General features: G+C 70.7%; 48 protein-coding genes and 3 pseudogenes (2 of these 51 running past the window's edge). 32 read left to right on the top strand and 19 right to left on the bottom strand.

The window, feature by feature from the left end:
* A protein-coding gene (locus ACZ5TL_RS06440) for a hypothetical protein (RefSeq protein WP_468588244.1) crosses the window boundary here: on the top strand, positions 1-1,458 show its 3' portion. The gene continues 423 nt to the left of window position 1, outside the view; the window shows 1,458 of its 1,881 coding nt (coding positions 424-1,881); the start codon falls outside the window, past its left edge; the stop codon is at positions 1,456-1,458.
* 462 nt (positions 1,459-1,920) lie between these two features.
* On the opposite strand, the gene ACZ5TL_RS06435 is transcribed toward ACZ5TL_RS06440, so the two are convergent.
* On the bottom strand, positions 1,921-3,066 hold the full coding sequence (locus tag ACZ5TL_RS06435) for a hypothetical protein (RefSeq protein WP_468588243.1): 1,146 nt from the start codon (positions 3,064-3,066) through the stop codon (positions 1,921-1,923).
* 763 nt (positions 3,067-3,829) lie between these two features.
* Complete coding sequence (locus ACZ5TL_RS06430) at positions 3,830-4,552, bottom strand: SDR family NAD(P)-dependent oxidoreductase (RefSeq protein WP_468588242.1); 723 nt, start codon at positions 4,550-4,552, stop codon at positions 3,830-3,832.
* 264 nt (positions 4,553-4,816) lie between these two features.
* Between ACZ5TL_RS06430 and ACZ5TL_RS06425 the strand changes: the two genes are divergently transcribed.
* The 7 genes from ACZ5TL_RS06425 to msrA all read left to right on the top strand — a co-directional run bounded on the left by ACZ5TL_RS06425 (position 4,817) and on the right by msrA (position 16,405).
* Positions 4,817-9,088: a HAMP domain-containing protein gene (locus tag ACZ5TL_RS06425; RefSeq protein ID WP_468588241.1), complete on the top strand. Its 4,272-nt coding sequence runs from the start codon at positions 4,817-4,819 to the stop codon at positions 9,086-9,088.
* Between the two features lie 628 nt (positions 9,089-9,716).
* Entirely contained in the window at positions 9,717-12,089 is a 2,373-nt protein-coding gene (locus ACZ5TL_RS06420) for a SpoIIE family protein phosphatase (RefSeq protein ID WP_468588572.1), read from the top strand.
* Between the two features lie 464 nt (positions 12,090-12,553).
* Positions 12,554-12,772, top strand: coding sequence for a hypothetical protein (locus tag ACZ5TL_RS06415; RefSeq protein WP_468588240.1), 219 nt, complete (start codon positions 12,554-12,556; stop codon positions 12,770-12,772).
* 67 nt (positions 12,773-12,839) lie between these two features.
* Complete coding sequence (locus tag ACZ5TL_RS06410) at positions 12,840-13,916, top strand: rhamnogalacturonan acetylesterase (RefSeq protein ID WP_468588239.1); 1,077 nt, start codon at positions 12,840-12,842, stop codon at positions 13,914-13,916.
* Positions 13,917-13,955: 39 nt separating this feature from the next.
* Positions 13,956-14,819 (top strand): GDSL-type esterase/lipase family protein, encoded by an 864-nt coding sequence (locus ACZ5TL_RS06405; protein ID WP_468588238.1) that lies wholly within the window; start codon positions 13,956-13,958, stop codon positions 14,817-14,819.
* Positions 14,820-15,028: 209 nt separating this feature from the next.
* Entirely contained in the window at positions 15,029-15,736 is a 708-nt protein-coding gene (locus tag ACZ5TL_RS06400; protein ID WP_468588237.1) for a GNAT family N-acetyltransferase, read from the top strand.
* Between the two features lie 144 nt (positions 15,737-15,880).
* Entirely contained in the window at positions 15,881-16,405 is a 525-nt protein-coding gene (gene msrA, locus ACZ5TL_RS06395; RefSeq protein WP_468588236.1) for a peptide-methionine (S)-S-oxide reductase MsrA, read from the top strand.
* 108 nt (positions 16,406-16,513) lie between these two features.
* Here msrA and ACZ5TL_RS06390 read toward each other — a convergent pair whose 3' ends face one another.
* A complete protein-coding gene (locus ACZ5TL_RS06390; protein ID WP_468588235.1) occupies positions 16,514-17,077 on the bottom strand; it encodes a CGNR zinc finger domain-containing protein in 564 nt (187 codons plus the stop codon).
* A 143-nt stretch (positions 17,078-17,220) separates the two neighbouring features.
* Between ACZ5TL_RS06390 and ACZ5TL_RS06385 the strand changes: the two are divergent.
* Positions 17,221-17,391: pseudogene (locus tag ACZ5TL_RS06385) on the top strand (tyrosine-type recombinase/integrase); the annotation flags it as partial.
* Between the two features lie 799 nt (positions 17,392-18,190).
* On the opposite strand, the gene ACZ5TL_RS06380 reads toward ACZ5TL_RS06385, so the two are convergent.
* The 7 genes from ACZ5TL_RS06380 to ACZ5TL_RS06350 all read right to left on the bottom strand — a co-directional run bounded on the left by ACZ5TL_RS06380 (position 18,191) and on the right by ACZ5TL_RS06350 (position 23,055).
* On the bottom strand, positions 18,191-18,835 hold the full coding sequence (locus ACZ5TL_RS06380; RefSeq protein ID WP_468588234.1) for a TetR/AcrR family transcriptional regulator: 645 nt from the start codon (positions 18,833-18,835) through the stop codon (positions 18,191-18,193).
* Between the two features lie 28 nt (positions 18,836-18,863).
* Positions 18,864-19,268, bottom strand: a complete 405-nt coding sequence (locus ACZ5TL_RS06375) for a PaaI family thioesterase (RefSeq protein WP_388674054.1) — start codon at positions 19,266-19,268, stop codon at positions 18,864-18,866.
* 170 nt (positions 19,269-19,438) lie between these two features.
* On the bottom strand, positions 19,439-20,860 hold the full coding sequence (locus ACZ5TL_RS06370) for an MFS transporter (RefSeq protein WP_468588233.1): 1,422 nt from the start codon (positions 20,858-20,860) through the stop codon (positions 19,439-19,441).
* Positions 20,848-21,336, bottom strand: coding sequence for a MarR family winged helix-turn-helix transcriptional regulator (locus ACZ5TL_RS06365; RefSeq protein ID WP_468588232.1), 489 nt, complete (start codon positions 21,334-21,336; stop codon positions 20,848-20,850). The genes ACZ5TL_RS06370 and ACZ5TL_RS06365 overlap by 13 nt, the downstream gene beginning before the upstream one ends.
* A 45-nt stretch (positions 21,337-21,381) precedes the next feature.
* Complete coding sequence (locus ACZ5TL_RS06360; RefSeq protein WP_468588231.1) at positions 21,382-21,663, bottom strand: hypothetical protein; 282 nt, start codon at positions 21,661-21,663, stop codon at positions 21,382-21,384.
* Between the two features lie 16 nt (positions 21,664-21,679).
* Positions 21,680-22,033, bottom strand: coding sequence for a hypothetical protein (locus tag ACZ5TL_RS06355; protein WP_468588230.1), 354 nt, complete (start codon positions 22,031-22,033; stop codon positions 21,680-21,682).
* A gap of 110 nt (positions 22,034-22,143) precedes the next feature.
* Entirely contained in the window at positions 22,144-23,055 is a 912-nt protein-coding gene (locus ACZ5TL_RS06350; protein ID WP_468588229.1) for a LysR family transcriptional regulator, read from the bottom strand.
* A 200-nt stretch (positions 23,056-23,255) separates the two neighbouring features.
* Here ACZ5TL_RS06350 and ACZ5TL_RS06345 point away from each other — a divergent pair, with 200 nt between their 5' ends.
* The 14 genes and pseudogenes from ACZ5TL_RS06345 (at position 23,256) to ACZ5TL_RS06280 (ending at position 34,996) form a co-directional block, all read left to right on the top strand.
* On the top strand, positions 23,256-24,410 hold the full coding sequence (locus ACZ5TL_RS06345; RefSeq protein ID WP_468588228.1) for a tartrate dehydrogenase: 1,155 nt from the start codon (positions 23,256-23,258) through the stop codon (positions 24,408-24,410).
* Positions 24,411-24,654: 244 nt separating this feature from the next.
* A complete protein-coding gene (locus tag ACZ5TL_RS06340) occupies positions 24,655-25,929 on the top strand; it encodes an MFS transporter (RefSeq protein ID WP_468588227.1) in 1,275 nt (424 codons plus the stop codon).
* Positions 25,930-25,989: 60 nt separating this feature from the next.
* Positions 25,990-26,976, top strand: coding sequence for a phosphoglycerate dehydrogenase (locus ACZ5TL_RS06335; RefSeq protein ID WP_468588226.1), 987 nt, complete (start codon positions 25,990-25,992; stop codon positions 26,974-26,976).
* Positions 26,977-27,017: 41 nt separating this feature from the next.
* On the top strand, positions 27,018-28,403 hold the full coding sequence (locus ACZ5TL_RS06330; RefSeq protein ID WP_468588225.1) for an acyclic terpene utilization AtuA family protein: 1,386 nt from the start codon (positions 27,018-27,020) through the stop codon (positions 28,401-28,403).
* A complete protein-coding gene (locus tag ACZ5TL_RS06325) occupies positions 28,396-28,725 on the top strand; it encodes a DUF4387 domain-containing protein (protein ID WP_388674026.1) in 330 nt (109 codons plus the stop codon). Before ACZ5TL_RS06330 ends, ACZ5TL_RS06325 begins: the two co-directional genes overlap by 8 nt.
* A gap of 20 nt (positions 28,726-28,745) precedes the next feature.
* Positions 28,746-30,200, top strand: a complete 1,455-nt coding sequence (locus ACZ5TL_RS06320) for a DUF6351 family protein (RefSeq protein WP_468588224.1) — start codon at positions 28,746-28,748, stop codon at positions 30,198-30,200.
* Between the two features lie 121 nt (positions 30,201-30,321).
* Positions 30,322-30,819 (top strand): annotated as a pseudogene (locus tag ACZ5TL_RS06315) (transposase); the annotation flags it as partial.
* 219 nt (positions 30,820-31,038) lie between these two features.
* Complete coding sequence (locus tag ACZ5TL_RS06310) at positions 31,039-31,515, top strand: IS110 family transposase (RefSeq protein ID WP_468588223.1); 477 nt, start codon at positions 31,039-31,041, stop codon at positions 31,513-31,515.
* Positions 31,516-31,748: 233 nt separating this feature from the next.
* Positions 31,749-32,252 carry a transposase gene (locus ACZ5TL_RS06305; protein ID WP_468588222.1) on the top strand — a complete coding sequence of 168 codons (504 nt, stop codon included), beginning with the start codon at positions 31,749-31,751 and terminating at the stop codon, positions 32,250-32,252.
* 17 nt (positions 32,253-32,269) lie between these two features.
* Positions 32,270-32,362, top strand: a pseudogene (locus ACZ5TL_RS06300) (transposase); the annotation flags it as partial.
* Between the two features lie 427 nt (positions 32,363-32,789).
* Positions 32,790-33,194 carry a hypothetical protein gene (locus ACZ5TL_RS06295; RefSeq protein WP_468588221.1) on the top strand — a complete coding sequence of 135 codons (405 nt, stop codon included), beginning with the start codon at positions 32,790-32,792 and terminating at the stop codon, positions 33,192-33,194.
* Complete coding sequence (locus ACZ5TL_RS06290; protein ID WP_468588220.1) at positions 33,191-33,967, top strand: hypothetical protein; 777 nt, start codon at positions 33,191-33,193, stop codon at positions 33,965-33,967. The genes ACZ5TL_RS06295 and ACZ5TL_RS06290 overlap by 4 nt, the downstream gene beginning before the upstream one ends.
* A 38-nt stretch (positions 33,968-34,005) precedes the next feature.
* Positions 34,006-34,545 carry a roadblock/LC7 domain-containing protein gene (locus tag ACZ5TL_RS06285; RefSeq protein WP_468588219.1) on the top strand — a complete coding sequence of 180 codons (540 nt, stop codon included), beginning with the start codon at positions 34,006-34,008 and terminating at the stop codon, positions 34,543-34,545.
* 76 nt (positions 34,546-34,621) lie between these two features.
* Entirely contained in the window at positions 34,622-34,996 is a 375-nt protein-coding gene (locus ACZ5TL_RS06280) for a roadblock/LC7 domain-containing protein (protein ID WP_031136637.1), read from the top strand.
* A gap of 105 nt (positions 34,997-35,101) precedes the next feature.
* Here ACZ5TL_RS06280 and ACZ5TL_RS06275 read toward each other — a convergent pair whose 3' ends face one another.
* The 6 genes from ACZ5TL_RS06275 to ACZ5TL_RS06250 all read right to left on the bottom strand — a co-directional run bounded on the left by ACZ5TL_RS06275 (position 35,102) and on the right by ACZ5TL_RS06250 (position 42,348).
* A complete protein-coding gene (locus ACZ5TL_RS06275; protein WP_468588218.1) occupies positions 35,102-36,076 on the bottom strand; it encodes an alpha/beta fold hydrolase in 975 nt (324 codons plus the stop codon).
* A 96-nt stretch (positions 36,077-36,172) separates the two neighbouring features.
* On the bottom strand, positions 36,173-36,667 hold the full coding sequence (locus ACZ5TL_RS06270) for a lamin tail domain-containing protein (protein ID WP_468588217.1): 495 nt from the start codon (positions 36,665-36,667) through the stop codon (positions 36,173-36,175).
* Positions 36,668-36,808: 141 nt separating this feature from the next.
* Positions 36,809-38,173, bottom strand: coding sequence for an FAD-dependent oxidoreductase (locus ACZ5TL_RS06265; RefSeq protein ID WP_468588216.1), 1,365 nt, complete (start codon positions 38,171-38,173; stop codon positions 36,809-36,811).
* Between the two features lie 127 nt (positions 38,174-38,300).
* Positions 38,301-40,931 carry a SpoIIE family protein phosphatase gene (locus ACZ5TL_RS06260; protein ID WP_468588215.1) on the bottom strand — a complete coding sequence of 877 codons (2,631 nt, stop codon included), beginning with the start codon at positions 40,929-40,931 and terminating at the stop codon, positions 38,301-38,303.
* A gap of 234 nt (positions 40,932-41,165) precedes the next feature.
* Positions 41,166-41,711 carry a hypothetical protein gene (locus tag ACZ5TL_RS06255; protein ID WP_468588214.1) on the bottom strand — a complete coding sequence of 182 codons (546 nt, stop codon included), beginning with the start codon at positions 41,709-41,711 and terminating at the stop codon, positions 41,166-41,168.
* 28 nt (positions 41,712-41,739) lie between these two features.
* A complete protein-coding gene (locus ACZ5TL_RS06250) occupies positions 41,740-42,348 on the bottom strand; it encodes an ATP-binding protein (protein WP_468588213.1) in 609 nt (202 codons plus the stop codon).
* Between the two features lie 228 nt (positions 42,349-42,576).
* Here ACZ5TL_RS06250 and ACZ5TL_RS06245 point away from each other — a divergent pair, with 228 nt between their 5' ends.
* Together ACZ5TL_RS06245 and ACZ5TL_RS06240 are read left to right on the top strand one after the other, a co-directional pair.
* A complete protein-coding gene (locus tag ACZ5TL_RS06245; protein ID WP_468588212.1) occupies positions 42,577-42,807 on the top strand; it encodes a DUF397 domain-containing protein in 231 nt (76 codons plus the stop codon).
* A gap of 143 nt (positions 42,808-42,950) precedes the next feature.
* Positions 42,951-43,865 carry a helix-turn-helix domain-containing protein gene (locus tag ACZ5TL_RS06240; protein WP_468588571.1) on the top strand — a complete coding sequence of 305 codons (915 nt, stop codon included), beginning with the start codon at positions 42,951-42,953 and terminating at the stop codon, positions 43,863-43,865.
* A gap of 66 nt (positions 43,866-43,931) precedes the next feature.
* Here the strand turns inward: ACZ5TL_RS06240 and ACZ5TL_RS06235 are convergent, their stop codons facing one another.
* Together ACZ5TL_RS06235 and ACZ5TL_RS06230 are read right to left on the bottom strand one after the other, a co-directional pair.
* Positions 43,932-44,759, bottom strand: a complete 828-nt coding sequence (locus tag ACZ5TL_RS06235) for an SAM-dependent methyltransferase (RefSeq protein ID WP_468588211.1) — start codon at positions 44,757-44,759, stop codon at positions 43,932-43,934.
* Between the two features lie 271 nt (positions 44,760-45,030).
* Complete coding sequence (locus tag ACZ5TL_RS06230) at positions 45,031-46,410, bottom strand: GH1 family beta-glucosidase (protein ID WP_468588210.1); 1,380 nt, start codon at positions 46,408-46,410, stop codon at positions 45,031-45,033.
* 298 nt (positions 46,411-46,708) lie between these two features.
* Between ACZ5TL_RS06230 and ACZ5TL_RS06225 the strand changes: the two genes are divergently transcribed.
* The 4 genes from ACZ5TL_RS06225 (at position 46,709) to ACZ5TL_RS06210 (ending at position 52,902) form a co-directional block, all read left to right on the top strand.
* Positions 46,709-48,391, top strand: a complete 1,683-nt coding sequence (locus ACZ5TL_RS06225) for a hypothetical protein (RefSeq protein ID WP_468588209.1) — start codon at positions 46,709-46,711, stop codon at positions 48,389-48,391.
* Positions 48,392-48,533: 142 nt separating this feature from the next.
* Entirely contained in the window at positions 48,534-49,049 is a 516-nt protein-coding gene (locus ACZ5TL_RS06220; protein ID WP_468588208.1) for a TetR/AcrR family transcriptional regulator, read from the top strand.
* A 64-nt stretch (positions 49,050-49,113) separates the two neighbouring features.
* Positions 49,114-49,287, top strand: a complete 174-nt coding sequence (locus ACZ5TL_RS06215; protein WP_468588207.1) for a CsbD family protein — start codon at positions 49,114-49,116, stop codon at positions 49,285-49,287.
* A 432-nt stretch (positions 49,288-49,719) separates the two neighbouring features.
* Positions 49,720-52,902, top strand: coding sequence for a glycoside hydrolase (locus tag ACZ5TL_RS06210; protein WP_468588206.1), 3,183 nt, complete (start codon positions 49,720-49,722; stop codon positions 52,900-52,902).
* Positions 52,903-52,964: 62 nt separating this feature from the next.
* Here ACZ5TL_RS06210 and ACZ5TL_RS06205 read toward each other — a convergent pair whose 3' ends face one another.
* Entirely contained in the window at positions 52,965-54,410 is a 1,446-nt protein-coding gene (locus ACZ5TL_RS06205) for a glyceraldehyde-3-phosphate dehydrogenase (RefSeq protein ID WP_468588205.1), read from the bottom strand.
* A gap of 167 nt (positions 54,411-54,577) precedes the next feature.
* Here ACZ5TL_RS06205 and ACZ5TL_RS06200 point away from each other — a divergent pair, with 167 nt between their 5' ends.
* The 3 genes from ACZ5TL_RS06200 to katG form a co-directional block, all read left to right on the top strand.
* Positions 54,578-55,456: a hypothetical protein gene (locus ACZ5TL_RS06200; RefSeq protein WP_468588204.1), complete on the top strand. Its 879-nt coding sequence runs from the start codon at positions 54,578-54,580 to the stop codon at positions 55,454-55,456.
* Between the two features lie 338 nt (positions 55,457-55,794).
* Positions 55,795-56,232, top strand: coding sequence for a Fur family transcriptional regulator (locus ACZ5TL_RS06195; RefSeq protein WP_468588203.1), 438 nt, complete (start codon positions 55,795-55,797; stop codon positions 56,230-56,232).
* A gap of 50 nt (positions 56,233-56,282) precedes the next feature.
* A protein-coding gene (gene katG / locus ACZ5TL_RS06190) for a catalase/peroxidase HPI (RefSeq protein WP_468588202.1) crosses the window boundary here: on the top strand, positions 56,283-57,671 show its 5' portion. 837 nt of this gene lie beyond the right edge of the window; the window shows 1,389 of its 2,226 coding nt (coding positions 1-1,389); its start codon is at positions 56,283-56,285; the stop codon falls past the right edge of the window.

Genomic DNA, 57,671 nt, shown 5'->3' with positions numbered 1-57,671 from the left:
GGCTTCGGCCGGTCGGGCGAGGCGCACGCGCGAGCCGCAGCCCTTGACGCGGGCCAGGCGGACGAGGCGTCCGCGCGGGCCGCAGTCCCCGGCCTGGACCAGGCGGACCAGTCGTCGGCGCGGCCCGCTCCCTCCGGCTCGAACCCGGCGGACGAGCGGTCCGCCGCGCTGGGTCAGGACTGGACGGACCCCGCGGAGGCGCGCCCCGCCCCGACCGCACAGGACTGGCTGGATCCTGCTGAGGCACGGCCTGTTGCTCCCGTCCCGGACGGTACGGATGGTACGGACCGTACGGACCAGGTCCCGGCCGAGCCCGCCGCGCCCGGCCCGCACGAGGCCGCGCAGTCTCCCGCGCCCGGCCAGGACGAGACGGACCCGTCGGCCGCGCGGCCGTTCGTCATCCGCTCCCTCGACGACAACCCGGTGGAACTCCGGCCCGGCACCGGGACCGCCGCCGGTGCGCCGTACGGCGACGCGGTGAGCGACCTCGTACACGCCGCCGTGGCCGACCGGCCGCTGGAGGAGGTCGTCGACCTCATCACCTCGCTGGAGGAGTCGCCCGACCACACGCAGGCCAAGGTCGACGCGCTGCGCACCGCCGGGGTGAGCCGGCCCGTGGAGGACGTCTCCCGGCTGATCGCCCTGCTGACGAAGCCCCCGCGCGACGCCGACTGCGCGGACGAGGCGATCCGCGCCGCCGCCCACCGCCCGGTGGAGGAGGTGACCCGGCTGGTGACGCTCCTGCACAAGGAGCCGCAGATGCCCCACGTCCGCGAGGAGGCCCTCCGGGCGGCCGCCACCGGCAGGTCCGTCGGGGAGCTGGTCGAGCTGATCGACCGCCTGGGCCTTGAGCGGCTGGACCGCAACGGCCGTCCGCCGGCCGGGACTTCGAGCCCGGACGGCGAGACCGGGGAGCCGGAGAAGCCCGGCTGGCCGGGCAAGCGCCGTGCGGCACGCCCGGCTTCGGCCCGTGAGACCTACCGGACGCTCGGTGACCCGTCCGCGGACCGCGACCGCACGACGGACCGGCTCGGCAGGTCCGTGTCGTGGTCGGGCTGGATCGCCGCCCTGGCGCTGGCCGTCTGCGCGGTGGCCCACTTCCCGCTCCAGCGCGGCGACGCGTCCCTGCGACTGCACGCCGTCGCCCTCGGCCTGTCCGTGCTGTGCACGGTGCTGGCGCTGCTGCTGGCCCTGCGCCCCGTGGCACTGGTGCTGGCCGGGGCGGTGGTGGTGCCCACGGTGCTCGCCGGCACCCAGGCGTACGGGAGTTCCTTCCCCTCGGCGTCCCTGTCCCGGGCCGTGGACCTCGCGCTCGCCCCGCCATGGCTCGCCGCCGGAGTCTCCGTGTGCGCGGCGCTGCTGTCCCTCGTCGCCCTGGTCTTCCGCGCCCTCGCACCGATCGCCGCCCGGCAGTGGGAGGCCGTGCCGACGGCGGAGATGCGCGGTACGGCGGAGTGATGCCTGGAGAGCGCTCCTCAACCACGCGCCCGGGTGTGCCGGAGTGCCCGGTCGGTGACCCTGATGCGATGCGGGACCGGACCGACCCCTGACGCGGTCGATCCGGTCCCGCTGTCCTCGACGGGCCGCACACACGCAGGCGCCACTGCTGCAGGCCGACGGCGCCGGGCGGCCTGCCCGCTCGCCTCGATCCCGGCGACGTCGGCGCGCATGGGCACGGGCACGCGGGTACGACGCCAGGTCCGACTCGGCGAAGTCACCGAACGCGGCGTCCATGGCGCTGCCCTCGGTGAGCGCCATGCCCAGGCCCATCGTCATGCCGCCGGCGCATGCCGCTGACGCGAAGCGTGGTCTGCACGTGGTGGGCCAGGGCGTGGGGGACCTTCCCGGGCGGTCCGTACTGCCGTACGGAGCGCGTCTCCACCAGGGCACGAGTGTCACGCGCGCCGGGAAAAGGTCCTCCTACGGTTCCGACTGCCCCGACTGGGCGTCGGGGCTCTCCCCGTCCCGGGACGGAGCCGCGGGGCGCCGGGCCTTGAAGCGCTCGAACGTCCGGGTGAGCTGCTGCAGCGGGGACGCGGCCTGCGCACCGGACGGGTCCTGCCGGGGCGGCGGTACGGCCTCGCCGGACTCCTGGTAGGCGGCCAGGGCCTCGTGAGCGCGCTCGGCCGCCTCCCGGTACAGGTCACGCGACTTCGTCATGGCCTCCAGCGCCTCGGCGTACATGGCCACCAGACCGCGCTGGCGCTCCAGTTCCTCCTGGAGCGTCAGCAGGTGCCAGTCCTCCCGCAGCGCGGTGAGGGCGGCCGCGGCGCCGTCGGGCAGGGGGCTCGGCAGGCCGGCGAACCGCGTCACCGTCTCGACGAGGTCGACCGGCTCCGAGCCGTCGAGGAAAACGGCGCGCACGGAGATGGCCTGGGCGTCGTAGCCCTCCGGGGCCGGGTTGCCGGGCAGCACCACGGCACCGCCGCGCGGTACCTCGACGCCGGACTCCCGCAGGGCCCAGTTCAGGCCCCGCAACTGCTGCGGGGCGGCGTGATGTTCCACCACGCGGTGGCGCAGGCCCGGCGGAAGCCATCGTGCCAGCGGCGTACGCCCCCGGTCGTCGGTGGTCATCGCCTCGTGCACGACGACGTGGATGTGCCACCCGCCGCGCACGGCGTTCCGCAGCAGGCGGCGGATCTCCCGGTCGTCCTGGGGGAGCGGGTTGATCTCTCCCAGGGAGAGACGCGTGTCGGGGTCCTCGTCCCAGGCGGTGCCGGGCTCCTGAGGCCAGAACAGGCCGGCCGGGGACGGCCAGGCGTTGCTCCAGCGCTGCTCGGCCTCCGCGACCAGCAGCCACTCCTGCCCGCCGCCCAGGCCGGGCGTCACGCTCAGCCGGGCACGGACGGCCACCCCGTCGCCGGCCCGCCACCGGGCCTCGAAGACATGCTCCTCCGGGGCGGCCGCGTCCTCGGGCAGTTCGAGGAAGTCGTCGATGGTCCCGCTGTCCTTGCGCTGCTGCAGAGAGCGCCGGAGAACGTCTTCCGCGTCACCCGGGGCGTGGCGGCCGCGCGCGAGCCAAACCGTGGCGGGAGTCGGGGGGCGGACGGTGCTGGAAGTCGGCATGGGTCCATCTGTGAGCTGGGGTATGTGCGCCTGCCAGTATCGTCGCCGCAGGCCGACGGGTGCTACCCGGGGTCGCACCCGGCTTCGGGTGTCGGTTGGGTACATATCTACGAGCCCTCACCTGCCCGGCCGCCGCTCGCGGTGTGGTGGCCGCCCGGCGCGCCGGGGACAGCGTCCGGGTCGGCCGGGCCGCGGGCTGCTGTGTCGTTCTGGAGCCGTGCCGTCGGTCATGCCGACCGCTTACCCGTGCTGAGCTGTGCCATGTGACGCGGCGGCGGCGCGATGCGGTACCGGGCGGCGCCCTGCGGTGGTGCCGGGTGCGCGGGATGTGCGCCCTGCGCGCGGGGTGTGCGCGCCGCGCGCACATCGTCGGACTTCACGCGTGGCCCGCCCGGCGAACGGTACCGACAATGGTGCGCGGGCAGGACCCGCCCACCATCCGCATCGGGGCGGGTCCTGCCCGCCCTTCCCTTCTTGCGCCGGTCAGGTACCGTCCCGCGCCTTCACGAACCGGTGGGCGCCGGGGCCGCCGTGCAGATCGACCACGGCGGCGCCGTTGCCGTTGGCTCGGAGTACGGTGCGTACTCCGGTGGTCGTACGCGTTCCTCCCGGGCCGCACTTACCGTGACGCCGTGAGCCCTTCTCTCGCCGGGTACTGGGCGCCGCGTCGGGGACGGTCCACTTCGGCTGGTTCGACTACGAAGCCGCCCCGTAGCAGTGCCTGCGCCAGGTGGTTTCCGGGTATCGGCGTACAGCGGACCCCTCAGAGCGCGGTGCCCGTCTCCTCGGCCAGGGTCCGCACGAGGCGGTCCTGGAACGCCTCGTCGTGCACGGCGTCATGCGGCTGCAGCCGCCGGCCGTGGTACCAGTACCCGCCGGTGGTCAGGGCCTCCGGCTCGTCGCTCGTCACCAGCCACTCCTGCGTCCGATGGCCGAGTGCGAGGTCGTCGGGCGCGCCGGGCCCGCCCATCTTCGTCGGCACCCAGCCGGGATCCACGGCGTTGCACAGCACTCCGGGGCGCAGCCGGGCCACGGCGGCCGCGAGGGTCGTGACGAAGAGCTTGCTGTCGGAGTACGACCCCGCACTCCCGCCCCGCCAGTCGACCCCGTCCAGCGAGGGGCGCCCGCCGAAATGCGAGCCGCTGCTCAGGTACACCAGCCTGCGCGGCCCGCGGAGCAGGGCCGTCAGCAGATGCGGTGCGACGATGTTGACCGGCATGACCGCCGGTCCGCTCCACACTCCGGCGTTGTGGATCACGGCGTCGAGCGGAGGCGCCTCGTTCAGCTCGTCGGCGACGCGCCGCACGGCGTCCCTCCCGGCGAAGTCACCCACCACGATCCGGGCCCCCCGCCCGACGAGTCCGTCGAGGCTCGCCGCGCGCTCCTGGTTCCGGGCATGCACGACCACGTCGTGCCCCGCTGCCGTCAGCGCCTCCGCGGCGGCCCGCCCGAGCCCGTCGGTGGAACCGGTCACCAGGACTCGCATGAGACTGCCTCCCTCTGTCAACGTCGTGCCCAGTGTGCGCGCTGTGGGCAGGGGAGGTGAGGAGGAGATCGCTGGGGCCCCGTGAGGTCGGCCCGCGCTTTGTTCAGGGCCTGAAAGGTGGGTTAATCTGCGGCGTATTTCCTCGTCACGCGCACATCCGTGAAGACGGAAATGCCGGCACGACAGCCGGGCCGTCCCTTCGGTCCGGGGGAGTTCCGAGTTCTCGGCGTGCGAGGACTCCTGGGGAGCGGAACGAGGGTGCGCATGACCAGCGACAGCACTGGGGTCGTCGATGCGGTGCCGGGCGACCAGGAGCTGCGGCGGCTCCTGGCCGGCCTGACCGCCGTGCGGGACGGCGACTTCGGTACGCGGCTGCCGGACGACGCCGACGGCCTCATGGGCGACATCGCCAAGGTCTTCAACGGCATGGTGGACCAGCTCTCCGTCTTCACATCCGAAGTCACCCGGGTCGCCCGCGAGGTCGGCACCGAGGGGACGCTCGGCGGGCAGGCGGAGGTGCCGGGGGTCTCGGGCACCTGGGCCGACCTGACCGACTCGGTCAACGCCATGGCGGGCAACCTGACCACCCAGGTCCGCGACATCGCCCAGGTGGCGACCGCGGTGGCCAAGGGCGACCTCTCGCAGAAGGTCGACGTGCCCGCACGCGGCGAGATCCTCCAGCTGAAGGAGACCGTCAACACGATGGTCGACCAGCTGTCCGCGTTCGCCGACGAGGTCACCCGCGTGGCCCGTGAGGTCGGCAGCGAGGGACGGCTCGGCGGGCAGGCCCAGGTGCCGGGGGTGGCCGGTGTCTGGCGTGACCTGACCGACTCCGTGAACCACATGGCGGGCAACCTCACCAGCCAGGTCCGCTCCATCGCCCAGGTCACCACGGCGGTCGCCGAAGGCGACCTCTCGCAGAAGATCACCGTCGACGCGCGCGGTGAGATCCTGGAGCTGAAGAGCACGATCAACACGATGGTCGACCAGCTGTCGGCCTTCGCGGACGAGGTCACGCGGGTCGCCCGTGAGGTCGGCACCGAGGGCCGCCTCGGCGGCCAGGCCGACGTCAAGGGTGTCAAGGGCACCTGGCGTGACCTGACCGACTCGGTGAACTTCATGGCCGGCAACCTCACCGGCCAGGTCCGCAACATCGCCCTGGTCGCCACCGCCGTGGCCAAGGGCGACCTCTCGCAGAAGATCACCGTCGACGCGCGCGGTGAGATCCTGGAGCTGAAGAGCACGATCAACACGATGGTCGACCAGTTGTCCGCGTTCGCGGACGAGGTCACGCGGGTCGCCCGTGAGGTCGGCACCGAGGGCCGCCTCGGCGGCCAGGCCCAGGTGCGCGGCGTGTCGGGCACCTGGAAGGACCTCACCGACAACGTCAACGTGATGGCCTCCAACCTGACCGGCCAGGTCCGCTCCATCGCGCAGGTCGCCACCGCCGTGGCCCGCGGCGACCTGTCGCAGCGGATCACGGTCGAGGCCGCGGGCGAGGTCGCGGCGCTGGCCGAGGTCATCAACACGATGGTCGACACCCTGTCGGCCTTCGCGGACGAGGTCACCCGCGTGGCCCGTGAGGTCGGCACCGAGGGCCGCCTCGGCGGCCAGGCGCACGTGCCGAACGTCGCCGGCACCTGGAAGGACCTCACCGACAACGTCAACTCGATGGCCAACAACCTCACCGGCCAGGTCCGCAACATCGCCCTGGTGACGACCGCGGTGGCCAGGGGGGACCTGTCGAAGAAGATCGACGTGGACGCCCGCGGCGAGATCCTCGAGCTCAAGACGACGATCAACACGATGGTCGACCAGTTGTCCGCGTTCGCGGACGAGGTCACGCGGGTCGCCCGTGAGGTCGGCACCGAGGGCCGCCTCGGCGGCCAGGCCGAGGTCGAGGGCGTGTCGGGCACCTGGAAGCGCCTGACGGAGAACGTCAACGAGCTGGCGGGCAACCTGACCCGGCAGGTGCGGGCGATCGCCGAGGTCACCAGCGCGGTCGCCGAGGGTGATCTGACCCGCTCGATCAACGTGGAGGCGTCCGGCGAGGTCGCCGAGCTCAAGGACAACATCAACTCCATGGTGGAGTCCCTGCGCGAGACCACCCGGGCCAACCAGGAGCAGGACTGGCTCAAGACCAACCTCGCCCGGATCTCGGGCCTGATGCAGGGACACCGCGACCTGCCCGTGGTCGCCGAGCTCATCATGGACGAGCTGGTCCCCCTGGTGTCGGCCCAGTACGGCGCCTTCTACCTCGCCGAGGACGGCGACGACGGACCCGAGCTGCGGCTCGTCGGCTCCTACGGCTATCCCGAGGACAGCAGCCGGCCCGCTCGTATCGCCTTCGGCCGCACCCTGGTCGGCCAGGCCGCCCGCAGCCGGCGCACCATCGTCGTGGACGAACTGCCGACCGGCTACGTCACCATCTCCTCGGGCCTGGGCGAGGTCGTGCCGACCGCGCTGGTGCTGTTGCCCATCGTGGTCGAGGGCCAGGTCCTCGGCGTCATCGAGCTGGCGTCGGTCTCCCGCTTCACCCAGATCCACCGGGACTTCCTCGAGCAGCTGATGGAGACCCTCGGCGTCAACCTCAACACCATCGTGGCCAACGCCCGCACCGACGAGCTGCTCGTCGAGTCGCAGCGACTCACGGTGGAACTCCAGGCCCGCTCCACGGAGTTGCAGGTGCAGCAGGAGGAACTCCAGCGTTCCAACGCGGAACTGGAGGAGAAGGCCTCGCTGCTCGTGGCGCAGAACCGGGACATCGAGGCGAAGAACCTGCAGATCGAGCAGGCCCGGCAGGAGCTGGAGACCCGCGCCCAGCAGCTGTCGCTGGCCTCGAAGTACAAGTCGGAGTTCCTGGCCAACATGAGCCACGAGCTGCGCACGCCGCTCAACAGCCTGCTCATCCTGGCCCAGTTGCTGGCGCAGAACCCGTCCCGCAACCTCACGCCGAAGCAGGTCGAGTACGCGCAGATCATCCACTCCGCCGGCTCGGACCTGCTCCAGCTGATCAACGACATCCTCGACCTGTCGAAGGTCGAGGCCGGCAAGATGGACGTCGCGCCCGAGCGCGTGCCCCTGCGCCAGCTCATCGAGTACGTCGAGGCCACCTTCCGGCCGATGACAACCCAGAAGAGCCTGGAGTTCACCGTGACCACCGCGGCCGGCGCGCCCGCGGACCTGCTCACGGACGACTCCCGGCTGCGCCAGGTGCTGCGCAACCTCCTGTCGAACGCGGTGAAGTTCACCGAGCAGGGCGGCGTGGAACTGAGCATCGAACCCGCGGTGGACGACGAGGTGCCCCAGGGCGTGCTCCGGGGCGGTGCCGTGGTGGCCTTCCGCGTGAAGGACACCGGCATCGGCATCCCGGAGCAGAACCTGGAGACGATCTTCGGCGCCTTCCAGCAGGCGGACGGCACGACGAGCCGCAAGTACGGCGGTACCGGCCTGGGCCTGTCCATCACACGAGAGATCGCCCAGTTGCTCGGGGGTGCCGTGACGGTGGACAGCGCGCCCGGCCAGGGCAGTACCTTCACGCTCTTCCTGCCGGTGACCCGCCCCGACTTCGAGGAACTGCTCCACCACGGCAGGACCCCGGAGCGTGCCTCGGCCCAGCCCCTGCCTGAGGGGGCGTCCCATCCGGCGCCGGTGCCCCAGACCGGGCCCGGACCGCGGCCCCGGCGCCTGCTGGTCGTGGAGGAGCGGCCGCGCGGTCTGCTCACGCTCGTCGCGGAGAGTGTGGTCGCCGACCTGTCGCACGCTCGCACCGACGGCGGGCAGCGGCCCGCGGTCGACATCATCACCGCCGTCGGCGCCCAGGAGGCGGCCGGAGCTCTCGCGGCCGATCCGTGCCACTGCGTCGTCCTGGAGCTGGGCATGGGGGACGGCGAGGCGTCCCGCTTCCTCCAGGCACTGGAGGGCGACTCGGCGCTGACGAGTGTTCCGGTACTGGTGCACAGCAGCCACCCCACGGATGCCGCCCTGGACGAGTCGATCCGGTCCCGCTCGGCGGGCGGGGCACTGGAGTTGCTGTCCAGCCTCGACGAACTGCGTGAGCGCATCGCGCTGCACCTGTCCGCGGAGGAACCCGGGGACGTGCTGTCCCTGGTCCGGCCCGAGGAACCGCAGCCCCTGACACCGCCCCTCGTCGACGACGCGCCGGCGGGCCGCACCGTCCTCGTCGTCGACGACGACGCGCGCAACCTCTTCGCGCTCAGCGGGATCCTGGAGCTGCACGGCTTCCGTGTCCTGCACGCGGAGAACGGGCGCCGGGGCATCGAGACGCTGGTGAACAACCCGGACGTCGCCATCGTGCTGATGGACGTGATGATGCCGGAGATGGACGGCTACACCGCGACGGCGGAGATCCGCAAGATGCCGCAGTACACCGAGCTGCCGATCATCGCCGTGACGGCGAAGGCGATGCCCGGTGACCGGGACAAGAGCCTCGCCTCGGGCGCGAGCGACTACGTCACCAAACCCGTCGACACGAGCGACCTCATCGCCTGCGTCCGCCGCTGGCTGCCCTCCTGAGCACGCCGGCGCCCGACCCGCACGCCAGCGGGCCGGGCGCCCCGCAGGGCCAGCCGTTCCGCGCCCCAGGGCGCTGAAGCCGAGGAGCATCCACACCGTGAGCATGTCCGAGCAGCCGCGCGAACCGGGCCGGGCCGGTGAGCCGCAGCGCGACTCTGCCGCCGGCCCGGCGTCTTCCTTCCCGTCGGAGACGTCTGACGGGTCGTCGGTGACTTCCGACGGGTCGTCGAGGACCACCGGTGGGTTGTTGAGGACCTCCGGTGGGGAGGCGGGCGTGTCCGGTGGGGAGGCTGCAGCTCCTGGTGGGCGGGCGACGGCCTCTGATGGGGAGTCGGCAGCTCCCGGTGGGCGGTCGGCCGTGCCTGACGGGCAGCCGAAGGCCTCCGCTGGGGAGGCGGGTGCCTCCGGTGGGGAGCAGGCAGCTCCTGACGGGCGGGTGACAGCCTCCGGTGGGGAGGCGGGCGTGTCCGGTGGGGAGGCGGCAGCTCCCGGCGGGCAGCCGACGACCTCCGGTGCGCAGTCGGACGTCCACGGTGGGGAAACCAAGGTTCCCGGCAAGCAGCCGAAGGCCTCCGGTGGGGAGCCGGCGGCTCCCGGCGGGCAGTGGCTGATCTCCGACGGGCAGCTGGTGTCCGCGGACGGGCCGCTCGCGGAACTCGGTGGTGTCTCACCCGCCTCTCCGGTGGGCCGGCTGGCGGCCACTGTGGAGCGGCTCAGCAGGGAGGTGCGGGCCGCCCAGGCCGAAGCAGAGGGCCGTGCCCTGATCGAGCTCGCCAAGGGCGTCCTGGTCGAACGCCTGAAGTGCGGTCCCGCCCAGGCCGCCCGCCAGCTCGCCGAGCTGGCCGACCAGGCCCAGGTCAGCCCCCTGGAACTCGCCGTCGACGTCATCAACCAGGCCGCCCGGGACCGCATGTCCGAGGTGACGGACGCCTTCCTCGCCGCCACGAAGGCCGCCGACGAGCCGGAGACCGAGTCGGCCGCCGTGCGCCTGCGCGCGGCGGAGAGCGGCGTCCTGGCGGCGGACGACACCCAGGCCGTCGCCGACGCCCTCCTGGAGCAGGCGCTGCGCCCCCTCGGCGCGGTGGCCGTGGCCATATGGGCCGCGGGCGCCGACGGTTCGCTCAGCCTGGCGGGCTGTGCCGGCTTCTCCCCGGCCGAGGCCACCCGCTGGCGCTACGTCCCACCGGACGTGGTGACGGTGGCGCGGCGGGGCCTCATCGAGCGCGAGGGGCAGTGGATCACCAAGCTCTCGGCGACCGGACTGCCCACCGTCGGCCTGCACCAGCACCCGGACGGCGGCAGGGCCGCCCTGCCCGCCGGTACCGGGGGGCGCATCCACGGCGTACTGGAGATCGCCTGGCCGGTCCCCTTGGAGTCGCAGCCCCCGCAGATCGTCCGCCAGGTGGAGGCGCTGGCCGAACTGTGCGCCCACACGCTGGAGATGTACACGCCGGTGCACGGCGGGTGCCAGGAGCCGCGCGTCCTGCCGGACGCCGCGGAGCTGATGGACCTGGCCGACGGGCTGCACGACCCCGCCCTGGTCCTGGTGCCGCACCTGGACGGCGACGGCCACCTGGTGGACTTCCGCATCCAGCACGTGAACAGCCGCTTCCTGGACCCGGCCGGCCGGTCGCGGGCGGTCGTCAGCGGCGCCCTGCTGCTCGAGGCCTACCCGATGGCGGCCGGGGAGAGCGAACTCTTCCAGCGCGTCGAGCGCGTCTACGCCACCGGCGAGCCCTTCCGGGCCCGGCGCATGAACCTCACCGCCCTCGTCGACCAGGTCCCTCTCTCGGCGGTCGCCGACATCAGCATCAGCCGGCACGGCACCTCCGTACTCCTCATCTGGCGCATCGAGGACGAGACGGCGCGACTGGCGAGTCTGCTCCAGCACGCCCAGCGCCTCGGCCGTATCGGCGGGTTCGAGGAGAACGTGCTGACCGGTGAGATCACCTGGAACGGGCAGCTGTTCGACCTCTACGGACGCCCCCAGTCGAGCACCCCGGTGTCCCTGGAAGAGCTGCCGGCCCATGCCCACCCGGACGACGGCGTCTCCATCCGCCGCTTCCTGCGCACGCTGCTGCACCACCAGCGGCCGGCAGCCGCGGCCTTCCGGCTGCAGCGGCCGGACGGCGTGACCCGCCACATCCGGATCGTCGCCGAACCCGTGCTCGACACCGACGACCGGCTGCTCCTGCTCCGCGGCGCCTGCCAGGACATCTCGGCCCAGCACTGGACCGAGGTGGCGCTCGCCGCCACCCGTGACCAGCTGGCGCACACCGAGCAGCAGGCCACCGAACGCAACCGGCTGACCCTGCAGTTGCAGCACGCCATCATGCCCCCGACGCAGGCACCCTTGCAGGTGAGCGGCCTCCAGGTGGCCGTCCGCTACCGGCCCGCGGAGACCGAGCAGCTCGTCGGCGGCGACTGGTACGACGCCGTCGTCCTGCCGTCCCGGATGGTGCTGCTGTGCGTCGGGGACGTGGCCGGCCACGGCATCGAGGCCGCCACCAGCATGGTCGTCCTGCGCAACGCGCTGCGCGGCCTGGCGGTGACCGGGGCGGGGCCGGGCCAGCTCCTGTCGTGGCTCAACATCGTGGCCCACCATCTGACCGGCACCGTCACCGCTACAGCGGTGTGCGGCCTGTACGACCCGGTCCACCGGACGCTGCGCTGGGCCAGGGCGGGCCACCTGCCTCCGGTCCTCGTCCGGGGCAGGGAGGCGGCGCCCCTGCCCCTGGTCAAGGGCCTGCTGCTCGGTGCCGTCCCCGAGGCCACGTACGAGGAGACGGAGATCCAGCTGGCCCCCGAGGACACCCTGCTGATGTACACGGACGGCCTGATCGAACGCCGCGACCGCCCCGTCGAGGAGTCCCTGACCCACCTCCTGACCACCGCCCGTGCGGCGCCCACGACACTCGACCAGCAGCTGGACCGCCTGCTGACCTACAGCAAGTCGGACACGGACGACGACACGTGCATCGTGGGCATCCGGGTGGGCTGAGGGCATCGGGGCGCCGTAGGAGGAGAGACGCCGACGAGACTCTCGGGCTCAGGGGGTGTACACGGTGGGGCGGGGAGCTGTCGGCATCGTCAAGCATTCTGTCGAGTCTGCTGTTCGGCCCTGTTCGGATTCGTGAGCTTTTCGGTCCTCACGGATTGACAGCCGGGCGGCCCGCCGAGAACACTGCGTCAGACGCCTCGGGGTGAACTCGGTTGGATCCCAGTCGAATTGATTCGACGGGCCGCCGAACTCGGGTGTCGAACAGCACAGTTCGCGAAATCCCCCCATCCGCGCCACCCCCTCGTTCGAGGCGGGATTGCCTCGTGTCCGGCCGGCAGGCCGTGCGCGTTCCCAGTGGCCTGGCAGGCCGACGTCACCACCAGTCCGGGAAACTCCACCCCCACGACCCACTGTCCGCCGGCCGGGCCGCTCCCTGTGCGGCAGGCGGACAGGGAGGAGCGCCCATGTCCTCGACTCCGCGCCCGGTCCGGCTCCGCATCTCCGTCAACCCGTCGAGCGACCCGGCCGGCGGGCACGGCGGAATCCACCAGGTCGCCGCCTTCGCCCAGCGGGTCAAGGTGGGAGCCGGAGTGCGGGTCCCCGTTCACCGGCTACGTCATGGGCGCCTGGGATCCCGGCGCCAAGCGTCCCACCTCGTCATGGACGGCTTCACCCAGGCCTGAGCGACGGGCCGCCGACCTTCATCCGCACATCTCCGCAATCAAGGACGGGACCGTGATTGTAATGAGCATGGCATTGCGACGCCGGGGCGGACATGGCGCCCGGCTGGGATCAGCGGGCCTCCTGACGCTCGCGGCGCTCGCAGGCACCGTTACGGCGCACACCGCCGCCGCCGCGCCACAGGCACTGCCGGCAGGCTGTTCCGGCACCTCGCCCATCACCTGCCGCTACGCCGTCTCGCCCGGCACCTACGACGTGACGGTCTCCATCGGCGGGGCCACGGCCGGGCAGACCGAGATGTGGGTCGAGGCCCGGCGGCTGCTGCTTCCGGCCACGCGAACGGCGGCCGGAGCCGTCGCCACGTACTCGTTCACGGTCGACGTGCGCCAGCCGGAGGGCCAGCCCACCGGCCAGGGCGGCACCGGAAACCCCGGCCTGGACATCCGCTTCACGGGCGCCGGCCCGCAGGTCTCGGCCGTCTCCGTGAAACCGGCGGACCGGCCGCTGGTCGCCTACCTGGCCGGCGACTCGACCGTGTGCGACCAGCCAGTCGCCCCGTACACCGGATGGGGCCAGATGATCACGCCGGCGGTGCGTCCCGGCGCGGCCATCGCCAACTACGGCGACTCCGGCGAGAGTTCAGGAAGTTTCCTGAACAACTCCGCCCTGCTCCCCGCGCTGCTGGCGAAGGTGAAGGCGAACGACCCCGTCTTCATCCAGTTCGGCCACAACGACAAGCAGACCAGCGCGTCCGCCTACCGGAACAACCTCACCACCATGATCTCGCGGGTCCGGGCCAAGGGCGGCGTTCCGGTCCTGGTGACGCCACCCGTCCGTCGCCTGTTCGACGGTAACCGGCTCACTCCCACGGCCCTGCACGTCAACGGTGCCGGCGTGAACCTGCCCGCCGAGATGAAGGCGGTCGGTGCGGCGCAGCGGGTGCCGGTGATCGATCTGACCGCCATGAGCAAGGCCCTGGTCGAGTCCCTCGGGCCGTCCGCCTCCGCACAGCTCTTCCTCCGCTCCTCCGTGGACGGCGTCACGGACAACACCCACTTCTCGCAGTACGGCGCCACCCGGATGGGCGGGCTGGTGCTCCAGAGCATCCGGGAACAGAATCTGCCCCTCGCCGCCCACCTGCGCTGACCGATGTGCGTCGGCACCCGCCCCCCTGGGAGAGAACCGATGAGGAGCTTACGGACCGTCATCACCACCGCGCTGGTGATCGCCTTGTCGAGCCTCGGACTCGGCGCCGCCTCGGCGGCCGGCGGCACCGCGGCGAACTGCACCACCACCCGCACCGCGGCCCCGGCCGCACGAGCGGCCGCCCAGCCGGTCACCGTGTGGCTGGCCGGCGACTCCACCATGGCCAACCCGGGCTCCGCCCGGTGTCCGGTCGGCTGGGGCAGCCAGTTCGACGCCCTGTTCAACGCCGACGTCACCGTCAGGAACCAGGCGGTGGGAGGCCGCAGTATCCAGACCTGGCTGTACGAGGGGAACGTGAGCGGCACGAAGGGCTCCGACGGCGAGTGCCGCCTCACGTCCAGCACGTACTCGGCACGCTGGCAGGCGATGCTGAACGCGAGCACCGGCATGAAGGCGGGCGACTACCTGTTCATCCAGTTCGGCATCAACGACTCCTCCTCCACCTGCCCCCGGCACGTCGGCCCGGCCCGCTACCGGCAGTTGATGACCACGATGGTGCAGGCGGCACAGGCCCGGGGAGCACATCCGGTGCTGCTCACCCCGGTGGCCGCCCTCACCTGCTCCGGCAGTACGGCGACGAAGAACCGAGGCTTCGTCAACGAGACCTACGCGGTCGCGTCCGCCACCAGGGCGCCGGTCGTCGACCTGCAGTCGCTCAGCGTCTCGCTCTACAACGGCCTGCGTTTCTGCCCGCACAACGGCGACTTCGGATCGGGTCCCGTGGGCGCCTTCTTCTGCAACGACCGCACCCACTTCGAAGCCTACGGCGCGCAGCGGATCGCCGGTCTCGTCTCCGGTGACGTACGCCGGCAGAACCTTCCGCTCGCCGCGTATCTCAAGTAGGCAGCCCCACGGGTGCCCGCGCCGGGCCTCCCAGCGGGGCCGACGGGCTGCGACAGCGTGCGCCTTCCACGGGCGGCCCCCGTGGAGGGCGCACGCCCGCTGTCACGCGGGGCTGACTACGATGGTCCGTCGGCATCCGCCGGCACCGTGTCGGTCAACTGGTCAACCGGTCGACCGATGTCGGCAAAGGGCAGGAGGGGCACAGCACGATGAGGGGTCTCCGCGACGTCGTCGCACTCGATGATCCGGTAGGGGAGTCCCTCCGCGGCCACCACGCACATCTCGCGCGCCGGCTCGGCAGCGCTGTCAGCTACGTCCCCGGGGTCGCGACCTTCTCCGCCGTAGCCGCCGACGCGGGTCCGGCCGAGTGGGCCGACCTCGCCAAGCTCCTGGGCGGGGGCGAGTTCGCCGACCTGTTCAGCTGCCCGGCGACGCCACCGCCGGACTGGGAGCCGGTCTTCGTCCTCGAAGGCCGCCAGATGATCCGGACCGGCGAGAGCCGCCCCGCTTCCTCCCGTACCGAGCTCGACTCCGGCATCGTCGAGCTGGGCGCCGAGAGCGTGCCCGAGATGCTCGCCCTCGTCGAGCGGACCCGGCCCGGACCGTTCTGGCCGCGCACCCATGAACTCGGCACCTACCTCGGCATCCGCGAGGGCGGCTCGCTGGTGGCCATGGTGGGGGAGCGGCTGCGGCCTCCCGGATGGACCGAGATCAGTGCCGTCTGCACCGCCCCCGAGGCACGCGGACGCGGTTACGCCGCCCGTCTGGTGAGCGCGCTCGCCGCGCGCGTCGTGGCACGGGACGAACGTCCCTTCCTGCACGCGGCCGACGCGAACACGAGCGCCATCGCGCTCTACGAACGCCTCGGGTTCGAGACCCGGAAGCATGTGACGTTCCGCGGGTTCCGCACCCCGTGAGGCGGCGGCCCTGGCCTCGGCTCGGGCTCCCTGCGCACCCTGGCCATCACCTGTCAAGATGGTGACGAAGGATGCGGGGGGCACCGGGCCGATGTGCAAGGCTGGTCTCACGCGGACAGACCCGGACGGAGAGGTGGAAGTGCCATGAGCGACGTCGAGGAGAGAGCGCTGCTGGCGGGTGGCTGCTTCTGGGGCATGCAGGAGCTGATCAGGTCGCTCCCCGGAGTGGTCGGTACTCGCGTGGGCTACAGCGGCGATGACGACAAGCCCCGTCCCACCTACCGTGACCACGGAAAACACGCGGAGTCGATCGAGATCGTCTTCGACGCGGCCGCTACCGACTACCGCACGATCCTGGAGTACTTCTTCCAGATCCACGACCCGACCACGAGGAACCGGCAGGGCAACGACGTGGGCCTCAGCTACCGCTCCGCCATCTTCTACCTCGACGACGAGCAGCGTCGCGTCGCGCAGGACACCATCGCCGACGTCGAGGCGTCCGGGCTGTGGCCGGGTCCGGTGGTGACCGAGGTCGTACCGGCAGGCGCGTTCTGGGAGGCCGAGCCGGAGCACCAGGACTACCTCCAGCGCTACCCGGACGGCTACACCTGCCACTTCCCGCGCCCGAACTGGCGACTGCCCAAGCGCGACGAGTCCGTTTCCGGGTGAAGCCCGGCAACCCCGAGCCTCAGCGGCTGGCCACGTCGCCGTCGGACGGCGGCGTGGCCGGCCGGGTGGCGTCGCCCGCACCGGCGCCGCCCCTGCCCGGTCGGCGGGTCAGCGCGAGGTCGCGGCGGCAGTGGTCTTCTTGCGGGCGCGATACGCGGCTGCCTTGATCTTGTTGCCGCACGACTCCATACCGCACCACTGCCGCCGCATGCCGCGGGAACGGTCGAGGTAGACGCGGGTGCACTCCGGGTTGCCGCACTCCTTCAGCAGGGGGACCTCCGGGTCGCTGAGCAGCTCCACCCCCTGCCGGGCCACCGTGGCCAGGGCCTGCTCGGGGGTCGCGTCGGTGTGCCGGCCCGACAGGGTGAGCTGCGGTGTGACGGGGGTCTTGCGTGCGGCCGCGTTCAGCACGGCGAGTGCCTCGCGGTCGAAGTCCTCACCCAGGCGACGGTTCGTGACCAGTGCGTAGACGGCTTCCCGCACGGTGGTCGCCTCCCGGACGTCGTCCTCCTGGCCGGGCGTGATCGTGTCCACGAGTCCGGACTCCAGGTACCAGGCGTTGAGCCGCTCCGGCGTCACGAACATCTCGGACCGCGTCGAGCGCCGCGCGCGGAGCGTGGCCGCGAAGTCGAGGGCCGGGTGCCCGCAGACGAAAACATGGTCAAGGTTCACATCACCATCTTGACGGGTGACGCCGATGAGGCACAACGATCGTCACCGCTCCGCGTCGGCCACGGAGCTGCGTCCTGACACCTCCTGCTCGCTTCCGTTCACCCCGGTTCACCCGTCGCACGGTTCCCTGCACATTCCTTTGTCACTTCTTTGCGTCGAACGCCCTCAGTAACGGTATACAGGTCACCGACGTAGCCGAGTGGATGGACCACAAGTCGATCGAGGAGACGTATCGGACCTACCGGCACCTGATGCCGGGAAGCATCACGAAGGCTGCGCGCATTCTGGACGCGGGTCTTTGGGCTGCTGCCTGACTGTGGTGCTGAGCCAACCAGCAGGTTCTTCGCCTGCTGGTGGTACACGGCTCGGATGTAGTTTGACCAGCGAAAACAGCTCCGATGGCCACAAGCTGCGGACGGCTGGTCCGGGTATGGTCCGGATCTTGGTTCGACGTGTTCGTGGTGATGAGCGCTGCTCGCCTGTTGCGCTTGTACGAGATGACGGCCTCGGCACCCCTTCGAGACGCGACGATGGGCCGCAGATGACTGTCCTGACCGGGCTGCACCAAGGCTGGATCCGGCGCTGGCGGAGGCCAGCGGCGTTTCTTCGGCCCGGCCCTACAACCGTGGCGCTGTCCTCGCAGGGCCGCGACGACACTGCGTTGAGAATTCGTCCCGTGGGGGCTCGGTTGGCCGAGGCGGCGCGGCGGTGGGTTGATCAGTGCCTACCAGTAGTGCCTCCCGATCCTGTGACGCCCCCAGGTCATGGTCGCAGAACCACGGTTCGAAGGGGCGGCTCCGGCGCACTATGGCTGGGAGTGCGCTTCCGCTGCTTTCGCCATTCGTCGGCAGAGCTCCGCTTGGCGAGACCGGGGATGTTTCCGCAGTCCTGGTAGGTGACCGTTTTCAGGAACCTGCCCACCCACAGCCCGCCGGTGAGGTCCGCAACCCCGACAGCATCGCGCTGCTCGGCGAGGCATGCGGTCGCCTGTCCCGGCTGGAACGCTTCGAGGTACCTGCTCGCGCCGGTGATGTATGCGCGGCGATGTACGGTGCGGCCCCGCTGGGTTGGGCCCCGCGATCCGGCCGGAACCGGTCCGTCCTCACACACGCTTCAGCCCGACCGCATCACGGCGGACATCGAGGGTCTGGATGCGTGAGACGCGGTGAGCAAGGCGCCGTGGACGGCTGAGGACGCCGCCCGGGTGGCATAGCGAGCGGTGTCCGGAGGCCATGCGTCACGCTCCTGGTGGATCAGGAGAGAGACCGCGCCGTGCACGCCGGCACACAGCAGTCTGGCGGTTTCGGTCCTGCTCTCCACCGGTACCCCGGCATCGCGACAGGCTGTGACCTTGTCCCGGAAGTAGCGGAAGCATGCGTCTTCGTTCTGGCGACTGGCTTCGGTGGCGTCGCCATCCATCACCAGTCGGTACTGGGATGGATGACGAAGCCCGAATGCGATATAGGCGACGCAGGTTTCGTAGAGCGCCGTTACGGGATCCGGGATTCCCCGGGACACCGCTTCCAGCTCGATGAACAGTGAACTCCACACACGCAGGCACGTGGCATGGACGAGTTCCCTCTTCGAGGCGAAGTGGAGGTAGACGGCTGGCGGGGTGACGCCCGCACGTGTCGCTACCGCGCGAATCGTGAGAGCGTCGGCGTCGCCGTCCGCGAGCAGCTGATCGGCGATGTCGAGAAGCTGGTCGCGGAGCAGGCCGCCCTGGCCCTTGGCAGCGCGAACTCGGGAGCCGGCCATGGATAGGAACCTTCGGGAGGGAGCGGCATCAGGATGTCTTCGGTTTGACGGCAGTGACCACCTGAGTCACCCGGGCGCACAGTTCGCCTTGGGTGTCATGCACGTTGATCTCGACGACGGTGTTGCGCCCCACCCGCAGGGGACGAGCGGTCGCGACGACGTCCGTGTGTGCCGGCCGGAGGAAGTGCGTGGTCGACTCCACGGTGGCCGGTGCGGCGCCGGCCGGGCCGTTGAGGGCGGCACACACGGCAGCGCTCACGTCGGCGAGTCCCATCAACGCTCCGCCATGGAGGCCACCGCCCACCGTGGAAAGAGAGAGATCGTGCGCCAGTGTGGCTCGGACGCCGGCCGCCGTGATCTCGTCGAACACGACTCCGAGCGTCTTGGCGTAGGGCGCGAGGGCGTAGACGTCTTCGGCTGCGAGTGTGGGCACGGGCGACTCCCCATCTGAGTTAGTGGCGATAAGTTATCGGCGTTATCTCACTTCGTCAATACGGAACTTCCGGCCGGCCGGTCAGTTGTTCCCAGCGGCTGGGGCGGCGCGTCCTGGTCGACGTGAGGCCGCGGAGCGCGGCACGCCCTGGACCGAAGGGTGGTGAACGACTACCGCGCAGTCCTCTTGTGGGCGGTGGGGGCCGCGTCGCCAGGCGTTGTGCCGACGCGGCCCAGCGACCGGTCGGCGGTGCACAGGACCAGGAACAAGGTGGCCACGCCGATGAGCAGCCAGGCCATGGCATGCAGTCCGGAACTGGTGGCGCCGTCGCGGAAGAACACCGCGCTCGCCGCCGCCGCGAACAGTGCGCCGATGTACATGAACGTGCGCAGCAGTCCCGCGGACGAACCCATGCGGGCCGGGTCGGCCTGCGCGTACAGGGCGTTCTGGTTGGCCGGCCCGATCAACCCGTGCGGGACGCCCGCGACCGCGCTGAGCACGACGAGCAGCCAGACCGGGCTGTCGGCACGGAGGAGCAGCAACGCCACGCAGCCGAGGCACTGGAAGACCGCGCCGACGACGACTTTGCCCCGCACTCGGCTACGGCGTCCCGTCAGCGCGGTGACTCCGATCGCCGTCACCGACAGCGGCACCAGAAGCAGACCGGCCTGCGACGCGCTCAGTCCCCGGCCCTCCTGGAGCCACTGGCTGTAGCCGTAGAAGAAGGCGTACGACGTGGTGTGGGCGAGGCACTGTCGGGTGAACGTGGCGAGCAGCGGTACGTTTCCGCCGAGGACTCGAAGGTCTATGAACGGCTGGTCGGTGCCGAGTTCACGGCGGACGAACACCGAGCCCGCAGCCAGGCCGAGCGCCGGCAGATACCAGTGTGTGACCGCCGGGTTCATCAGGAAGAACATGAACGCGGTCAGTGATCCGGCGAACCACAGCATGCCCGGCACATCGATCCGTGTCGTCCTGCCCGAAGGCGTCGCGCGGGGTAGCCACAGTGCGCCCAGGACAAGACACAGGAGCGACAGCGGCACGTTGATGCCGAAGATCAGGTGCCAGCCACCCGCGCCGGTCAGCAGGCCGCCGAGAGCCGGGCCGACGACCGCGATGACCTGATTGGAAGTCGACAGCGCGGCGAGGACGCCACTCGGGTTCTTCCGGCCGGTGCGCTCGGACTCGGAGCGCAGCAGCGACATCGACGCCGGAAAGGCCGCAGAGGTTCCGAGTCCGAGGAGGACCCGGGAGGCGACCAGCACCCACAAGTTCGGTGCGAATGTGCCGAGCAGTCCGGCGAGGCCCGCCAGCGCGGTGCCCAGCAGATAGAGCCTACGTGGACCGAACGCGTCAACGAGCCGGCCGATCACTGGCTGACCGACGGCCGTCGCGAGGTAGAGGCCGGAGACCAGCCATGCCGTCTGCGAGGGGGGCACGTCGAAGGCACGGCCGATGGGGATCAGCGCGACCGCGAGCATCGAGGAGTTGATGGGGTTGAGAATCGAGCCCAGGATCATCGGTACGATCAGGCGACGGTCAAAACCGCCCTTCTCGGCCCGACGCGGCCTGCGCGCGGCTATTCGCGCCACGCTTGCGCGACCTTGTCGAGCAGTGCCATGGCGGTGATGACCGCCCGCACCTCCTCCTCGGTGCCGTGCTCTTGCAGGGCCCGGGCGAGCCACTCCTGACGGGCGAGGCGCTCGCCCCTGCGCCGTTCGTGGCCCCGGTCGGTGAGCGAGACAAGCTGCCGCCGCCCGTCATCGGGGTCCGGGCTGCGCAGAACGAGCCCGGCCGCTTCCAGGGCGATGACGGTCTTTGCCATGGACTGAGGCCGAACGCCTTCAGCAGCGGCGAGATCACTGGCGGAGGCGGGGCCGTTCCTGGCGAGGCGGCGCAGGACGGAACTCTGCGGCGGGGACGGTTCCCTGTCGCCGTCTCGGCCCACAGGCTCCTCGGCCGCCTCCAGGGCTCGCAGCTTGCGGCGGAGGCGACCGAACACCACCCAGATGTCGCCGGCTGCTTGCACGGCGGCCTCGGTCAAGAGGTCTTCGTCCGCTGGCACCATGCCCTCATGGTAGATAGGCAGCCCAGGCTGTACAACCTCGGCTGTCTATCTGGCGCCTTCAAGGGGCCGGTCTATCGGCGGTACTGTCGAGGAGGCTGCGGAAGGCCTCGCACATGCTGGTCTGGTCGCGGCGTTGGCCGCGGTGTCGGCGAGCGCCGCGTACTTCCAGGATCCGTGCGGCAGGGTCGGCTCCTCGAAGGACAGCACCCTCACACCCATGGTGCGCAGACCCGCCCGCTCGGCCTCACTGCCCGCCGCCTTCACCGCCTCCAGCGTGCCGTCCGGCACATCGTCGGCCTCCTTCGTGGCGAAGGTGACCTCAGCCACCGCCGTGCGCCCGTCCTCAGACGGTCACCTCCTCGGCCGGATCACTGACCTCGCTCACCCCGGACACCCGGCCCATGGCCTCCAGCGACCCCTCCAACGCCGCACGCAGATCCGCCTCACCCACCTCACGCCCCGCCGGCGCCTGGAACACCACCTGCGCCGACTGCACATCCGGCTCAGGGAAGTGCCACTCCATCCTGATCGGCGCCGTCTGTGCGGGAGAACCGGGAATCGAGCCGCTGTCCGCGAACGACTCCGCGAAAGACAGCCCCAGACCAACCACCACACCCAGAGCAACCAGCCACCCGATCAACATCCTCCGCCACCGCCGAGCACCCCACGCACCCAACCGGCACAAGAACGCAGCCATCAAAAACTCCCTCACTGCTCGAAAGACGACCCGCCACATCCTTCTCAGCAGACTTGACAACCGCCTCACACAGAACCTGAGGGTTTTCTGACGGTTCAGCTACGGCACCGTCAGATACGTCCGGGGCCTTTCGCCCGCTCCAGCCGGACCGGGAGCCGCGCGGCGAGGTAGTCGATGAGCGCGCTGACACGGCGCGGGACATGCCCGTCCTCCGCGATGAGGGCGTAGATGTCGGCGGCCGGTGTCGACAGGTGCGGCAGGACCCGGACGAGCTCGCCGCGATCCAGATGCGGCCTGACGTGCCACTCCGAGCGCATGATGACACCACGGCCCTCCAGAGCCCAGCCGGTCACCACGTCACCGTCGTTGCTGGACAGGCTGCCGTGCACCCGCACATGCCGGGGACGGTCCGCGTCCCCGAAGCGCCAGAGTGCGAAATCGCTCTCGTTCTCCCGCAGCACGATGCAGTTGTGGTGGGCCAGATCCTCGATGTCGGCCGGCGTGCCGTGCTCGGCGAGGTAGGACGGCGCCGCGCAGGGCAGGCGCCGGTTCTTGGCCAGACGCCGCATGCGCAGCGAGGAGTCGGGCGGCATGCCGACGTGGACGGCCACGTCGAACTCACGCTGGTGGGGCCGCAGTGGCAGCGCGGACGTCTGCATCCGGACGTGCAGTTCGGGGTGGGCCGCGGCGAACGCGCCGAGCAGCGGCGCGATATGCGTGCGCCCCAGACCGAGCGTGGCTTCGACGACCAGGGACCCGCGCAACCCCCCGGCCGTGTCGGTGATCGTGTCCTCCAACTCGCGTACCTGGTCGAGGATCGCCTCGACGCGCGCCGCGTACAGCTCGCCTTCCGACGTCAGCACGAGTCGGCGGGCGCCGCGTTGAACGAGCCGGACATTCAGGCGGCGCTCCAGCGCGCTGAGGCGTTTGCTGACGACGGGCAGGGAGCAGCCGAGTTCTCGCGACGCGGCCGTCAGCGTCTCGCTCGACGCGACCACGTGGAAGAACTGCAGGTCGTCCACGGCTGAACGGCTCTTGGGCCAGGGGCGACCAGAACGCCGAGAGCTTTCCATGGGGGAAAACGTACCTTGCCGGTTACGGGCTTGTAACGGCTGTCACCGCTGGCCAAGGTAGGAACCAGTCGCGCCGTGACCGGAACGCCTCTGGGCAGAGTGCTCACCACCGGACGTGCGCATCGATCACGTGGACAGGGAGTGGATTCGTGCCGCAGAGTTATCGCATCGCAGCGATTCCGGGTGACGGGATCGGCGGCGAGGTCGTCCCCGAGGGGCTGAGGTGCCTGCGAGCCGTTGCCGAGGTGCACGGGTTCGAACTCGACGTCACCGAGTTCGACTTCGCCAGCGCCGACTACTGGCTGAACCACGGCACGATGCTGCCCGGGAACTGGCGGGACGTACTCGGCGACTTCGACGCGATCTTCTTCGGCGCGGTCGGATGGCCGGAGGTGGTCCCGGACCATGTGTCGCTGTGGGGCAGCCTGCTCCAGATGCGGCGGGGCTTCGACCAGTACGTCAATCTGCGCCCCGTCCGGCTGTTGCGCGGCGTACGCAGTCCGCTGCGTGACCACCAGCCGGGCGACATCGACTTCTACGTGGTGCGGGAGAACACCGAGGGCGAGTACTCCAGCATCGGCGGCCGGATCTTCGAGGGCACCGATCGCGAGACGGTGCTCCAGGAGACGGTCATGACACGGACAGGCGTCGACCGTGTCCTGCGCTACGCCTTCGAACTCGCCTCGTCCCGCCCGAGCAAGCACCTGACCTGGGCGACGAAGAGCAACGGGATCTCGATCTCCATGCCCTACTGGGACGAGCGCGCGACCGAGATGGCCGCCCGGTTCCCCGAGGTGACCGCCGACAAGGACCACATCGACATCCTGACCGCGAAGTTCGTCCTCCAGCCCGACCGGTACGACGTGGTCGTCGCCAGCAACCTGTTCGGCGACATTCTCTCGGACCTCGGTCCGGCCTGCACCGGAACGATCGGCATCGCGCCCAGCGCCAACATCAACCCCGACCGCTCCTTCCCCAGCCTCTTCGAGCCGGTGCACGGGTCGGCGCCGGACATCGCCGGTCTCGGTGTCGCCAACCCTGTCGGCCAGATCTGGAGCGGCGCCATGATGCTCAGCCACCTCGGCGAGCACGAGGCGGCCGCGCACGTCGTGGCCGCGATCGAGAGCGTGCTGGACGAGCAGCCCGGTGTGGTCACTCCCGACCTCGGGGGCCCGGGGACCACGGTGGGGCTGGGGAAGGCCATCGCCGCCCGGATCGCCGCGAGGTCACTCACTGGCCACGGCGACGGAGCGGCTGGTGACGCGGCCGGTCGCGCGGTCGGAGAGGAGATCACGGCGTCATGATCAGGCCTGTCTCCGACCCGGTCGGCCTCGAGGCGCGCTCGGACCGGCTTGCCGCCGCCACCGACGAGGCGGCCTCCACGATGCTGCGCACGGCACCTGCTTCGCACGCCGCAGGCCCCGCTCGACATCGAGGAAGCGGGGCCGGGCGTGCCGCGGGAGAACTGTCTCTTCCCCACCCTCACGCCAACACCGATAACCATCCAGTAGCTGCCCGATATGGTGGCGGCGCGAAGGGACGACCCTTATGACGACGGTGTCAGTAGGGCAGCGCACACGTACCCGGCGCATCACGTTCCTGGTCGCTCTCGCGGTCTTCGCACAGGAGTCGACCTGGAACTTCTACGAATCTCAGGTTCCGCCGCTCCTGCGGGAGCATCTCACCAGCGCGGCCGTCGTGGGTCTGCTGATGGGCATGGACAACCTGCTCGGCATCTTCATTCAGCCGTGGATCGGCAACCGGTCCGACCGAACGAGGACCTCCTGGGGCCGGCGGATGCCCTACCTGGTGGTGGGGATGCCGATCGCCGCCGCGCTCTTCACCCTCATCCCGCACAGCGCGGCGTCCTTGCCGCTGTTGATCGTGGTGCTGTTCTCGTACGCGCTCGTCGCCAACACCTTCAAGCCGATCGCCGAGGCGCTCGTACCGGACTTCATCGCACCCGAGCGACGAAGCCGGGCCAACGCCGCCGTCAAGATCGCCTCAAGTATTACGGCCATCGTCGCCGCGCTCATCAGCGTCTTCCTGGTCGACAACCATCTGAGCCTCGCGTTCGCGATCCCCGCGATCATCATGCTGATCTCGATCGGGGTGCTCGCGGCCACCGTGCGCGACAACCGGTCCCCGGGCTACCAGGCAGCGGTGGCCGAGAGCGATGAGGAGCACAGTGCCGAGCGCACCGAGCCACGGGTCCGGGACACCTTCATCGAGATCCTCAGGGACACCGATCGCAGCCGGCTTCTGCTGCTCCTCGCGATTCTCCTCTTCGGCAGTGCATGGGCGGCGTCCCGGTCGTTGATCACGCCGTACGGGATGGAGGCCCTGGACATGTCACGGGGAGCCGCCGGCGGTCTCACCCTGCCCAGCGGTATCGCCTTCATCCTGGCGGCCTACCCGGCGGCCGTGCTCGCCGAGCGGTACGGACGGCTCCGGGTCATGGCCGTGGGCATGTCGGTCTTCGCCGGCGCCATGGTGCTGGGGACGCTCATCCAGACTCCGACGGGGACCACCGTGGCCCTGTGCCTCGCGGCGGCCGGCGCGACCTGCTTCCTGGTCAACGCGGTGGTCGTCCTGTGGAACCTCGCACCCTCGGCACGGGTCTTCGGGACGTACGCCGGTATGTACACCGTCGGCTGGGCCGGCGGCGGCTTCCTGGGCCCGGCGGTGGTCGGCGGGATGGTCGACATCACCGGGTGGCCCCTGATGTTCATCGACATCGCCATGGTCACCGCGCTGTCAATCATCGTCGTGGCCAGAATCAGCGTGCTTCAGCGGCGCACCGGCCTGACCCTCGCCAAGTAGCCAGCCCATCCCCGCAGCGCGGCGCGCTCAGCACCGGACGCAGCCAGAGACGAGGAAACTGTGCCCCGCATCCTGATCACCACGGACTACCTACGGCCCGGCGACGAGGTCGATGACTATCTCCGGGCGCACGGCCACAAGACGGTACACGCCCCGCTGGTCGGCCGGCGTGAGCCCGAGCAGCTCGTCGCCGCCCTCGACGGGATCGACGCGGCGCTCGTCGGCCACGACCCCCTGACCGCCCAGGTCCTCGCCGGGGCTCCCCGGCTGCGCGCCATCGTGCGCACCGGCGTCGGCTACGACTCGATCGACATCGCCGCCGCTGGAAGGCTCGGCATCACGGTGAGTAACCTGCCGGGAATCAACGCGAACGCCGTGGCCGAATACACCCTGGGCCTGCTGCTGGCGGCCGCCCGGCGGCTGGTGCAGAGCGCGGTGGGCGTCGCGGCAGGTCGCTGGCCGAGGGAGGACGGTCACGAGTTGCGTGGCTCGACGCTCGGCCTGATCGGGTACGGGGCGGCGGCGCGCGCCGTGGTGCCGCTGGCGCGGGCCTTCGGCATGGAGGTGCTCTGCACCACTGGTGTGCCGGAGGACCAGCGGTCGGACCCGTCGGTGCGCTTCGTCGCGCTCCCCGAACTGCTGGCGGCGTCCGACTACGTCTCGGTGCACACCGCGCTGACGGACCGCACACGAGGTCTCCTGGACGCCTCCGCCTTCCGGCGGATGAAGCCGACGGCGGTCCTGGTCAACACCGCGCGGGGCGCCGTCGTCGACGAACAGGCCCTCGCCGACGCCGTGCGCGGCGGTGAGATCGCCGCGGCGGCCCTCGACGTGGTGAGCGCGGAGCCGCTTCCGGCGGACAGCCCGCTGCGGGACGTCGAGGGGATCGTCGTCTTCTCCCACCTCGCGGGCCAGACCACCGAAGCCCGCGCCACCGCCGGTCTCGAGGGGGCGGCCGAGGTGGTGGCCGCCCTCGCGGGCCGCCCCCGGTTCGCCGTCAACGCTCACCTCCTGTCCCACGCCTCCACCGCCCAGGTCGACAGGTGACCCCGAGCCGTCACCCGTCCCCACCCACAAGAAAGAGGAACATGGACAACGAACGGGTTGACCACGTCAAGGTCCTGGCGCCGACCGGCATGCTCGGAGCCGGCTTCCCCGAAGCCACGATCGAGCGCGGACTGGCGCTCGGCGCGGACGTCATCTCCGTCGACGGCGGCAGCACCGACTCCGGCCCCTACTACCTCGGCGCCTCCCAGCCCAAGACCACCCGCGCGGCCGTCGCCCGTGACCTGCGCGTGCTGCTCAAGGCCGCGGCAGGTGCCGGAATACCGCTGATCGTGGGCTCGTGCGGCACCAGCGGGACCGACTCAGGTGTCGACTGGGTCGCCGGCATCGTCGCCGACATCCTGGCCGCCGAGGGACTCCGGCTGCGGGTGGCCCGCATCTACAGCGAGCAGGACGCGGACGTGCTCCTGGAGCGCCTGGACGAGGGCCGGATCCATGCCCTGCCTCCGCTGGGCGAACTGGAGCCGAAGACGCTGCGCGGCTGCACGCACATCGTGGGCGCGATGGGGCACGAGCCGATCGTCGCCGCGCTCGAGGCCGGTGCCCAGGTCGTGCTCGCCGGTCGTGCCACCGACACCGCCATCGCCGCCGCCTACCCGCTGATGAAGGGGATGCCGGCCGGGCCGACCTGGCACGCTGCCAAGATCATCGAATGCGGCGGGCAGTGCACCAGCGATCCGCGCGCGGGTGGCGTGCTGGCCACCATCGACGCCGACGGCTTCACCATCGAGCCGCTCGATCCGACGGTGGCCTGCACACCGATACTGGTCGCCGCCCACATGCTCTACGAGACGGTGAACCCGTTCGAGATGCGCGAGCCGGACGGCACCCTGGACGTCCGTGAGTCCGTCTACACCGCCCTGGACGACCGCATCGTGCGGGTCGAGGGTTCGCGGTTCCACGTCGCCGACCAGCACACCATCAAGCTCGAAGGCGCCCGGATCACCGGCTACGAGACGATGTCGTTCAGCGCGATCCGGGATCCGCACATCCTCGCCAACATCGACGGCTGGGCCGATCTCATGCGCACGATGATCAGGCAGCGGGTGGAGCAGACGATCGGCCTGAGCGAGGACACGTACGCCTTCGACCTGCGCCTCTACGGACACAACGCCATCCTCGGGGACCTCGACCCGGCAGCGGATCCGCCTCGCGAGGTAGGCGTCATGCTCCTCGTCAACGCACCGGATCAGAGCACCGCCACCGCCGTCGCGAAGATCGCCAACCCCTTGATGCTCCACCTGCCCACGCCCGACATGGACTACCTGCCGAGCCTGGCGTTCCCCACCTCACCGGCCGAGGTCGAACGCGGTCCCGCCTACGAGTTCGTGCTCAACCACGTCGTCGACACCACCACCCCCACCGACATGTTCCGCACCGAGATCGAGGAGACCTCCCTCCATGGCTGAGACCGCCCCCACCACCCTGGGCGACCTGGCGTACGAGGTCCGGTCCAAGAACGCCGGGCCCTTCTGGGTCACCATGGAACTGTTCATGCGTGACGCGGACGGCTACCGCATCGCCGCCGACGAGACGTTCCTCAACGAGGCCACGGTTGCCCGGCTCTACGGGGTCGACGAGGGCGACGTGCAGATGTTCCGCATCCCGTCCCTGAACGTCGTGAAGATCTCTTTCCCGCGCCCCGTCAGCCAGGCGTCGCTGCGCGACCGTGATGTCCACTCTGGTCAGCACCATGTGCCGCTGGCGGTCCTGCCGGTGCCCACCGCCTGATCATCCGAAGGAGCAGTCCCTTGAACACACCTGCCGTGCCCGGATCCGGTACCCGTCCTCGGACCCGCGGACGCCGTTGGGCAACGCTGACGGCACTGCTCGCGGCCGCGGTCCTGGGCACGGTCGGCACCGCACCCGCGGACCCGGCCGACCCCACGCACCCCACCGCCGCCACCTGCCCGGGCCACCTCGAGCAGAAGGCCGACTGCTACACCGGCCGGGACGCCAACGGCGCGTACTACACGGCGGCCGTCCCGAAACAGTGGAACGGCTCCCTCGTCGTCCACGCCCACGGCGGCCCCGACTTCTCCTACGACGAGTCCACCCCCACCGAGGACCTGGAGCGGTGGTCCATCATGGTCGACGAGGGCTACGCCTGGGTGGGCTCGTCGTACCGGCGCGGCGGTTACGGGGTCCGGATGGCCGCCGCCGACACGGAGAACGTACGCCGCCTGTTCGTCCGCCACTTCGGCCGCCCCGACCGCACCTACCTCCACGGCCAGTCCTGGGGCGGCAACGTCGCGGCCAAGGCCACCGAGACCTACGGCGGGAAGCGTGGCGCCTACGACGGAGTCCTGCTGACCAACGGCTTCCTGGCCGGCGGCTCGCGCGGCTACGACACGCGCGTGGACCTGCGGATGGTCTACCAGTACTACTGCCGCAACCTGCCCCGTCCCGCCGAGGCGCAGTACCCGCTGTGGCAAGGACTGCCTGCCGACTCCACGATGACACCCGACGAGGTCCACGGTCGGCTCCAGGAGTGCACCGGCATCGACTCCGAACCGGCCGACCGGACCGCGCAGCAGCAACGCAAGCTCGACGACATCCTGGCCGTCACCCGCATCCCGGAACACTCACTGGCCACCAACATGCAGTACGCGGCCTTCCTCCTCCAGGACATCGTGCACAAGCGGCTCGACGGCCGTAACCCGTTCAGCAACCGCGGCGTCCGCTACGACGGCTCGCACGACGACAAGGCACTCAACGCGGGCGTGGCACGATTCTCGGCCGACCCCACCGCGCGCCGTGACCTCTCCTACGACAGCGACCTCACCGGCCGGATCGCACTCCCGGTCCTCACACTGCACGCGATCGACGACCCACAGGTCTTCGTCGAGCACGAGGCGGCCTATCGCGCCACGGTCCAGGACGCCGATCGAGGCGAGAACCTCGTCCAGACCTTCACGAGGGAGAGCGAGCACAGCACGCTCAGCAAGACCGAGTACGCCAACTCCCTCGCTGCTTTGGATACTTGGGCGCGCACCGGCCGGAAGCCCACTCCCGCCTCGATCGCGCGTTCCTGCGGCGCGTTCGACACCGCCCACGGTGGTGGCTGCTTCTACGACCCGGCGTTCCACCCCGCGCCGTTCGCCACCAAGGTCCGTCCCCGGTCCGGCGGCCTCCACTGGCCCGCCATGTCCGCCGCCCAGGAGCAGGCGTGGAGCCGGATCGACGGCGTGGGCATCGCAACCTGAAGGCGTTCCGCGACCTCATATCCCCTCTGCCACAGCCAAGTCCGCACACCCCGCGGTACTAGACGAGCATTGCAGGACTGTAAAACGTTCGGTGTAACTCCCGGTCATGGAAGATGCATCGATGACCAGTGAGAACGTGTCGGAGTTTGGGGCCGCCGAGCCCACGAAGGCTGTGTCGGTGGAGGCTGTGGACGACCAGCTGATCGACGAGCTGGTGGGCCGAGCCCAGGCCGATGGCCTGCAGCTGACCGGCGAGGGCGGGCTGCTGCAGCAGCTGATCGAGCGGCTGCTGGAGTCCGCCCTGGAGGGCGAGATCACCGACCATCTCGGCTACGGCAAGCACGACCCAGCGGGCAAGGACGGCGGCAACTCCCGCAACGGAAAACGCTCCAGGACCGTGCTGACCGACGTCGGTCCGGTGGAGATAGCCGTGCCCCGCGACCGCGACGGCTCCTTCGAGCCGAAGATCGTCAAAAGGCGGCAGAAGCGGCTGACCGGCGTCGACGAGATGGTCATCTCGCTGGCGGCGAAGGGCCTGACCACCGGAGAGGTCCAGGCCCACCTGGCCGAGGTCTATGGCGCCGAGGTCTCCCGTCAGACCATCTCCACCATCACCGACAGTCATAGTGATATCCGGGTCCCCGGTGGTCGTGACCCAATCACTGACTGACGTCCTGCTGGGCTGTCCTTGCTTTGATCTGTCCGACCGCCGGGGCCTGGTTCCCAGGGCTCCGGCCGGGCGGAGCATGACCTCATAGGAGCCTGGCCAGAGGCCCCCTGACTGTCCTGTCTGCTCTTTCCGGCCGGAGCTACCTTCGGCAAGGAAGGCATCTCCAGCATGACAGGCACAGAGGCTGCGGACACGAGGGATCAGTTCGTGGTCGGCGGGGTGGACTCGCACGCTGACACCATCCACGTCGCCGTGGTGACCGACCGGGGCGGGCACCTCGCCGACGCCCAATTCCCCACCAACGCTGCTGGATACGCCGCCGCGATCGCCTTCCTGGAGGCCCACGGCACCGTCGCCGCCGTCGGCGTGGAGGGCACGTCCTCCTACGGCTCCGGCTTCACACACGCCGCCCGGCAGGCCGGCCTGGTCGTCGTCGAGGTCAACCGACCCGACAAGGCCGAACGCCGCAGGATCGGCAAGTCCGACCCGATCGACGCATACGCCGCGGCCCGCGCCGTCGTCTCCGGACGCGCGACCAGCGCTCCGAAGGACGGGGCCATCGCCGGGATACGCGCCCTGCAGACCGCCGCACGCTCGGCGATCAGGCCCGCACCGCGACGCTCAACCAGATCACACACCTCCTGATCACCGCCCCCGACGCCATCCGCGCCAAGTACACCGCTCTGTCCGGCGACAAGCGCGTCACCACCCTTGCCCGGCTCCGGCCGGCCACTGACCCCGCGCACGCCCCGCTCCTGACGGCCCTGCGGACGCTGGCCAAGCGGGTCCGGAGCCTGACCGAGGAACACACGGCCCTGACCGGGGAGCTCGACCAACTGGTCACCATCCTCAACCCCGGCCTGCGCGCCGCCTACGGGGTGGGTCCGGACACCGCCGCCCAGCTGCTGATCACCGCCGGAGCGAACCCGGCCCGCCTTCGCACGGAGGCTTCCTTCGCCGCCCTGTGCGGCGCGGCACCCGTCCCCGCGTCGAGCGGGAAGACGAACCGGCACCGGCTCTCCCGGGGCGGCGACCGGGCGGCCAACGCCGCTCTCTACCGCATCGCGCTCGTGAGGATGGCCCGATGCCGGCGCACCCGCGAGTACGTCGCCCGACAGACCGCCGCCGGACGCACGAAGAAGGAGATCATCCGGCTGCTCAAACGCGCGATAGCCCGCGAGGTCTTCCGGCTCTTGACCACCCCGGTCCAAGTCCCCGAGATCGCGGACCTCCGTCCGGCCCGGCAGACGAAGAACATCACTCTCACCGCCGCCGCCAACCACTTCGGCGTGTGGCCCGCCGTCATCTCCAACATCGAACGCGGCCTCCGCCGCGACGACGCCTTCGCCGATGCCTACCGCCAGTGGCTCACCGCCGCTTGACCGACGATAGGAGCATCAAAGTCCTGGAAGGCATGGCCGAATGGCAGAGCCGCCCGCTGGACGCCGTCTATCCGGTGATCTTCATTGATGCCATCCACGTGAAGATCCGGGTTCTGTCGACGATCTTGTGATCCGGACGGCTGAGTACATTGCTCCGCCTGTTCGCGATCATGCATCGCGTGCTCTCATGACGTGCTCCTGGAGCTGCTTCCGTACCTGTCCGCGTTGCTGATCGAGGAGGTCGAGCGGCGGCCGGACCAGGTAGTGCTCAAAGCCTGCGAAAGCTTGCCGAACCTGCGAATCGCCGCGGGGGTGCCCTGGCGTGTGTAAGTCGTGAAGGTGCAGGTCAGGGTGAGCCAACCGCCCTGTGGTGCCCTGCGATGCATCCTGCCCGCTTCAGATCAACTCCGTTCACCCCCGGCCCGCTTCCCTGCACATTCCTTTGGAAAATGCCAAAGCGTTCACCTGCGCCGAGCACAGTGAGTAGTGTCGTGCTCACGTTCGCGGGAACGGCCGTGCAGGGGGAGGGGATTCGGCGTGCCCGGAATCGACGAGAGTCTGCTGGAAGCCATGCGGCTGCCCGGCGCTCGAGGGGCGTCGGTGGTCGACTGGATCAGCGGTCTTGCCCTGGGAGCGGTGGGTGACGCACCGGGCGGAGATGTGGAGGCGACGGCTGCGGAAACCGCCGAACTCGCCAGGCTCGCCACCGAGAGCGGCGCCCTGGCGCCGGCCGGAGGCGACGGAGGCGAGGAGACCGGCAAGGAACCACCCGTGCAGGACCTGATCATCACAAACGCCGATTCGTACCACCTGCTCAGGTTCGTCACCACGACTTTCGACAGCACCGTGTTCGTGCACCTGTGGCTCGACCGCACGGACGGCAACCTGGCCCTGGCCCGCATCCGGCTGGCCGAGATGGCGGACCGGCTGGTGCTCGGATGATCACACCGGCCCTGGCCTCACGCACGGACGAGCCGGCCTCGGCTCAGCTCGCCACCCTGGCCGCGCAGCGCGCCAGCGGTGCCCTGTCCACCGAGTCGGGCATCGTCTACCTGGCCGCGGGACACGTCGTCCACGTCGAATCCGCCGTCTCACCCGACGTCGGCGACCTGCTCACCCACAGCGGCGCACTCGCCGCGGACGGCTGGTGGGCGGCGATCGACCAGGCCGGCCGCCGCTGCCGGGTCGGCAGGCAGTTGGTGGACGGCGGCCATCTCGCCGTCGGCGCACTGGAGTTGTGCCACCTCGGGGCCCTCTTCGACGCGGCGTACTTCGTCCTCGCCCACGACGGGCCGGCCGTCCGCTTCCGTCCCGGCGTCGCGCACTGGCTCGGTGCGGTCCGCCCCGTACCGGTCGACACCGTCCTGCGCGAGTCCAGACGCCGCCGTGAACTGCTGCACCGCATATGGCCCGAACCCGCCATCGACCTCGTCCCGCTCGCCCGGGTGCCAGGACTGGACGCGGGCCTGCCGGCCCGTCGCAGCCGCACCCTCGCCCAGGTCGACGGCGTCCGCACCGCCGCCCAGATCGCCACGGCCCTCGCCTGCCGCACCTTCCACACCCTCGTCGAACTCCGCCGCCTGGCCGCCGCCGGGCTGGTCGTCCCCGCCGCCACCGCGTCCCCCGAGCCGGGCCCCGCCCCGTTCCCGTCGGTACCGGACGAGCCCGACACCGCACTGCTGCGACGGCTTCTGCACGCCTTGGAGGCACTGTGATCCGCGCGCGACGCCAGCGTGCCGAAAGGAGACTGCTCATGGCCGTCGAGACCGACGTCCTGAACGAACTGCGTCGGCTCCGTACGCGCATACCCCTGCTGACAGGCTCTCTCGCGGCCACCGTCGACGGACTCGTCCTCGCCCACGACGTGCCGGAGACCGAGCCGGAGGGACTCGCGGCGCTGACCGCCGCCGCCCTCGGCGTGGCCTACCGCATGACCGACGCGGCCGCCCGCGGTGACTTCCGCGAACTGCTCGTACGGGGCTCCGGTGGATACGTCGCGACCTACGCGGCCGGAGAGACCGCCGTCCTCACCCTCCTCGCCGAGGACCGTGTCAACGTCGGCCGCCTCCACCTGGAGGGCCGGCGCAGCGGAGCCCGGATCGCGGACCTGGTGGTCACGCGGGTCGGCCCGGGCACCGGCCGTCACGCCGAACGGCCCGCGCAGGAGACCGCGTCCGTGCCGGAGGAGCACCTCGCCACGGCGCCCCCGTCCACGGTCCGCCCCATCGGCACCCTCCCGGTACGCACCCCGCAGCGGCCCACCCATCAGCCGCGCCCGCAGACCGGCGGCTGAGCCAGCAGACCGGCGGCTGACCACCCGATCCTCCCGACCGACCGAAGTAGAAGACCGAAGGAAAGGAACTGAGCGCATGGCCAACACGGAGACCGCGCTGAAGGAATGCCTGAGCTCCATCGACGGAGCGACGGCCGTCGCACTCGTCGACTACACGAGCGGCATGGCCCTCGGCACCCTCGGCGGCGGCAAGGACTTCAACCTGGAAGTCGCCGCCGCCGGCAACACCGACGTCGTGCGGTCCAAGCTGCGCACGATGGAACACCTGGGACTGAAGGAGGAGATCGAGGACATCCTGATCACCCTCAACACCCAGTACCACCTCATTCGCCTGCTCAAGGGACGCGGAGGCAGCGGACTCTTCCTCTACCTCGTTCTCGACGGAAGCCGCGCCAACCTGGCGATGGCCCGCCACCAGCTCCGCCGTATCGAGGCCGACCTGGAGGTCTGAACCGGCACCACCGGACGGGAGCCCTCCGCCACGGACACGTCGCGGAGGGCCCCGGCACGCCGGACGGCCGTATCTACCGCTCTGGGTCCGGGCACCACGCGGGCCCTAGGCCGGAAGACCCTTCAGCCACTCGACCAGCAGCCGGTTGGTCTCGACGGGACGCTCCTGCTGAAGGAAGTGACCGCAGCCGTCGAGGATGTGAGAGGCCGTCATCCCGGGCAGCGTGGTCGGGAACGCCTCGATCGCGTCGGCCAGCCAGGTCGTGGACGCGTCCAGGCCACCGCCGATGAACAGGGACGGCTGGGTGACGGGGGCGCCGGCGAAGTCCGCGAGGTCCTGCCAGTCTCGGTCCATGTTCCGGTACCGGTTCAGGGCGCCGGTCATGCCCGTGCGTTCGAACTCCCCGGCGTAGACGTCGAGGTCGGCCTCGCTCAGCCAGTGCGGCAGCCGTCCGACGGGGAACCGGTCGCGCAACCGGCCTCCCCGCGCCACGAAATGCGGATCGGCCTCCGGCATCGTGTCCGGGGACAGGGCCGCGTAGAAGCCCGCGAGCCAGCCGCGCACGTCGGGCTCGATCTCGGCCTCGGCCCGGCCGGGCTCCTGGAAGCAGGAGACGTAGAACTCCTCGTCGCCGCCCATCCGCGCGAAGACCTCGCTGGGCCGGGGGCCGCCGGGCGGGGCGTAGGGCACGCTCAGCAGTCCGACCGCGTGGAACACGTCCGGCCGGACCAGCGCGGAGGTCGCGGCGATGGTCGCCCCCCAGTCGTGCCCGACGAGCACCGCGGACCGCTCGCCCAGCGCCTCCACGACGGAGACGTTGTCGGCCACCAGCTCGAGCATCCGGTACGCGTCCACCTCCGCGGGCCGGGACGAGCGCCCGTATCCGCGGACATCGACGGCCACCGCGCGGTAGCCGGCGGCGGCCAGGGCCGGTAGCTGGTGGCGCCACGCGTACCAGGACTCGGGGAAGCCGTGCAGGAGCAGGACCAGCGGCCCGTCACCCTGTTCGACGAGATGAAGGCGGCCGGCCGGTGAAGGCACCAGGCGATGGGTGTGGTCGACGGCGGACGTCTGCGGCATGGATCCTCCCGCGATCCGGAAAGGGACGCTCGGCCCACCGATCATGCAACGCCCGCCGCGACGAACCCGCGGCCTGTTGCCGGTTCGGAGAACGGCTCAGCCGTGGAAGGTGATGTACCCGTTGCGGTCCCTGTCGGATCCGCTCCTGGTGTACGAGTGCACGTCGGCGCGGCTGCCGGACGGCTTGTACACGTAGATCGTGTCCTTGTCGTTGTTCCACATGAAGTTGCAGTTGTCGCGGTACACGACGTTCTTCGCGTCGGAGTCGGCCCCGTTGCCGCCGCGCAGCTTCACGTGGTCACCCGGCTGAAGCGTGTGGCTCGCGGTGAAGGTGAACTTGTTCCCCGCGGCGTCCTTCACGACGTACCCCTTGAGGTTCACCGTCGTCGACCGCGAGTAGTTCTTGATGGTCAGGTACTCCTCGTCGGTGTTCCCCGTCGAGCAGCGGTTGGAGTCGCTCCCGGGAGCGTCGTACTGGATGCCGCGGATCTTCAGCGCGGAGTTGTACTCGGCCGCCTGGGCCGGGACCGCCGTCAGGGCGGTCAGTGCTCCGGCAGCGGCCACCGTGGTCGCGACAAGGCGTATGCGCATGGACGTTCGTCCCCCTATATGACCCTCTGGTGAAGGCGATGTGGTGATTCGGTGAAGCATCCAGATCGTACATCGTTCAAGCACACAGAAAGGCGGGTCCGGTGACATTGCCACCGGACCCGCCCGCGGGGTGTGTGGGGGTCAGGCCCCGCTGGCCCGCAGCATGTCCTCGCGCTCGACGAGCTTCACGCGCTCGCGACCTTCCGGCTCACCCAGCGCCTTCTCGGCGGCGTCCAGCTTGTACCAGCCGTCCCAGGTGGTGAAGCGGACGTTCCGCTCGGCGAGGAACGCGTCCACGGCCTCGGGGCCGGGGGTGGCGGGCGTGTGCAGCCGGCCGTTCGCGTAGTCGTCCAGCAGGTTGGCCACCGTCTCGTTCGCGTCGCCCTTGGTGTGCCCGATCAGGCCCACGGGGCCACGCCGGATCCAGCCGGTGACGTACGTGGACTGCAGGTGCTCGCCGGTCTCCTGCATGACCCGGCCGCCCTCGTCCGGGACGGTCCCGGAGTCGAGGTCCCAGGGAAGCTTGGGGAGTTTGTCGGAGAGGTAGCCGACGGCACGGTAGACCGCGCTGACGTCCCAGGTCTTGAACGTGCTGGTGCCCTTGACGTTGCCGGTGCCGTCGAGCTCCGTGCGCTCGGTGCGCAGCCCGACGACCTTGCCGTCCTCGCCGAGGATCTCCACGGGCGACTCGAAGAAGTGCAGGAAGAGCTTGTGGGGCCGGTCGCCGACGTCCCGGATCGCCCATTTCTCCAGCGTCTTGGCCACCATGTCCGCCTGCTTGTTGCCGCGCCGGGTGGCGATCGAGCCCTCGTCGTAGTCGATGTCCTCGGGGTCGACGATGACCTCGATGGTGGGGGAGTGGTCCAGCTCGCGCAGCTCCATCGGGCTGAACTTCGCCTGCGCCGGGCCCCGGCGGCCGAAGACGTGGATCTCCTTGGCCCGGTTGGCCTTCAGGCCCTCGTAGACGTTCGGCGGGATCTCCGTCGGCAGCAGCTCGTCCGCCGTCTTGGCGAGAACGCGGGCGATGTCGAGGGCGACGTTGCCGACGCCGAGCACGGCGACCTTCTCCGCCTCCAGCGGCCAGGTGCGCGGCACGTCCGGGTGACCGTCGTACCAGGACACGAAGTCCGCGGCGCCGTAGGAGCCGTCGAGGTCGATGCCCGGGACGGACATCGACCGGTCGGCAGTCGCCCCGGTGGCGAAGATCACGCCGTCGTAGAACGCCCGCAGGTCGTCCAGGCTGATGTCGGTGCCGTAGTCGACGTTGCCGAAGAGCCGGATCTGCGGCTTGTCGAGGACCTGGTGCAGGGCCGTGATAATGCCCTTGATCCGCGGGTGATCGGGCGCGACGCCGTAGCGGATCAGTCCGAACGGCGCCGGCATGCGCTCGAAGATGTCGATGGACACGCCGGGGTCGGCGGCCACCTCGGACTTGAGCAGGGCGTCGGCGGCGTAGATCCCGGCGGGGCCGGATCCGACGATGGCTACCCGCAGGGGGCGGGGCATGGTCAGGTTCCCTTCGAGCGGCGACAAGCGATCTCGTCGGGAAGCCTAAACTGAGGCAAGCCTAAGTCGGTACGCGGGTCCGGCCTATGAGCTCATAAAGCGACTTTATGAGCAGGCGGACGGCCTCTCACGGCAGCGGCTGCTCCGCCCAGATCACCTTTCCCGCGGGCAGATAACGCGTCCCCCAGCGTTCCGCGAGCTGCGCGACCAGGAACAGGCCCCGTCCGCCCTCGTCCGTCATGGTCGCGTACCGCAGGTGCGGTGAGGTGCTGCTGTTGTCGAACACCTCGCAGATCAGGTTGCGGTCGCGCAGCACGCGCACGTGGATGGGGCCGTCGCCGTACCGGAGCGCGTTGGTGACCAGTTCGCTCAGGATCAGTTCGGTGCTGAACGTCAGCTCGTCCAGTCCCCACGCGGCCAGTTGCCGGGTCACCGCCGCCCGCACCTCGCCCACGGCCGCCGGATCGGCCGGCACCGGCCACTCGGCGACCTGGTCGGCGGCGAGTGCCCGGGTGCGCGCCACGATCAGGGCGATGTCGTCGCTGGAGCGGGCGGTGAGCCGCGCGTCGAGGACGGCCCGGCAGGTGTCTTCGGGGGACTGGCCGGACCGGCTCAGCGCCTCGCGCAGCAGGTCCAGCCCGACGTCGATGTCCCGCTCCCGGTCCTCGACCAGCCCGTCGGTGTAGAGGACGAGCCGGCTGCCCTCGGCCAGCTCCAGCTCCGCCGTCTCGAACGGCAGGCCGCCGAGCCCGAGCGGGGGACCGGCGGGCACGTCGGGGAACTCGACGCTGCCGTCGGGGTGGATCAGGGCGGGCGGGGGATGCCCGGCCCGCGCGACGGTACAGCGTCGGGAGACCGGGTCGTAGACGGCGTACAGGCAGGTCGCGCCGGTGACGGGGGCGCTGCCCTCCTCCTCCGCCTCGTCCTGGTCGATACGGCCGACCAACTCGTCCAGCAGGGCTATGAGTTCCTCGGGCGGGAGGTCGAGGGCGGAGAAGTTGTGCACGGCCGTGCGCAGCCGCCCCATGGTGGCAGCGGCGTGCAGTCCGTGGCCGACGACGTCCCCGACCACCAGTGCGACGCGGGCCCCCGACAGCGGCAGCACGTCGAACCAGTCACCGCCCACCCCTGCCTGCGCGGGCAGGTAGCGGTAGGCGATCTCCAGGGCGCCCTGCTCGGGCAGGTTCCTCGGCAGCAGGCTGCGCTGGAGCGTCACCGCCATGCTGTGCTCGCGGGTGTAGCGGCGAGCGTTGTCGATGGAGACGGCGGCCCGCGCCACCAGTTCCTCCGCCAGCGCCAGCTCGTCCTCGTCGAAGGGCTGGGGCTTCTCGCAGCGCCAGAGGCTGACCACGCCCAGGATCAGGGTGCCGGCCCGCAGCGGCACGGTGATCAGGGAGTGAATGCCGTAGTCCACGATCTGCGCGGAGCGTTCGAGGTCCTGCGCCCGCCAGCCGGGGGCCTCGCCGAGCCGGGGTTCCAGGACGGGGCGGCCGGTGGCCAGGCTGCGGCCTTGCGGTGAGGTCTCGACGAACCTGATCCGCTCGCCCACGGTAAGGAGGGGAGCGTCCTTGCGGATTCCGCTGAGCGCCGTCCGGCTGAGAGCGGCCGCCGCGTCCGGCTGGCCCCCGCCCAGCACCGCGTCGAACAGGTCCACGGTGACGAAGTCGGCGAACCGGGGCACGGCCAGCTCGGTCAGCTCCTCGGCCGTGCGGGTCACGTCCAGGCTCGTCCCGATGCCCACCCCGGCGTCGTACAGCATGTTCAGCCGTTCCCGGGCGGTCTCGGCCCGGCCGGACAGGGCCCGCAGCTCCGTGGAGTCGCGCAGGGTGGCGACACTGCCGGGCGGGACGCCGGCCCGGTCGGTGGTCCGCTGGTTGACGGCGAGGAGCCGGTCCCCGACGAGGTGCACCTCGTCCGTGGCGACGCGCCCGGAGGCCAGCAGGTCGGCGGTGCCCGGGTCGAGTCCCAGACTGAGGATGGGGCGGCCCTCGGCGTCGGCCGGCAGCCCGAGCAGCCGGTGCGCCTCGTCGTTGGCGAGGACCAGGGTGCCCCCGTCGTCGACGATGAGCACGCCCTCCCGGACGGCGTGCAGCACGGCGTCGTGATGTTCGTACATCCGGGTCATCTCGTGCGGCCCGAGCCCATGGGTCTGGCGCAGCAGCCGCCGGCTCACCAGCGCGGCACCAGCCGTCGCCAGGGCGAGCGCCACCGCGGCGGCGGACAGCACCAGCGGCAGCTGACGGTCGGCGGTGCCGCCGACGTTCTCGGTCGTGATCCCCGCCGACACCAGGCCCACGACCCGGCCGTCCGGGTCCTTCACCGGCACCACGGCCTGCACGAGCTGGCCGATGGTGCCCTCGATCTCCTCGGTCACCGCCTCTCCGGCCAGCGCGGGCGCGACGGTCCCGACGAACTGCTTGCCGATGCGGTCCGGCTTGGGGTGGGTGTAGCGGATCCCGTCGGTGTTCATGACGACGATGAAGTCGACCTTCGACCGCTCACGGGCGGCCTCGGCACGTGGCTGGAGCACGGACGTGGGATCGGGGCTTTCGAGCGCGTCGATGGTGCCCGGCGCGTTGGCGAAGGTCTCCGCGACGGCGAGCGAGCGGTTGCGGGCCTCCTGCGTCGTGTCGTGCCGTACCTGCAGCACCAGCGCCACCACGGCCGCCATGACCAGCAGCAGCACGATCACCACGACCAGCAGGAACACCTGTCCGGCGACACTGCGCCCGCCCAGCGCCGAGCGCAGCCCCGCCATCGGATGCCACCGCGACGGGCCCGCCTCCCTCCGCTGCCGTGCGTACGGCGAGGCGCCGGGCCGCAGGGGCGATCGAGTCCCGGATCGACCCAAGAGTCGGACCATGTGCCATGTCTACACTGCCGGGCCCCCGGGAGGCGAGGGGCACTACCCAGGGTGGCAAGGGGCCCTCACCGGATCATCACGTCTGGGGCCCCCACGGCCTCCCGGCCCGAGAGGAAAGGTACGACGGTGTCAGGCGCCCAGCGAGCGGGCCAGCTCGGTCGTCGCCCGGGCGATCTCGCCGTCCTCGTCGGCCATCAGCCGGCCGAGCTCGCCGCGCCGGGCCCGCACCGCCTGACGTGCCGCACGCTCCCACACCACCGGGTTCTCCCGGTGGTTCAGCAGCTTCGGATAGACGGCGGCGGTGCTTTCCCACTGCCGGGCATCGGCGATGCTCTTGAGCAGCTGGATGATCTGGGCGCGCACGGTCACCTGCGGCAGCTTCGCCAGTTCCCACAGGAACGGAACCGTGGCGGCCGTCGCCTGCTCCACGACGAAACCGAACTGGCAGATCCGTTTCCGCAGATCGTCGAGGGCGGACCGGGCGGTGTCGGCGTCACCCCAGGCGATGCCGTTGAGCAGGAGGGGAATGGCCGCCGCCGATCCGGTGGAGTCCTGGATGTCGCCCCACGGCACGCGGTCCAGTGCCGTGAGCGGCGTGGTCCGGGCCACTCCGGTCGGGGCGTCGGGGCGCTGTGGGCGCTCGCTGCTCGGGTGTTCCGTCGAAGCGCTGCGCATGGCGAGGGGCCTTTCCGCGGCAGTCGTGTCAGATGGGTGGACAGCTCGTGGGTGGACAAGCGGTGGGGGGAAGGGTCGACAATCTGGCCCAGACCGTCTTGCCCATAGGGGGAGTGGGGGCCCAGCCCCACTCCTCGGACAGGGCGTCGACGATGCACAGGCCCCGGCCGTGCTCCTCCAGGGCGGCGCCGGCCGCGGCGTGCACGGGCGGGCGGTCGTCGGTGTCGGAGACGGTGACCAGCAGGTGAGTGGGGTCCAGGACGAATCCGAGCCGGATCTCCGGCACCCCCGCCGCACCCGATGCCCCCGGCGCCGCGTGCGTGGCGGCGTTGGCGGCGAGCTCCGTGATGACGAGGGTCGTGTCGTCACAGCGGTGGTCGAGGGACCAGACGTGCAGCGTGTCCCGGGTGAAGGACCGGGCTCGCGCGAACCCCTCCCGGCTGCACTCGACGCGCAGGGCGGCCGAGGCGGACAGGGCACCGGAGAACTGCGGCAGCGTCTCCGGCACCGAGGGCGGGATCGCGTACGGCGCCACCGTGCGCGGGGCGGCCGGTGAGCCGTGGCTCGTACCGGTCGCGCTTATGAGTGCGGCAGCCTCACTCGGTGGCGGGAGCACGGGCTGCGCAGGTGATGACACGGCATCTCCCCGATGCGACGTCAGGACGGGGCGTCAGCACGGGGGTTGACGCCGCAGCTATTATCCACGCTGACAGCGCTCGCGTGCAATTGCACGCGAAATTGCGTGCAATACAAGCCGAGGTGGGTACGCAAGCCGGGGGCGAGTACGGCCGAAGGGACGCGGCCGCGCTCGGCCGGACGCCGGGCACACCGCCCGGCGGGGAACGAGAACAGCAAGGAGACTGCGGTGCCACCAGTGAAGAACGGAGTGCAGGCAAGCTCGTTGGAGGCCTGCTGGATCAAGAGCCGGTACAGCAACGCCGAGGGCAACTGCGTCGAAGTCGCCCCGCTCGTCGGCGGAGGGATCGCCCTGCGCAACTCCCGTGACCCCGACGGGCCCGCCCTGGTCTACACGGCGGCCGAGGTGGCGGCCTTCCTGGCCGGGGCGAAGGACGGCGAGTTCGACCACCTGGTCTGAGCGGTGCAGCCGCGGCGTGAAGCCCTCGTGGTGGAGCGGAGCCCAACTCCCCACTTCTGTGGGGCTGCTGCGGGAAGCTGCGTGGAAGCGCGGCTGAGTGCGATAGTGTTAGTCGCCCTTGTGCCGGTCTGCTGGGAGTCATGATGTCCGCCGCGTCGCATCGCATCTCCCGTCTGGAACCCTACCTGGACAGGCCCGAGCCGGCGCCCACTCTGCTGAAGATGCTGGTCGGTGTACAGCTCGCAGGCTTCCGTGAGGACGCCGGCCTCGCCCAGGACCAGGCGGCGCGGGCTGTCGGGTTCAGTGCCGCGAAGTTGTCCCGCATCGAGTCGGGCAAGGGCCGCCGCCCGCCGACGGAGTCCGACGTCCGCGCCCTGCTGCAGCTGTACGGCACCGACGACTACGAGGCCTCGGTCCTCCTCAAGTTGCTGCAGCGCGCCTGCGAGCCGGGCTGGTGGCAGCGGTACGACAAGCGGCTGATGCCCGAGTGGTTCGACCGGCTGGTCGGGCTGCAGGAGGCCGCCGCGACCATCCGTACCTTCGAGATCCAGTACGTGCCCGGCCTGTTGCAGACCCCCGCCTACACCCGGGCCGTGGTGGAGCGCGGCCTGCCGAACGCGCCGTCGAGCGAGGTGGAGCGGCGTGTCGAACTCCGTCGGCACCGGACGCGGTTGCTGTCACGGCCGGAGGCTCCGCAGCTGTGGGCGATCATCGACGAGTCCGTGCTGCTGCGCGTCCTGGGCAGCACGGAGGTGATGCGCGAGCAGCTCGCGCACCTCGTGGACATGGCCGAACGCCGCAATGTGACGCTGCAGATCGTGCCGTTGAGCGTCACGAACGCCTCGGCACCGGCCATCCCGGTCACCTATCTGCGCTTCGGCGGCCTCGACCTGCCGGACGTGGTCTACCTGGAGCACATCAAGAGCGCGAACTTCCTCGAGGACCGCGACGAGACCGAGGAGTACCGGATCGCGCTGGACCGGCTCGCGGACGAGGCGCTCAAGCCGCGTGACTCCCTGGAGCTGCTGCGTCAGACGATGGAGCAGCGCTACCCGTGACGCACGGATGCCTCCCGCGGGGCGACCGGCGTCCCGTGAGAGGCATCTCGCTCACTTCTCCAGCGGTCACTTCTGCGAGGGAACGCGCCCGACTCCGCCGAACTCGATCCACTCTCGGGTGAGCTGACGGGGCGCCACCTCCGTGTCAGGTCGCCAGGTCGACACCTCGACAAGACCCGGCTCCAGGATCTCCAGATCCTCGAAGTACGTGGCCACGTCCTTCGGTTCACGCACACGGCCCCAGTGCCCCTGCGTCGCCTGGTCCATGAAGTTCGTGACGAACTCGCGGACCTCGGGGTCCTCGCTGACCAGCTGGCACATCACCATGAAACTGCCCGGCGCGAGCCGCTCCCGGACGCGGCGGGCCACCGCGAGCGGCCCGTCGGTGTCGCTGTCCGGGATGCAGTGGAACACCGAGTTGAAGAGCACGCAGACCGGCTCGTCGAAGTCGATCAGCCGCTTGGTGTCGGCGTGGCCGAAGATCAGGTCGGTCTCGCGCATGTCCGCGTGGATGACGGTCGTGCGCTCGTCCTGCTCCAGCAGCGCACGGCCGTGGACCAGCACCATCGGGTCGTTGTCCACGTAGACCACGTGGGTCGTCGGGTCGATGCGCTGGGCGACCTGGTGCACGTTCTCCTGCGTGGGCAGGCCGGACCCGTGGTCGAGGTACTGCCGGATGCCGTACTCCTGGGACAGGGTCCGCACGACACGCTGGAGGAAGCGCCGGTTGTTCAGGGCCAGGCGGCGCGTGCTGGGCACGACCTTGTCGAGCTGTTCGCACGCGGCGCGGTCGGCCGCGTAGTTGTCCTTGCCGCCCAGGTAGTAGTCGTACATGCGCGCTGCCGTCGGCACGTTCGCGTCGATCTCGGTGGACAACTGCTTCTCGGAGTGCATCGTTCCCCCTGCAAGGTGCCGCGCCAACGGACTGGCTGGACAGGAACTACATCCTAGGGAGCGGGAGTTGGGCCGTGCCAGTCCACTGCCGAAGTGCCCACGATCAAACGACAAGATGACCGCCCTCCGCGCCGCCCCCACGTCCGTGATGTCACGTTTCACGCACTCTGTGTCACCAGCGGTCGGGCGGGTACCCGCCGAGGCCCACCGGACCCGCCCCAGGGTCAAGCTCCTGGCGCCGCAGCCCCTGGCCGGCGTCTGCCCCGGGCCGTCACCGCCGCTGCGCGGCGATCATGGCCCGGTACCAGTGGTAGCTGTCCTTCGGCGTGCGCTGCTGCGTGGCGTAGTCGACGTGGACGATCCCGAAGCGCTTGTCGTAGCCGAAGGCCCACTCGAAGTTGTCGAGAAGAGACCACACGTAGTAGCCCCGGACGTCCACGCCGGCGTCCATGGCGGCCCGCAGAGCGGTGAGATGGTCGCGCAGATAGGCGACCCGGTTGCTGTCGTGGACGGCCCCGCCGGGACTCACCTCGTCCTCCTCCGCCGAGCCGTTCTCCGTGATGTGGACGGGCGGCAGGGCGTCGGCGTACCGCTCCGTGAGCCCCACGAGCAGATCGGTGAAGGTGTGGGGCGCCACGGCCCAGCCCATGGCGGTGCGGCGCACGCCGGGCATGGGCACCTCCGCGTACCGGTTGTCGGTCGCCACCCGCTGTGCCGGGTCGCTCTCGCGGTACGGGGCGTCGGCCACGACGATCGGCCGGTAGTAGTTGATGCCGAGGAAGTCCAGTGGCTGGGAGATCAGTTCCAGATCGCCGTCGCGCCGGACGTCCTGAGCGGTGATCAGCTCGCCCCAGGCGTCCTCCTCGGCCGCCGGGTAGCGGCCCGCGAGGAGGGGCTCGGTCCACACGAGGTTGTGCTGGGTGTCGGCGCGGGTGACGGCCGCGAGGTCGGCGGGGGAGTCGGTGGCGGGCAGGTTGTGGTCGAGGTTGAGGGTGATGCCGGCCTCGCGCACCCCGGCCGCACGCAACGCCCCTACGGCCAGGCCGTGTCCGACGAGCAGATGGTGGGCGGCGGCCAGCGCGCCGCCGCCCTCGCGGGCGCCCGGGGCGTGGCGGCCGACGGAGTAGCCGAGGAACGCACTGCACCACGGCTCGTTCAGGGTGATCCAGCGCGGCACGCGGTCGCCCAGGTGCTCCGCGACGACGGCCGCGTACGCGCCGAACCGCTCGGCGGTCTCCCGCACCCGCCAGCCCCCGCCGTCCTCCAGGGCCTGCGGCAGATCCCAGTGGTAGAGCGTGGCAGCCGGTTCGATCCCGGCCGCGAGCAGCTCGTCGACCAGCCGGGAGTAGAAGTCCAGACCCCTGAGGTTCACCGGCCCGGACCCGTCAGGGACGATCCGCGGCCAGGCGACCGAGAACCGGTACGAGCCCACGCCCAGCTCCCGCAGCAGCGCGACGTCCTGCGGATACCGGTGGTAGTGATCGCAGGCGACATCACCGGTGTCCCCGTTCGCCACCAGCCCCGGGGTATGGCTGTAGATGTCCCAGATGGACGGCCCGCGCCCGTCCTCCCGCACCGCCCCCTCGATCTGATACGAGGCGGTGGCGGCCCCGAACACGAAGCCGGGCGGAAACCTCGGGAAGTCAGTCATGTCCTCAACCATGCCCCGTGTCGGCCCTCGAGCCAGGGGAAACCGGCGAGGCCGACCGGGGCCGTCATCCAGCGCTGTGTCCGGGAGCCGGTCGGAGCACGCCCTCGTCCGGGGTTCGGCCGGACGAGGGCCTCGGTATTCGGTACTCCTCGGCATTCAGTGCCCGAACAGCTGCATCGCCGCACTTCACCGATATCCAAATCCGGTAATCTGGAAATAGAAGAATCCGATCGGAAGTCGAGGGTGTGTCCGCAACCGCTGTTCTCACGGCCCCGGCCGCTTTCCCAGGAGAAAACCCATGGGCGACTATTATGACCTCGGCACGCACGGCCGTCCCGTCACCACGTCCTCCGCCGATGCCCAACTCTGGTTCGACCGCGGCCTGGTGTGGACATACGCCTTCCACCACGAGGAAGCAGTGGCCTGTTTTGAAAAGGCGGCCGAGGCCGATCCCGCGTGTGCGATGGCGTATTGGGGCATCGCCTACGCGCTGGGCCCGAACTACAACAAGCCCTGGGAATTCTTCGAGGGCGAGGAACTGGTGCGGACGGTCGAGCGCACGCACGCCGCCGTGGAACGGGCCCATGAGAGGGCCGGCCACGCCGATCCGGTCGAGCAGGCTCTGATCGGCGCGCTGCGGGCCCGCTATCCGCAGCCGGAGGCCGTGGAGGACTGCTCGGTGTGGAACGAGCCCTACGCGGACGCCATGCGGGCGGTGTACGCACTGGCGCCCGACGCCCCGGACATCGCCACCCTCTACGCCGACGCCCTGATGAACCTCACCCCGTGGCAGTTGTGGGACCTGACGACCGGGCAGCCGGCCGAGGGAGCCCGCACCGCGGAGGCCAAGGAGGTGCTGGAGGCCGCACTCGCCACCGAGGACGGTGCGGGGCACCCCGGGGTGCTGCACCTCTACATCCACCTGATGGAGATGTCCCCGGTCCCGGAACAGGCCCTCACCGTCGCCGACCGGCTGCGCGGCATCGTCCCCGACGCCGGGCACCTGCTCCACATGCCCTCGCACCTCGACGTCCTGTGCGGCGACTACCGCCAGGTCGTCGCGGCCAACAGCGCCGCGATCGCCGCCGACGAGAAGTACCACCGACGGTCCGGCGCGATGAACTTCTACACCCTCTACCGGGCGCACAACCACCACTTCAAGATCTACGGCGCCATGTTCCTCGGCCAGGCGCGGGTCGCCCTCGACACCGCCGCCCAGCTGGAAGCCGCCATCCCGGAAGACCTGCTCCGCGTGCAGAGCCCCCCGATGGCCGACTGGCTCGAGGCCTTCCTGGCCATGCGCGTCCACGTCCTGATCCGCTTCGGCCGCTGGGCCGACATCCTCGACCTGCCCGCCCCCGCCGACCCGGAGCTCTACGCGGTGACCACCGCGATGCGGCACTACGCCCGGGGCGTCGCCCTCTCGGCCACCGGCGAGGTCGCCCGGGCCGAGGCCGAACGCGAACTGTTCCGCGAGGCGGTGAGCCGGGTGCCCGAGACCCGGATGCTGTTCAACAACACCTGCCATGACATCCTCGCCATCGCCGCGGCCATGCTGGACGGAGAGCTCGAGTACCGCAAGGGCAACCACGACCTGGCCTTCGCCGCCCTGGAGCGCTCCATCGAGCTGGACGACGACCTCCCCTACGACGAGCCGTGGGGCTGGATGCAGCCCGCCCGCCACGCCTACGGCGCACTGCTGCTGGAGCAGGGCCGGGTGGCGGAGGCCGAGGCCGTCTACCGCGCCGACCTCGGCCTCGACGACACGCTGCCCCGCCCCCTGCAGCACCCCGGCAACGTCTGGTCCCTGCACGGCTTCCACGAGTGCCTGCTCCGCACCGGCAAGACCGGCGAGGCGGCTCTCGTGGCCCACCAGCTCAAGACGGCGAGCGCGCTGGCCGATGTGCCGATCCAGGCGTCCTGCTTCTGCCGCTCGGAAACGCGGCCCGGGCCCGAGACCACCGACGGGTGCTGCCACTGACCTCCAGGACCACGGCCGGACCGGGCCCACGTGCTCCAGAGCCCGGGCTTGGCCGGCCGGTCCCGCTGCCACCGGCCGGGGCGGTGGTGAGGGCCACCACGATGATCGGGGCCGGGCTCTGGGGGTCAACGCCCCCTGGTCAATGGCGGCGACGACGGTGCGGGACGTCGCGCGCGAGGCCGGGGTGTCCGTGCCGACCGTCTACGCGGCGTACGGCAACAAGTCGGGACTGACCCGTGCACTGGCCGATGCCGCCGACCTCTCGGCCGATGTGCCGCAGCTGGTCGCGGAGCTGGAGTCGCCCACCGCGGACCCCGCCCGGCAGCTCGCCGCGATGGCCGGCTACGACCGGCGCCTGTACGAGCGGTCCGGCGGCATCATCACGCTCGTGCGGGAAGCGGGCCGCTCCGAACCGGAGCTGTCCACGCTGTACCACGACAGCCGCCGGCGCGGCGACCGGACCCGGGTGCAGGTCTTCTCCTCCCGGCCGCCTGGCGTCCTGCGCCCCGGCCTCGACGTGCCGTCCGCGGTCGACGTCTACGCGGCGCTGTGCACCATCGACGTCTACACCGTGCTGACCGGCGAGCGCGGGTGGTCGCCCGACCGGGTGGAGCAGTGGTGGTGCGGGGCGCTGGTGCGTGAACTCCTGAACGTTTGAGCTGCCGTTTTATGGTCACTCGTCCGTTGACCCCGCAGTCGGACACGACTTGGAGTGAACGAACGTGGCTGAAGAGCAGAAGTCCAAGGCGAAGGTCGAGCAGGCCAAGGGGAAGGCCAAGGAGGCCATCGGCCGCGCGGTGGGTAACGAGCGGCTGGAGGCCGAGGGCCGTGCCGAGCAGTCGAAGGGTGACGCCCGGCAGGCCAAGGAGAAGACGAAGGACGTCTTCAAGCACTGAGGACGCCTTCAAGCACTGAGGGCACTTTTCAACAAACATTGCGTTGAGGTCTCGTGGCGGTGCCGCGTCCCTGGTGGATGCGGCACCGCCACGTGCGGTCACTGCCCTGGGCCAAGTGACCGCACCACCGGTCGCGGGGGAGCGGGCCGCCGGTGGGAGCGCCTCCGCAGGGCGATCCGCAGGGTGCCCGCGCCGCCGCCGAAGGGGGCGGCACCGGCCGCCGAGCAGCCGGCCGGGGCGAGCTGGACGACGAGGGACGTGACGATCGGGCGACTGCGCGCTGAGCCTGGTACGGCACTGCGAAGCGTGACGCGTCAAGAGGTGTGCGTCCGGCCCAACTCGCCTCACCCCTTGACGTGTTGGTTGCCGTCCTAAAACATTCGGGAAACTCGATTGATTCTGCGCGGTTCTGTTCGCTCCCGAAGGGAATACATGTCCAGCAGACATCGCCTCGCCCGGACGCTGGCGGCCACCGTCCCCCTGGCACTCGGCGCGGGCCTCATGGCCGTGCCCCCCGCCGCTGCCGCCGGTCCGCCGGGGAGCGCGGTCACGGTCCGGATCGACCCGTCCTACCGGCAGCAGGAGTTCGAAGGCTGGGGGACGAGCCTCGTCTGGTTCGCCAACATCACCGGCCGTTACCCGGAACCCATCCGGCAGAAGCTCGCCGACATGCTGTTCGGGAAGGACGGCCTCCGCCTCAACATCGCGCGCTACAACATCGGCGGCGGCAACGCCCCGGACGTCCGCAAGGACTACATGAAGGTCGGCGCCACGATGGAGGGCTTCTGGAAGGCTCCCGAGGGCACCACCCGGGAGGACACCGACTGGTGGAACCCGGACAACCCCGAGCACTGGGACTGGTCCGCCGACGCGGGCCAGCGCTGGTGGGTCGACCGCGTCAAGAACAAGGTGACCCGCTGGGAGGCGTTCAGCAACTCGCCGCCCTGGTTCCAGACCGTCAGCGGCTACGTCTCGGGCGGCTTCGACGCCAACACAGACCAGATACGGGCCGACCGCGTCGACGACTTCGCCACCTACCTGGTCAAGGTGACCGAGCGGCTGGAGAAGAAGCACCGCATCAAGTTCGACACCATCGCCCCGCTCAACGAACCCAACACCAACTACTGGGGCACCCAGATCGGCCCCGACGGACAGCCCACGGGCGGCCGCCAGGAGGGCGCGCACGCCGGCCCGGAGCTCCAGCAGAAGGTCGTCCTGGCCCTGCACCGCGCCCTGGAGAAGGCGAGGACTCGCGCGACGATCTCCGCGATGGACGAGACCAACCCCAGCACCTTCGTCCGCAACTGGAACGCCTACGACAGCTCCGCCCGCGCCGCCGTCGACCAGCTCAACGTGCACACCTACGGCACCGGCATGCGCACCAGCGCCCGCGACAGCGCCAAGGCCGCGGACAAGCCGTTCTGGATGAGCGAGGTCGAGGGCACCTGGGGGACCGGCACCGACTTCACCGGCATGGAGCCGGGACTCGGCATCGCCACCCGGGTCGTCGAGGACATCCGTGAACTGGAGCCGTCCGCCTGGGTGTTGTGGCAGCCCGTCGAGGACTCCATCCCCCAGGCACAGGCGGGCAAGAACTGGGGCAGCATCCACATCCCGTTCAACTGCACCGCGAAGGACACCCTGGAGACCTGCCCCATCCGGGCCAACACCAAGTTCCACACCCTGCGCAACTTCACCCACCACATCCGGCCCGGCGACCACTTCGTGAAGGCCGACGACCCCTCCAGCGTCGCCGCCGTACGCAAGTCGGGCCGCGGGGCGACCGTGGTGCATGTCAACAGCGGCACGACCCCGCGTGCGGTGACCCTGGACCTCTCCCGCTTCCGGCGCGTCGCCCCGGGCGCCACCGTGACCCCCGTGGTGACCAGCACCAACGGCGCACTCGTCCGCGGCACGCCCGTGAAGGTCAAGGACGACTCCGCCACCGTGACCGTCCCGGCCAAGTCGGTCACGACCCTCCTCGTCAATGGCGTGTCCGGTACCGCCAAGGACGCCGCGCTCGTCCAGCCCGGCCATGTCTACCGACTCCAGGGAGCCCAGAGCGGCAAGTCCCTGGCCCCGGCCGCCGACGGCAACGGCGTCGTCGTCCGTACGGCCGACCCGGCCGCCAAGTCCCAGCTGTGGTCCGTGAAGCAGCTGACCCGAGGCGACGGCAACCGTGACCGTTACGCCCTCGTCAACGCCGCCGACGGCAGGCGCCTCGCCGTAGGCGACGACGAGGCCGTCCTGGAAGAAGCGGGCACACGCGCGACGAGGGCCGCACAGTGGATCATGTCCACCACCGGGGACGGCACCTGGACCTTCGTCAACGCCGCGACGGGCCGTCTCCTCGACGTCGTCGGGCAGTCGACGGCGGACGGCGCCCGGGTCTCGGCCTTCCTCCCGACCTCCAACGCCAACCAGCGGTGGGGCGTGACCGACGAGACGGTGCTCCGAACGCAGCCGGCCGAGGCGTTCACCGTGCCCGGCCATGCGCCCGAACTGCCCGGCACCGTGACGCCCGTCTTCCGCGACGGCGCCCGGGGCGCGCTCCCCGTCGAGTGGAAGCAGCCCTCCGACTCACGCTGGCGCAAGCCCGGAACCGTACGCGTGAAGGGCCGGGCCACCGACGCCCTGGGCCGGACCGTCCCCGCAGAGGCGGTCGTCACGGTGGACACCATCGCCGCCACGCTCCCGGCCCGCGCCAAGACCTACAGCGGCGGGCGGCCCGACCTGCCCGCCACGGTCACCGGCGTCGGACGGCACGGCGGAACAGCCGACCTCCCGGTCACCTGGGACCCCGCCCCCGGCGGCGCCTTCGACGACACCGGCGTGGTGACCCTGCGCGGCACCGCCCGGGTACCCGGCGGAGACACGGCCGCGGCGACCGTGCGCGTCCAGGTCACCGCACCCCGGCAGACCAACGCCGCGCTCGGCGAAGGTGTGACAGCAGGCGCGACCTACACCGAGAGCGGCTACTCGGCCGAGGGCCTGCGCAACGGCACCACGTCCGAGAAGGCCTGGTCGAACTGGAGGTCCGGCACGAAGAACCCGTCCGACACCATCACCTTCACCCTGCCTGAAGCGCGCGATCTGACCCGGGTGGTGACCCACTTCCACCGCGACGGCACCAACGTCAGCTTCGCCGAGTCCCTCAAGGTACAGGTGCGCGGGGCCGACGGCGGCGGCTGGACCGACGCGAGCGAACAGGTCTCCGTCGGCACCGAGGGCACACCCGTGGCCGACGTCCCGGTGCGCGCGACCGGCCCGTCGACCGCGGTGCGCGTGGTCCTGACGGCCCGCCCGGGCGGTTACATCACCCTCGGGGAGATCGAGGTGTACGCCAAGGCGCCGGGTGCTTCCGCGGACGCGGCGGCGGCCTCGATCGAGGTGGACGGCGCGCCCCTGAGCGGTTTCGACCCGGACCGGACGGCCTACCGCGTCGTGGTCGACCGCCCGGACCGGGCCCGCGTCACCGCCACACCGCGTGACCCGTACGCGGACGTGACGGTCCGCAAGGACACGGCCGGTGGCAGGACGGCCCACGTCGTCTCCGTGACCAGCGAAGACGGCTCACAGACACGGGAGTACAGGATCGAGCCGACCCGCTCCTGACACACGAAAGCGCGGGGCCCGCACGCCCCGCGCTTTCGTCCCCCGGGAACAGGCCTCCGGAATCAGGCCTCCGGAGCCGGGTACGTCGGGTACTCCACGCCGGAGACGTGCTGCACGACGCGGATGACCTGGCACGAGTAGCCGAACTCGTTGTCGTACCACAGGTAGAGGATCGCGTTGTCGCCATCGACCTTGGTGGCGCCGGCGTCGACGATCGAGGCGTGACGCGAGCCGATGAAGTCGCTGGAGACGGCGTCGGGGGCCGTGGTGAAGTCGATCTGGCGCTTGAGCGGCGAGGTCAGGGAGACGTCGCGGAGGTGGTCGAGGACCTCCTCGCGGGTCGTCTCGCGGCCGAGCCGCAGGCTGAGGATCGCTATCGAGACGTCCGGCACGGGGACACGGATCGAGCTGCCGGTGATCGGCGCCTTGAGGTCGGGCAGCGCCTTGGCGACGGCGGAGGCGGCACCGGTTTCGGTGATGACCATGTTGAGCGGCGCGGACCGGCCGCGGCGGTCGGCCTTGTGGTAGTTGTCCAGCAGGTTCTGGTCGTTGGTGAACGAGTGGACGGTCTCCACGTGGCCGCGCTGGACCCCGAACTCGTCGTCCATCGCCTTCAGCGGCGGCACGATCGCGTTCGTGGTGCAGGACGCGCAGGACAGGATCTGCTCGTCCGGCTTGATCGTGTCGTGGTTGACGCCGTGGACGATGTTCGGGACGTTGCCCTTGCCGGGCGCGGTCAGCACGACCTTGTCGATACCGGGGCGCAGGTGCTGCGCCAGGCCCTCGCGGTCGCGCCACTTGCCGGTGTTGTCGATGAGGATGGCGTCCTTGATGCCGTACGCCGTGTAGTCGACCTCGGACGGGTCGTTCGCGTAGATCACCTTGATCGTGTTGCCGTTGGCGACGATCGTGCTGTTCGCCTCGTCTACGGTGATCGTGCCCTGGAACTGGCCGTGGATGGAGTCGCGGCGCAGCAGCGAGGCACGCTTGATGATGTCCTGCTCGCCACCGCCCCGCACGACGATGGCCCGCAGACGCAGACCGTTGCCCGAACCGGCCTTTTCGATGAGCAGCCGGGCGACGAGCCGGCCGATGCGGCCGAAGCCGTAGAGGACGACGTCGCGTCCCTCACGGCGCTCGATCTTGTTGGCGCCGGTGGCACCGGCGACGGCCTCGGCGGTGAACTCCGCGACCGACAGACCGCGGTCGTCCTCGCGGTACGTCGCGGCGAGCATGCCGATGTCGATCTGGGACGGCCCGAGGTCGAGCTCGGCGAGGGTCTGCAGGAAGGGCAGCGTCTCGGTGACCGAGAGCTCCGCACCGGCGATCTGCCGGGCGAACCGGTGGGTCTTGAGGATGCTGACCACCGACTTGTTCACCAGGGAGCGGCTGTGCAGCAGGACCGTCACGTCCCGCTCCCGGTGCAGCTTCCCGATGATCGGGATCATCGACTCCGCGATCTCCTCGCGGTTCTTCCAGTTGGTGAACGAGTCGTCGTTGACAGTCACGAGTCCATCTTTCGAGCTAGGCGGCGCTCATATGTTAAACCGTCGATTTCTCGATCATGAACGGGGTGCCTCCGAGCCCGGTGGGCCCCTTCCGGAAGATCTCCGCGAGCCCTTCACGGTGCGCCCTGAGACGATCGAGTCCGGGCCTCCACGCGAAGGAGACGCTCATGGACTACGACGCCGTGGCCGACGAGCTGTACGCCCGGCGGCCGGAGGACTTCATCGCCGCCCGCGCTTCCGCCGTGGCCTCCGCCCGCACCGCCGGTGACCGGGAACTCGCCGAGCGGATCGGCGCCCTGCGCAAGCCCAGCCTCGCAGCCTGGGTCAGCAATCTCCTGGTCCGCAGCCGGCCCGGCGAGGTCGAGCCCCTGCTCCGGCTGGGGGAGGGGCTGCGCCGGGCCCACCAGGACCTCGACGGCGCCCGGCTGCGCGAGTTGAGCCGCCGGCAGCACGCGCTCGTCCGCGCCCTGTCCGCCCAGGCCCGGCAGCTCGCGAAGCAGGCCGGCCATCCGATCGGCGAGAGCGTGCAGCGCGAGGTCGAGAACACCCTGCAGGCCGTCCTGGCCGACCCCCGGGCCGCCGAGGCCTGGGCGAGCGGCCGGCTGGCCAAGCCGCTCAGCGCGGCCGTCGGTTTCCCCGCGGCCGCCGAGGGCGCCGGACCGCGGCGCCCCGCACCCGCACCCGCCCCCGGCCCCGCCTCCTCCCGCCCGGCGGTGAAGGCCGACGAGCGGCAACGGCGACGACTGGCCCAGGCCCGGAAGGACGCCGAGGCCGCCGAGCGGGAGCTGCGGACCCTGAGGGACGAGGCGGCCGCCGCCGGCCGGGCCGCGGACGAGGCGAAACAGCGGCTGGATCGCCTCCAGCGCCGCGTCGGCGAACTCACCGAGGCACTGGAACGCGCCAGGGGTGAGCACGAGCAGGCCCGCTTCGCCGAGCGGGCGGCCCGGGAGCAGGCCCGCACGGCAGACCGCCGCGTCCGCGAGGCCGACCGCCGGGCCACGACGGCCGCCGCCCAGCTCACACGTCTGACCTCGTCGGACACGTGATCTGTGGGGGACGGGTCTTTGTGACACATGGGCGGGTCCACGTGATCCGTGGGCGGTGGCCGGGTCGACGTGATCCGTGGGCGGGTGGACGGGTCGACGTGATCCGTGAACGGGTGGACGGGTCGACGTGATCCGTGAACGGGTGGACGGCTCCACGTGACCCGTGGACAGGTACGGCGATGCGTGGTGACCGTGGCCCGCCCCGGCGTTGATCATGGCCACGTGACTGAGCTCACACCGCGCGGGAGGCCGCTCGCGCAAGCCCCACCGGCCCGACACCAAAATTGAACCGTTCGTTTTCTTGAATCATTCATGTTTGTGCCGCTAGGTTGTCCCGCATGACCGCATCCGGGAATCCGACCACCGCCGAAGAGCTGCGCGGTGCCGGCCTGCGGGTGACGGCCGCCCGCGTCGCGCTGCTCGAGACCGTGCGGGACGGTGACCACCTCGGCGCCGATGCCATCGCCTCCGAGGTACGCGGCCGCGTCGGCCACATCTCCGTCCAAGCCGTCTACGAGGGGCTCCACGCACTCACCGCGGCGGGACTGATACGCCGCCTCGAACCACCCGGCAGCCCGGCCCTCTACGAGGGACGGGTCGGCGACAACCACCACCACCTCGTGTGCCGGTCGTGCGGAACCGTCGCCGACGTCGACTGCGCGGTCGGCCACGCCCCCTGCCTGACCGCGTCCGACGACCGCGGCTTCGCCGTCGACGAGGCCGAGGTCATCTACTGGGGCCTGTGCCCCGGCTGTTCCACCGCCCGCAGTTCCTGAGCACGTGATCCACCCGAGCACCGTGATCCACCCCGTCCGGAAGGATTTCCATGACTGAGAACCACGACGCGATCGTCACCGACCCGAAGATGGAGGAGGCGGGAGGCGGCTGCCCGGTGGCGCACGACCGCGCGCTGCACCCGACTCAGGGCGGCGGCAACCGCCAGTGGTGGCCCGAGCGGCTCAACCTGAAGATCCTCGCCAAGAACCCCGAGGTGGCCAACCCCCTCGGTGAGGGCTTCGACTACGCCGAGGCGTTCCAGGCCCTCGACCTCGCGGCCGTGAAGCGCGACATCGCCGAGGTGCTCAGCACCTCGCAGGACTGGTGGCCGGCCGACTTCGGCAACTACGGCCCGCTGATGATCCGTATGGCCTGGCACAGTGCGGGCACCTACCGCATCAGCGACGGCCGCGGCGGCGCCGGCGCCGGCCAGCAGCGCTTCGCGCCGCTCAACAGCTGGCCCGACAACGGCAACCTCGACAAGGCCCGCCGTCTGCTGTGGCCGGTGAAGAAGAAGTACGGCCAGAGCATCTCCTGGGCCGACCTCATGATCCTCACCGGCAACGTCGCACTGGAGCAGATGGGCTTCGAGACCTTCGGCTTCGCCGGCGGCCGCGAGGACGTCTGGGAGTCCGAGGAGGACGTCTACTGGGGCCCCGAGACCACCTGGCTCGACGACCAGCGCTACACCGGCGACCGCGAGCTGGAGAACCCGCTCGGCGCCGTCCAGATGGGCCTCATCTACGTCAACCCCGAGGGCCCCAACGGCAACCCGGACCCGATCGCCGCGGCCCGCGACATCCGTGAGACGTTCCGCCGCATGGCGATGAACGACGAGGAGACCGTCGCCCTGATCGCCGGCGGCCACACCTTCGGCAAGACCCACGGTGCCGGCCCGGCCGACCACGTCGGGGCCGACCCCGAGGCCGCCTCCATGGAGGAGCAGGGCCTGGGCTGGCGGAGCACCTACGGCACGGGCAAGGGCGGCGACGCCATCACCTCCGGCCTCGAGGTCACCTGGACCAGCACGCCCACCCAGTGGAGCAACGGCTTCTTCAAGAACCTCTTCGAGTTCGAGTACGAGCTCGAGCAGAGCCCGGCCGGCGCCAACCAGTGGGTGGCCAAGGACGCCCCGGAGATCGTGCCCGACGCGCACGACTCCTCGAAGAAGCACCGCCCGAAGATGCTCACCACCGACCTGGCGCTGCGCTTCGACCCGATCTACGAGCCGATCTCCCGCCGGTTCCACGAGAACCCGCAGGAGTTCGCGGACGCCTTCGCCCGCGCCTGGTTCAAGCTGACCCACCGTGACATGGGCCCGAAGTCCCTGTACCTCGGCCCGGAGGTCCCGCAGGAGACCCTGCTGTGGCAGGACCCGCTGCCGGAGGCCGAGGGCGAGGTCATCGACGCCCAGGACATCGCGGCCCTCAAGGCCAAG

It is taken from the genome of Streptomyces sp. NPDC033136 (assembly GCF_055578235.1).
This window is presented reverse-complemented; position numbering and strand designations above follow the sequence as displayed.

Bases quoted from the DNA above. Each gene is read 5' to 3' on its own strand.
- ACZ5TL_RS06195 (WP_468588203.1), top strand. From the start codon at position 55,795: ATGACCGCATCCGGGAATCCGACCACCGCCGAAGAGCTGCGCGGTGCC.
- ACZ5TL_RS06285 (WP_468588219.1), top strand. From the start codon at position 34,006: ATGGCCGTCGAGACCGACGTCCTGAACGAACTGCGTCGGCTCCGTACG.
- ACZ5TL_RS06430 (WP_468588242.1), bottom strand. From the start codon at position 4,552: ATGCGAGTCCTGGTGACCGGTTCCACCGACGGGCTCGGGCGGGCCGCC.
- ACZ5TL_RS06400 (WP_468588237.1), top strand. From the start codon at position 15,029: ATGAGGGGTCTCCGCGACGTCGTCGCACTCGATGATCCGGTAGGGGAG.
- ACZ5TL_RS06265 (WP_468588216.1), bottom strand. From the start codon at position 38,173: ATGCCCCGCCCCCTGCGGGTAGCCATCGTCGGATCCGGCCCCGCCGGG.
- ACZ5TL_RS06200 (WP_468588204.1), top strand. From the start codon at position 54,578: ATGGACTACGACGCCGTGGCCGACGAGCTGTACGCCCGGCGGCCGGAG.
- ACZ5TL_RS06415 (WP_468588240.1), top strand. From the start codon at position 12,554: ATGTCCTCGACTCCGCGCCCGGTCCGGCTCCGCATCTCCGTCAACCCG.
- ACZ5TL_RS06275 (WP_468588218.1), bottom strand. From the start codon at position 36,076: ATGCCGCAGACGTCCGCCGTCGACCACACCCATCGCCTGGTGCCTTCA.
- ACZ5TL_RS06210 (WP_468588206.1), top strand. From the start codon at position 49,720: ATGTCCAGCAGACATCGCCTCGCCCGGACGCTGGCGGCCACCGTCCCC.
- ACZ5TL_RS06410 (WP_468588239.1), top strand. From the start codon at position 12,840: ATGGCATTGCGACGCCGGGGCGGACATGGCGCCCGGCTGGGATCAGCG.
- ACZ5TL_RS06225 (WP_468588209.1), top strand. From the start codon at position 46,709: ATGGGCGACTATTATGACCTCGGCACGCACGGCCGTCCCGTCACCACG.
- ACZ5TL_RS06365 (WP_468588232.1), bottom strand. From the start codon at position 21,336: ATGGTGCCAGCGGACGAAGACCTCTTGACCGAGGCCGCCGTGCAAGCA.
- ACZ5TL_RS06290 (WP_468588220.1), top strand. From the start codon at position 33,191: ATGATCACACCGGCCCTGGCCTCACGCACGGACGAGCCGGCCTCGGCT.
- ACZ5TL_RS06355 (WP_468588230.1), bottom strand. From the start codon at position 22,033: ATGGCTGCGTTCTTGTGCCGGTTGGGTGCGTGGGGTGCTCGGCGGTGG.
- ACZ5TL_RS06405 (WP_468588238.1), top strand. From the start codon at position 13,956: ATGAGGAGCTTACGGACCGTCATCACCACCGCGCTGGTGATCGCCTTG.
- ACZ5TL_RS06240 (WP_468588571.1), top strand. From the start codon at position 42,951: ATGTCCGCCGCGTCGCATCGCATCTCCCGTCTGGAACCCTACCTGGAC.
- ACZ5TL_RS06435 (WP_468588243.1), bottom strand. From the start codon at position 3,066: ATGCCGACTTCCAGCACCGTCCGCCCCCCGACTCCCGCCACGGTTTGG.
- ACZ5TL_RS06280 (WP_031136637.1), top strand. From the start codon at position 34,622: ATGGCCAACACGGAGACCGCGCTGAAGGAATGCCTGAGCTCCATCGAC.
- ACZ5TL_RS06310 (WP_468588223.1), top strand. From the start codon at position 31,039: ATGACAGGCACAGAGGCTGCGGACACGAGGGATCAGTTCGTGGTCGGC.
- ACZ5TL_RS06325 (WP_388674026.1), top strand. From the start codon at position 28,396: ATGGCTGAGACCGCCCCCACCACCCTGGGCGACCTGGCGTACGAGGTC.
- ACZ5TL_RS06330 (WP_468588225.1), top strand. From the start codon at position 27,018: ATGGACAACGAACGGGTTGACCACGTCAAGGTCCTGGCGCCGACCGGC.
- ACZ5TL_RS06230 (WP_468588210.1), bottom strand. From the start codon at position 46,410: ATGACTGACTTCCCGAGGTTTCCGCCCGGCTTCGTGTTCGGGGCCGCC.
- ACZ5TL_RS06425 (WP_468588241.1), top strand. From the start codon at position 4,817: ATGACCAGCGACAGCACTGGGGTCGTCGATGCGGTGCCGGGCGACCAG.
- ACZ5TL_RS06255 (WP_468588214.1), bottom strand. From the start codon at position 41,711: ATGCGCAGCGCTTCGACGGAACACCCGAGCAGCGAGCGCCCACAGCGC.
- msrA (WP_468588236.1), top strand. From the start codon at position 15,881: ATGAGCGACGTCGAGGAGAGAGCGCTGCTGGCGGGTGGCTGCTTCTGG.
- ACZ5TL_RS06220 (WP_468588208.1), top strand. From the start codon at position 48,534: ATGGCGGCGACGACGGTGCGGGACGTCGCGCGCGAGGCCGGGGTGTCC.
- ACZ5TL_RS06380 (WP_468588234.1), bottom strand. From the start codon at position 18,835: ATGGCCGGCTCCCGAGTTCGCGCTGCCAAGGGCCAGGGCGGCCTGCTC.
- ACZ5TL_RS06235 (WP_468588211.1), bottom strand. From the start codon at position 44,759: ATGCACTCCGAGAAGCAGTTGTCCACCGAGATCGACGCGAACGTGCCG.
- ACZ5TL_RS06260 (WP_468588215.1), bottom strand. From the start codon at position 40,931: ATGGCGGGGCTGCGCTCGGCGCTGGGCGGGCGCAGTGTCGCCGGACAG.
- ACZ5TL_RS06340 (WP_468588227.1), top strand. From the start codon at position 24,655: ATGACGACGGTGTCAGTAGGGCAGCGCACACGTACCCGGCGCATCACG.
- ACZ5TL_RS06270 (WP_468588217.1), bottom strand. From the start codon at position 36,667: ATGCGCATACGCCTTGTCGCGACCACGGTGGCCGCTGCCGGAGCACTG.